This window comes from Leuconostoc sp. UCMA20149 (assembly GCF_030400235.1).
Classification (GTDB): Bacteria; Bacillota; Bacilli; order Lactobacillales; family Lactobacillaceae; genus Leuconostoc; species Leuconostoc pseudomesenteroides.
Genome location: NZ_VJYC01000015.1, coordinates 1 through 42,097, shown reverse-complemented (window position 1 = coordinate 42,097; position 42,097 = coordinate 1). Strand labels below are relative to the sequence as shown.

Sequence of the window (42,097 nt, the reverse complement as noted above, 5' to 3'; positions counted from 1 at the left end):
TTTACGACATCTAGTGCCAAAAAGCCTTACGACCTATGCTTCACAACCTATTTTAGAATAAAACAAAAATAGGTGAAGACTATCTCCGTCGAGATTAATCTTCACCTTTAATGTTAGTAAGTTTTATTTGCTGATTATCACCAAAACGGCTTTCAATGGCCCAAAGATAACGTTCCTGTCAATCAATCATGGCAATTTCTGTACGTTTTAGAGTTTGACAATCATTTTGTCATTCACCTAATGTTGGAAGTGCCATACGTGCTAATGTTAAAACGGCGCGCAATTTATATTCCTAAGTCAGAATTATCTTTAGACGATGTACGCGCATTACAAGAATTAAGCATCAGAGTGACTAGAAATTAGTGCTTATCCTCCACCTAAATAAGGTAAGCAATGAATCATTGCTTGCCTTATTTACAGTTTACATTCAGACTATATCTAAAACAAAGGAGGACAAGTTATGCGGTTTGGTGAACGGCTAAAAAAAGCACGATCAGATATGAATTTAACACAAGGAGATGTCGCAAATGAACTTTATGTTACTAGGCAAACTATTTCTAGTTGGGAAAATGAAAAAACTTATCCGGATATTTCTAGCTTAATTCAATTAAGCAATTACTATCAGATTTCTTTAGATACTTTACTCAAGGAAGATACTGGTATGCGCGAAGATTTGGAAAAAAAGTATGTAACGGTGAATATGAAAAAAATATACTGGAAATTACAGCTTTGTTTTTTCATCTTACTCTTGTTGTTTATTGCTAATGTATTAGATATCGTCCATTTAGGCATATTTTATATACCATTTCTATTCGTGTTTATTGCTATCGCAATGACACTAGATAATATTGGAGAGTTTGATAGGAACAGCACTCTGGGACTAAAGTACAAATGGCAAAAATATATTGCTGGTGACATGGGTTCTATTTATACATTAATACTGCCTATTATGTCATTTTTATTCGGCATCATTTGCCTACTTTGGAATAAGGGCAACCCATGGTGGTCTTTTATTTGTGCTGGTTTGCTACTGTGGGTTAATCATAAAAGCACCAATAAATAACTTTTAACGATAAAAAGCAACTAATTGATAGCAAGCGTTTCGTCGCTTCGTTATCCATTAGTTGCTTTTTCTGATAGGCTATTGCTGATCATATTTATGCCACAATATATAGTATTGAATATCCGGAATGATAAATGCGCAGGCAATCCAGCCATTTAAAACATAAAATAATACTGCCATTGACAAACTATTCATACCCCATAAGATGCTTAATAGTATCCACAATGCTATAACTAGCAAAATAAAAGTATTAATGAGCGCACTATGCACTTTAAGTGCAATGTCCCGATCCCGCTCATCCTTGGCAAAATACAATTCATCTTTTTGGTTGAACACTTGAACATGATATTTTCTTGAGACATAAATCATCTCAAAGAGGGATGCTAAAACTGACACTAATATTGTCACCATGGCTGTTTGGCGCATATTATTAATCATCAAAATAGAAAACAAAACAAACCCTATTTGCCACATTTTGTTCATCCAGAACGTAAAACGGACTATTTTTTTACTATCACTCATATTATTATTCCTCCACATTATTAACAAACAATTCATCAACCGACGTATGCAAAATATTAGCCAAATCAAAAGCAAGCTTGAGTGACGGATCGTACTTATTATTTTCGATGGCATTAATTGTTTGCCGTGTCACGCCAGTCAAGGTTGCTAGTTCTGCCTGAGATATTTTATTGGTCGATCTAAAATCTTTGATATAATTTTTCATCTTTTTCCCCTACAAAACAAAAATGTAAAACATGTTTTACACTTATAGTAAAACATCTTTTACATTTACTGTCAACCTAAAATTTTATTTTAACGCATCAAGACAAACGAATACTCTGTAATCTCTTGACGAGATTACAGTATTGCGCGCGATCCAAGTCTTCTTGTTCAAAGTCATTTTTGCATATCGCTAGTGTTTCTTGTCCAGCGCTTGTCAATGCAATTCCCGCAGCCATTGCTGCGTCTAGTGATTCTAAAATATTATGTGTGAATTCTCTTATGCGCTCTAAAGAGGCATCTTGGGTAATCATCGTCGCGATGACACCTTCCACATCATCAAAACGCGCCATCACGCCAATAAAGTCTGACGGTCTAGCTGCTGTATGGATCATCATATCGATTTCTTGGAAAAATTCCACAACTTCAGGCAAACTTTCAGCATCATAATAAACCACTTGCTCGTGTAATTCAGCTAAAACGTCAAATAAATAACCGCGCATTTCCTGTTTAAACTGTGGCAACACGTCATGAAACTGTTTAATCAACTGACGCCATTCATCCATGGTAAGTGTTCTTGGTGTTGTATACCCAGCCCTTAAAGCATTATATTGTGCAGCGAGCAATGGATCGCCCTTGGCCGGTTCAAATGCAGCTAAAATATCAGCCGCGACACGACGCAACTGAGTAGCCGTCACATTTTGAGAAAGTGATAACTGTTCAACCAAAGTTCGCAACTTTTTTAAATGAGATGAAACTTGATCAACCGAATTTTTATCTCCAAGTGCACTTACCTCTGTGATTAATTGATGATAAAGCGTTAAATATTCAGGATTTTCAGCAACTTGACGTCGCATAGCAAAATCATCAATACCCCGTAATAGGCCACCAGCAAATTGTCGCAATTCAGCAGGTTGCAAGACTGTGCAAGTCCAGCCTTCTCGTGTAGCGATTTGTTTTTTAGCGTCAGTTGCTGCTTTAGTCAAACTGCGTCCTGATTCTGTCATATCTGCCAAAACCTCAGCAGCGCTACCACGGGCTTGATCGTCCATCAAAGTTTCATCTAAATTGGTTACGTGATTTTTTACCATATATTCTATCCCCATTCACGTTCATTACTTCAAGTGTATCGAAAAAAGTTAACCTTATTGTGACTACTTTGTGAAAAATTCAATCATGATTCAGTCACATTTGACTAACAAAGTAGCGTCAATTTAAAACATTTTTACGCAATAATCACGAAATTTTAAAGCTGAAAACAAATTGTTTGACATTTCACAAGACACTCTGTATACTTACTAATTGTAATAGGTATTACGGATAGAAATTGTAGATATTAGGAGAGAATATTATGATTCAATGGCTACGCAATTCCAAAATTGCAATGGGAATTTTGACGGTTTTACGCGTTTACTTAGGCTACCAATGGACACTTGATGGCTGGGGAAAAATCACAGCCAAAGGTGGTTTCGATGCATCTGGTTTGATTATGGGTGCCATTAAAAACCCTGTGTTAACCCCAGATAAAACAGCTGCTTTCCCTTGGTATGATTGGTTCTTAAACGTTGCGACCAATCATGGTCAATCAACAGCTGCCTTTTCATTTTTAGTCGCTTGGGGTGAATTGCTAGTTGGCTTAGGCTTGGTGTTTGGTACGCTAACCTTAGCAGCTGCCTTCTTCGGTCTCGTTATGAATTTTTCATACCTTGGCGCCGGCGTTGTATCAGTGAATCCAACCTTTATTTTCATTGGTGCTTTGCTGTTAATTGGTGGTTACAACTCAGGAAAGATTGGTTTGGACCGCTGGGTAACCCCATTCCTACGCGATAAGCTACCATTTTTACAAAACGACATTAAACTTTAAGCGTCGACAAAAAAGAGTGATTATTGTTAGCCAATAATCATTCTTTTTTAGTTATTGCAGTTCAGAGTTGTAATATTCAATTAAACAGAGATTTAATCGAGTCAATAATATCTGGTAAAACACCACCCAAAACGGCGATGATAGGAATCAATGCCCACCAATAAGACGACATAAATTCCCAAAAATTCATTCCGTCTCGCCTCCTGCGAATATATTCTCCTCGCCGTGGATCAAAAGTAAATTCACTATGATCAATTTTATCCTCAATACTGTCAGTCTGTGGTGTAATACCCAAAACCAATGTATCGAGTGAGCAATCAAATATTTCTGCTAATTTAATCAAATTAGGCAAATCAGGTGTCGCATCGCCTGATTCCCAACGTGAAACTGCTTGTCGCGAAATATAAAGCTGTTTGGCTACATCTTCTTGTGACAAACCTTTGTCTGTCCTGAACCTTTTTAATTGATTTGGAAATTGTAATTCCATGTATCCGCTCTCCTCTTGATTTGATACTGTCATTATCATTCAAATCACTGGCCAATACTAGCAATTAAAGCCATCAAATCAGCAACTAGCAATGCAAACGTGCGCAACAACAGGTTGCGTTTGTGCTTGAAAACCCTGTATTATCAACGATACTGCTAGTTGCGCTCTTTTTGGGCTTACACAGCTCATCTCAAAATTTCATTTTCGGTGAAACCGCCATTTACTATGATGACTGCATCATTTAGTGCCATTTCAACCATATTTTTAATCGCCGTATTCGTGTAAAAAGCGATATGTGGTGACAACAGAAAGTTATCATAAGCCACTAACCGTTGGATATTTTCTGGCAATTCATCAACTGTTTGCTTTTGGTCCATGAAGTCATTTTCATTTGGTGCCACATCAAAGGCAGCGCCCGCTAATTGACCGCTGGCTAGTGCTAATTCCAAAGCTGACATATCAACAATTTCACCACGTGCAAAATTCAACATGATGGTACCCGGCTGTACTTTTTCAAAAAATGCGCGATCTGCCAATCCACGTGTCTCATCATTTAATGGTGTATGAAAGCTAATCACATCGGCCCGACGCAACGCCTCATCTAATGTCGTATACGTTACAAATGGTTCATTTTGAGCGCGGTAAACGGGATCTACTCCCAATACTTGCGCGCCAAGCGCGTGCAACATTTCTGCCAAAGCAGTACCAATGCGACCCACACCAATAATTGCCACTGTTAGGTCATGAATTTCCCGCGCCTGTCCACCGGCTGCCCAAGTGTAATCCCCTTGTGCCATAGCACGATCGAATTTTTTATTATGACGAATCAGATTAAATAACTGCGTTAACGTATACTCAGCGATGGCACGTGGCGAGTAGGCCGCAACATTTGATAAGCGCACATGATTGGCAAAGGCGGCGGGCAAATCAAAAACATCATAACCCACTTGACGCAAGGCGATTTGTTTAATATTAAGTTGTGATAATCGCTCATAAACTGGTGGATTAACTGATGTCGTTTGTTGTGTTGAGACTGCATCAAAACCACTAGCACGATCAACGGTCTCTTCGTTGAGTGGTTGGTCGATTGTGACCACTTCGTGCCCCGTTTTTTCAGACCACTGCTTAACGTATGGCAATTCATCCGCTACGGCGTTATACATTAAAATTTTCATGATATTATCCTTTCAAAAAAGCACGACCGTTAAGTTGGCCATGCTAAAAGTTATTGTACTTTACCCAAGAAATACTTTTTCTTACCACGACGCACCAACACAAATTGACCGTCATAATGACTTGCAGGATCAATCACTGCCTCAAGGTCTTTGATCTGTTCCCCATTAATTCTAATGGCACCATTGGTTACATCTTCACGGGCTTGACGTTTAGAGCTTTCAATCTGCCCATCAACCAAAAAATCAACGATATTTTTAGGAGCTTGTTCAATCTCAAAACTTGGTACACCGCCAAAGGCATCCGCAATTTCATCAGCTGACAAGTCAGCAACATCACCACTAAACAAAGCTGCGGACAAACGTTCTGCCTCTTCAACAGCAGCTTGTCCATGAACAAACTTTGTCACTTCTTGCGCCAAACGACGTTGTGCTTCACGCGCACCCGGATTTTCTTGTGACACTTTTTCAAGTTCATTAATTTCATCAACCGATAAGAAAGTAAAGTATTTGAGGTATTTCACAACATCAGCGTCACTTTGGTTATACCAGAACTGGTAGAACGTATAGGGTGACGTTTTTTCAGCATCTAACCAAATGGCATTGCCTTCAGACTTACCAAACTTCTTACCCGTTGCGTCCGTCATCAAAGGAATGGTCAAGCCAAACGCCTTTGCTTCGTTACCTTCAATTGCATGAATTAAATCAATCCCGGACGTGATATTGCCCCACTGATCTGAACCACCAATTTGCAATTGAACGTTGTGTCGACGCCACAATTCATGAAAATCAATACCTTGCAGAATTTGGTAGGTAAATTCAGTAAATGAAATACCCGTTTCTAAACGTGAAGCAACGACATCTTTTTTCAACATGACATTAATTGAGAATAACTTACCATAATCACGCAAAAAGTCCGTCAGTGTCAGCTTACCCAACCAGTCGTTATTGTTAACAATTTGTGTGTCGCCAGTACCAAATAACTTCGTCACTTGCGCTGTAATGCCTTGTTCATTAGCAGCGAGTTGCTCTGGTGACAACAATTTACGTTCAGTTGTCGGACGTGGATCACCAATAGCGCCTGTCCCACCACCAATGATGATAACTGCTTTACCACCAGCATTTTGGAAACGCTTTAGCACCATAAATGGAATCAAATGTCCCAAGTGTAGTGATGGTGCCGTCGGGTCAGTTCCGACATAAGCACCAATCTTGTCATTGCTCATTGCTTCTAACAAACCGGCTTCGTCCGTTACTTGGTTGAGGGCGCCACGCCATTTCAAGTCTTCAATAAAATTCATCAGTATCTCCTTATTTTAAAACCATTTTTAACAGCAAAAATCGCCCTAATCTGAATAGAATAGGACGATTTTCACCGTGGTACCACCTAAATTGTAAGTCATCGGACTCACCACTTAATATTGCCTTATCGCGGCCTACGTCATTGTCTAAACGTTGTGTAACTCAACAATATTTTCGGATTAGCTCACAGCAACCGCTAACTTTCTGATACACGCCTAATATTGCCTTTATCAACGTAATGAATATTTTTATTATACCAGAATTTCATTCTAAATAGTAATTTTTAATCTTTAATTAACTGGTAGTATTTTTGTGACTATTTTCGACTATGTTATAATTGAATATATTAAGTCAGAGGAAGAACTGATATGAATTCAATTCGAGAAATTAAACACGCAGCTTGGTCGCGCGTGACGCAAAGCTTTGGGGCAGCGTTTTTGCTAGCACTTATTCCAGTTATTTTAGAATTTGGCAGTAGTGCTGCCACTGCAAGAGACCAGTTACGCAATGCCAATACTGTCACATCAACTAGTGGCAGTATTGGTAAAAGTGTAGCGTTTGATGCTGGTACCATTATCACAATTATTGTCGCTGTTTTAATCAGCCTAATCATTGTCTTTGCAATTTTAGCATTGTTCATTGCCTTAATTGAAATGTTTGCAGAGAGCTCGACCGTTGGTTTCCTTACTTGGTCTGAAGAAGACGAGAAACCCGTCAAGCCTTTCATTGGTGGCTTAACACTAATCAATGGGACAGTTTATAAAATTGCTTATATTCGTGCCATCTATTCAATGCTTTGGGCATTGTTATTCTTTATTCCTGGTATTATCAAGTCATTTAGCTATTCACAGGCAATCTTAATTTACCGTGATGATGTCAAAAACAATCGTGACATTCGTACAGCACGTCAATATTTGAAAGCATCAGCTGAGATGATGAATGGTTATAAGGGACGTCGTTTCTTGCTTAGTTTAAGTTTGATTGGTTGGTCAATTTTGACAGCCCTAACTGGTGGCATTTTGGCTATCTTTACCACACCTTATTTCTTAGCAGTCAATGCTTCATTCTATCAAAGCCTACGTGGTTTAAGAGATACGCAGCATGTTAATGATACGAGTACAGTCTTGTGAGCAATCACAAGGCTTTTTTTAACCTTTACCACCTTGAAATTCATTATATAAGGTAATCCCGCCATCAATGTAAAGTGTCGTTCCTGTAATATAACTTGCCTCTTTGGAAATTAACCACATGGCCGCGTTAGCCACGTCAATCGGGTCACCAATTTTTTTCATCGGAATCATATTAGTCGTTTCTTGCTTGACGGCTGGATTTTTAAACCGCTCTGCATTAATTGGTGTATCAAGAGCTCCCGGCGAAATCGCATTAATTCGGATACCACGTTCAGCATACTCCAAGGCAGTTGTCTTGGTAAACATCAACACCCCTGCTTTCGCTGTGGCATACGACGCGTATGTTGGCCACGGAATCGTATCATGTATCGACGAAATATTAATAATGTTACCTTGAATTTTGTGCGTCAAAAAATGATTAATTGCAATTTTTGACCCTAGAAATACACCATCCATGTCAACGTGTAATACCCGCTGCCAATCATCATAACTCACCAAATGCGTCGCTTCTTGTATTTCAAACCCAGCATTATTAACCCAAACATGAATCTCACCAAAATGTTGAATTGCGGTGTCATAAATTGCTTGAATGCCCGCCTCAGTACCAACATCAGCTTGCACCGCAACCGCCCGACCGCCAGCAGACTCGATTAATTGTAACAATCCGTCAACGACATTTTTTTTGGCGTTTAAGTAATTAACGACAACGTTCATTGCCTCAGCACCGGCATGTCTGGCGATAGCTTCACCGATACCGGACGACGATCCAGTTACTACAATGGTTTTCCCAGCCAAATCAGGATACCGCGTATGAGGATGGTTATTTTGTGTTGTTTGTTGTGTCATAAGACTAACTCCTTTTGATCATTATTATACACAGAAAATATGATTTTTTTGTAAAAACAAACAAATTACTTTGACAAGCATAGTAGTTTGTTATATTATATAAGCATACGAGGTAATTTACTATGGAAATATCAAAAGATCTCATTCGAGGTCACACTGATACGATTATTCTGAATATCTTAAATCAAGGTGATTCTTACGGTTATCAAGTTTCAAAATCTATTCGACAATTATCCGACCAACAATATGAACTCAATGAAGCAACCCTTTATACTGCTTTTCGCCGGCTAGAAAAGCTGGGTGACATTGAGAGCTATTGGGGTGACGAAACACAAGGTGCACGTCGAAAATATTACCGCATCACCTCACAAGGTCAACAGCACCTAGCCACGGCGCTAGATGAATGGCGATTTGCTAAAAAAGTGATCAGCAATCTGATTAGTGGGAGAATCGAATTATGACATCAATAGAAATGGAAATCAGAACACGTTTAGATGTTATTTTTTCAAAATATACACCTAACACTCAGCTAACCGAGTTTAAAGAGGAACTAGTGGCTGATTTAATTGAGGCTTATCAAGACTTTGCCAAAACTGACCGTTCTCATGACGAAGCATTGGATGATACTTTTGATCAGCTCGGTGATATTGATACTGTTTTGAAAGAATTAAGCGAACAAAAATCAACAACCAAAGATGATACACAATCAGATGAGCAGGAAGATACAACCGAAAACAGCAAACGGTCATTTGTAGATATCTCTGATGAAGGCGTACACATTGGTAATCTTCATATTAACAGCAAAGGGGTTCGCCTTGGTGACGATATTGTCATTGACGGTCAACACGACAAAGTGCAATTTGGCGACTGGCTGCACGTGGATCACGAAGGTGCACGAGTTGGTGACAAGTATTATCAATTTGAAAGTGATCAAGGTCACTATAATTTTGAAACACATACGCTTGAGGAACCTTTCTGGACCAAAGCACATCATAATATCACGATTCCAACGAGCGACAAACCATTCATTTTTGACTACAAAGACGCCAGCGTCAGTTTTTATACCAATGACAAAACTGATTTAATCACGGTTGATGAATATTTCAGTCGTGACAATGCCCGTTACTTTGCCCGTATCTCAGAAACAGATGATCATGTTCTGATTTCACAAGGCGACCATCCAATGCTTTTCCATGTCAAGACTGCGATTCAAATTGGCTTACCACAGAACTTCAGCACTGGAAAAGTGACGACAATCAACCACTCAGGCAGTTTATATGTTAATAGCGTTGCACTTGAAGAATTTAACGTCAGTGTGTATTCTGGCAGTTTCAAAGCACAACATATTACAGCCAAAAGTGGTCTATGGCGGGTCACTTCTGGGACGATCAAAGCCAGCGATGTTAAGTTTGAAACTGCTGAAATTGAGAATAAATCAGGCAGTATCAAATTAGAAAAAACTGTCATCAATGATGCCACTGTGTCGGCACATTCTGGTTCAATTCGTATTGACGATTTTGTTGGCGGCGGTCACTTTAAAGCTAACTCGGGCGCAATCCGGTTACGCCTTTCAAAATTGACGCGTGATTTAACCTTAAAAGCCAATTCGGGTTCAATTCGCGTTACCGCGCCAAACAATCAAGATTTCAACTTTGAATTATCAGCGCATTCCGGCAGTGTTTCTGTTGAACGCAGCAATATTCATTTTGACCAAAACAATGGCAGCTATAAACGCGGATTCGTTGGAACAGATCCCGAATTTGCCATCGAAGCGCAAGCTAATTCGGGCACTGTTAAAATTTATTAAGGAGTGTACGGTCAGTCGTACAACATCATCACATGAAAGAACACTACAATCACATTCACGTAGGCCACGATCATGGCCTGCAAGCTTACGGCGTTGGTTTCCTATTAGCTGGCGGCATTCAATTTGCGACATCTCACGATTGGTGGTCAACTTTGTGGCACGCGTTCTTAAGTTGGGGCTACATTGGTTACTATATTGCTGAAGTCGTTCAAAAAGTTATTCATTAAACAAGGAGAAATTTCATCATGGCTAAAAATAAAAAATTAACGCGTTCACGCAGTAATCGTTTAATTGGTGGTGTTCTCGGCGGATTTGCTGAATATTTTGGTTGGGACGCAACACTCGTTCGCGTCATCTTCGTGGTTGTATCATTCTTTTCAACCGCGTTCCCAGGCATTTTGGTTTATATCCTAGCATGGATTTTAATGCCTGATGCACCAACAAAATCTCACTATTATTCTGACCAGACGAGAAAAGACGTCACACCAGATGATACTGATCGTCCATAATAAAAAAAGATTGATGTATTAAATCATCAATCTTTTTTATTGTCTTATAAACGCTAACTTTTGCTGATAAATATCATCAGTATCAAAATCACTGGGTCCGTGGTGAGCACCAGACACCCAAGTTGTTTTGGCTGATTGACCAACGATATCGTCATATTCTTGCGCTAATTTGACACTTTGTAAATACGGTACAACGTCATCCGCCGTACCTGCCAACAAATAAAGCGGTGGCATTTTTTGACTAAAATAAGTTGCCGGATTCGCTTGTGCGACCAGTTCTGGCACATCAGCTGGTCGCTGATTATTTAACATAATGCCTTCAAATGACAACTTTGAACCAGTCTCGGTGAACTTTGGTGTTATGCCTAACTTTTCAAACTGTGGCACAAATTGGTCAACTTGGTAAGGTCCGTATAAGCCAATTACATGAGAAATTTCAGGTAGCTCACCAGATGTCGCACCTGCCGGTTTTTCACCTAACATAACACTACCCGAAATACTGGCTGCAGTTAAAACAGCCAGTTGAGCACCGCTTGACTCACCAATCAACACCACCTCAGTCATATTTAACCCATACGTTTCGGCATGCGCAACTAAAAATGACAGTACCGCGCGAATTTCAGCAATTTGATTTGGAAAATGATTCGTGTGAACGGTATTGAGTGAATAGTTTGGACTCACAACGGCGTAATGATCAGCTAAAAATCGCAAACTTGGTTGTAACTTGTAAGAAGACTTTTCCCCACGTAATAAGCCCCCACCATAAATATCTACAATAACCCCCACTGTATGTTGCGTTTTTGGTCGGTAAATATCAAGCTGATGACGCGCACCACTAGCATAATCAACATCACGAAAAATCGTTACATTATCCGGCACTTTAGCCGGAACGTATTGATAAATTTTATCTTTGAATAACATACCCTTATTATAGTTTGGGGCGTATCTTAATACAAATATTTCGATTACAAAAGTCGTATCAAACGCCTATTCTAAAATACATATTTCACCCTTTTAAAACGTAAATGCGGTAAAATGAGGTAAATATCATTGTTGGGGTAACATTATATGTCCGAAAATCTTGACCATTTAAAACGCAATCATCTCCTTGACCTATTATTTGCTGGGCGCTTTGGAATCGAAATTGAAGAACACCGCGTCCAATTAGGAAAACCGCGGTTATCGCAGCATCCTCACTCACGCCAACTTGGCACTCGAAAAACCAATCCTTACTTCCAAACTGATTTTTCAGAAAGTCAAGAAGAGCTGGTGACCGCACCAAAACATGCTTCAAAGGATGCTTTAGCCCATCTACATGAATTGCAAACCATCTTGAGCAATGAACTATCAGAAGATGAAATCATTTGGCCACTTTCCATGCCACCTCATCTCAATGAAGACGATATTGACTTCTTATTGACACACTTTGAACGCCCATGGTATCAAGAATATCGTGAAGAATTAATCGCTCGCTATGGTTATTATCAACACATTATGACCGGCGTGCATGTCAATTATTCACCAGCTGATAATTTGATTGATTGGTTTGGATCCCAACATCATATTCAATCCTATCCAGCTGCCAAAAATCGACTATATTTCCAAATTGCTCAACAAGTCACTGGTTATCGTTGGCTGCTAACCTATCTATTTGGCGCAAGTCCTGTCACTGAAAATAGTGCTGACAACTTACCCAATAATCGACTCGATATCCAACCAGTACGTTCTTGGCGCGCCAGTGATTTTGGTTTTGCCAATCGCCCTGAAATTTTAGTGGATTATTCAGATTTTGAAACCCACATTCGCCAAATTAGACAATACATCGCCAACGGTGATTTCTATGACAAAAGCGAGTTTTACGGTCCAGTCCGACTTAAAGGCCCTGGAGAAATTGAAGATTTAATCCAAAATGGCGCTAATTACATGGAATTTAGAATGTTTGATACAGATCCATTCTCATTAGACGGTATCTCCCAAACCGCTTTGAGTTTTCTACATCTGCTGATTATCGACGCAATTGTTAACCCACAACCTTGGCCAAAACACACTGCCGAAGGTGCACGCGCCTTTAATCATGTTGTAGCATTGGCACACCCAGATGAACCACTCAGCAGCACAGCTACCCAACACACTCGTAATTTGTTGACACGCTTAGCAGAAATTGTTGCCGTATCACCAGCTGATTTGCGTGACGATTTTAATCAGGCGTTAGATTATGCCAAAACGGCATTAGATGATCCAAAACAAACGATTGGTGCTCGTCTCGCTAGCTTCATTAAAAATGACTCACTCACCACCTACGCTGTAACGCGTGGGCAAGCCATTTTAAAAGCACGTCAACAAGCCAAAGATAATTTTGTTTTTGTACCAAAAAACCTACAAAAAACTTATATTCAAGCGCACAAGCTTGGCTTTAAAACACTAATGCGCGAGGATAATCACTTACAAGTCACTTATGGTGACAAAGTTTGGGCTTTTATGAGCGAGGAAGACCTCACAAAATATCTGCCAAATCATATCGAAAAATGATTATAAAATGAGAAAAGTAAGATTAACGTTGCTTTTCTTTTTTTATTGTTTTATAATTAAGCACATGAACAAGCAAATGACTTCACAAGTAAACAACACAATTATCAACGCGATTATTATTATTTAGTAATCGGGTTGTTATTTTGCGTAACGACTCGCTGTATGCCTGTCGTTACGGTTTCAAGTGACCTAAATCTCATTTGATAGCGTAACTGCTATTAAATGAGATTTTTTATTTGCCATAGCACGGTGACTACCCCCTTGGGTAGCACAATATCTCGGAGGAAAATTATGACGACATCACAAGAATTAGCTAACCATTTATATCAGGCTTTCGCCACCAATACGCCACTTGACCGCGACGCTTTTGTTGGCGTTGTCAACAGTTTTGAAGAGGCATATCAAGTACAAGATGCCGTTCTTAAGCAAAAAGGTGAACCAGTCGCCGGCTATAAAGTTTCTTTGACATCACCTGAAACACAAGCGATGTTCGACTCAGATTCCCCACTTTATGGTGGTCAACTTGCTAACAAATTCTTACCTTCTAATACCAAATTTCACCTGAGTGATTATAATGAACCGCTTGTGGAAGTTGAAATGCTTTTCACAGCCAAAGAAGATCTCACACCCGACATGACGCCGGAAGAATTGCTACAACACACAACTGTCGCACCAGCACTGGAATTGCCGGACGCGCGCTTTGCCAATTGGTTTCCAAAGTTAGATAAATATTTGGTTTTGAGTGACACTGCTGTTGGTGGTGCTGTTGTTTATGGAACGGCACGTGACGGCGCTGACTTGACGCTCAAAACACTAGCTGATGTAAAAGCTGTTCTCACCCACGATGGTGAAGAAGTAGCCAGTGGTCAAGGATCTGAAGTACTTGGCAACCCTGTTTTCTCTTTGAAGTGGTTAGTAGGAAAATTATTTTCACAAGGCAAAAAATTCCCTGCGGGAACACATGCTTCAACCGGCACATTTTTACTACCACCCTCTTTGACGGCTGGTACTTGGTCAGCACAATTTAGTGACGATTTTGGTACCGTGACTGTCGAAGTCGACTAACAAAAAAAGATGTTTCACATGAAACATCTTCATCATAGGCTTGTAGCTCAATGGTAGAGCGTTGCGCTGATAACGCAGAGATAGAGGATCATTCCCTTTCGGGCCGATTAAAACAAAACATGAATTAAAATGACCGCCAAAACAACTTGTACGAAACCTGTGACCAAACCATAACTCAAGAACTTGCTACCAGATTTCTTAATAATATCCAGTTTCAAGTTTAGTCCAATTCCTGCTAAGTTAACAACACCAAAGAAACCAGAAACTTCTTTTGCCCCTAACGTCAGCAAATGTGGCATTGGCAAAAAACTATTGGCTAACAATAAAATAACGAAAGCAATGATAAACCAAGGGATTTTGACTCCTTTTGAAGCAACTTTTGCTTCGCCATTTCCTTGATCGCGCTTTTGTGCCATCTTAGCAAATACCAAAACAACGACTGTTAACAAGATAACCCGCAGCATTTTAAACAAAGTCGCATAGGTCACAACTGTTGGGTTAATCAAGGCCGCCGTTCCAACAACTTGACCCACTGACTGAACAACACCACCAACTAATGCACCTAATAATAAATTATGATTGCCAACTAAATGTGGGCCAACAACTGGCAGCAATAACAACAACACCACACCAGTTAAACTAACAGTCGCAACTGCTGTTCGCCGTTGATCATCATTGGCACCAATGGCGGGCGCCACCGAGGCAATAGCACTTGAACCACAAACCGCATTGCCAGCTCCCATTAACATGGCTGACTTATCACTGACCTTAAACAGTCGGCCACCCATCCATAGCACAATCACAATTGTTAATGTCATTTGAATTAGAATAAAGGCCAACCCGTTGATACCCAAATTCTCAATGGTTCGCAATGTTACGGTCAGTCCCATCAAAGCAATACCAATTTCAATCGGATATTTTTCCGCCCATTTCATCCCCGGTGCAAATGAATCACGATTTAACACAGTGTTGCCTAGTAAAATACCTAACAACATCGCAATCGCTTCTGCGCCCAAAAAAGGTAACCAATTCGCCAAAATTTTAGCGACAAAAGACAAAATTAAGGTAATGATAATACCCGATACCATATTTGCTTTTATTTTCATGTTTTCTCCCGTCAATCCTTAAACTTATAATACAATTAATATTACCCCCGTGTTTGCTATTTGTAAAATAAATATTTATAATGTATTCAATTAAAAAAACTAATAGGAATGGACTATGTTCAAATTATTACAAACCTTCATTGCAGTTTATGAAACGCGGTCTTTTTCAAAGGCAGCAGACCAATTATTTATCTCGCAACCCAACGTCAGTGTCCATATTAAACAATTGGAAACCGAGTTAAAAACAACCCTATTTGACCGAAATGGCCGTACTGAATTAGCACCGACAACTAATGCCCGTATGTTGTATCAACGCGCGCTAGCGCTTTTAGATGATTGGCAAAAAACCACCGATAGTCTTGTTCAAAATCGACGGACCACTATCAAGATTGGCGCCTCGCAAACTTCAGCAACCGTCTTATTGCCTAAAATAGTAGCTCATATTAAAAAAGATGATTTCAATACCACTGATTTCCAAATCGAAATGCATAATTCCGAGGAAATTCTAGCTGGCATATTGAATCATCAGTTTGATATTGGCTTAATTGAAAAGCCGATTACACATGATTTTATTGTGCGTGAAGCCATTGCTACCGACCAGTTAGTGTTAGCGGGTAATCCTAACAGTGATCTATGGCTGGTGCGTGAAAAGGGTTCTGGTGTATACCACTATACACAGCAATATTTCAAACAAGAAGACATTGTGCCCGACCATTTTTTAACCATTGCCAACAACGACGTGATTGTCAAAATGCTGGCGGAAAACTTTGGTAAGTCGATTGTCAGTATTCAAACACTGCCCAATGGCGTTCCTTATCAATCTTTAAATAGCAATTTTAATCGCTCATTTTATTTGATTCGTTCAGCACATGAAAATCGTGCTGATGTCCTAAAATGGCATAAACATTTCGCAAAAATTGCCAGCCAATTATAGAAATTCAACTTGACCGTTGACAAAAGCTTTAATTCTCGCCAAACTTTCCACATGAATGCCTCGCTCATCTAGTAGCTGGCGTCCTTTTTGGAAAGTTTTTTCAATGACAATACCAGCCCCAACAACATGTAAATCAGCGTCTTGGGCAATTGTCAGTAAACCATCAACCGCCTGACCGTTAGCTAAGAAGTCATCAATAATGAGCACATTCTCGCCTGCTGTCAAAAAGCGCTTGTCAATCATGATATGATTGGTTGTTTGCTTAGTAAATGAATAGACGTCAGCAGTCCACACATTATCTGGCAACGTTAATGACTTGTTTTTACGTGCAAAAACAACTGGTACGTGTAGCGCCAATCCAGCAAAAACGGCTGGTGCAATACCAGAAGTTTCAACCGTTAGGACCTTATCAATCTTCTCATTAGCAAATAAACGCGCAAACTCTTGTCCCATTGCTTGCATCAGTTCTGGATCAATTTGATGGTTCAAAAATGAATCGACCTTTAAGACGTCTTCATTTAATACCCGACCATCTTTTTGAATGCGCTCTTCTAACAATTTCATTGTGCTAACCCCTTTTCAACTATTTTACCATCCATTACTTGTTCGCCGTCGTCATTAATTTTACCATTAAGAATCATGTTCAAGACCACTGCTAAAATTGATGTCACGACCACGCTGTTTGTCACAATCAGTTGAATAGTTTGTGGCAAATGCTGGAAAAATTGTGGGTAGACCGTCACACCAATACCACCACCAATTGATAACGCCGCAATCACTAAGTTTTTCTCAGAATCAAAGTTGACATGGCGTAAAATATTGACACCTTGCACACCAATCGTCCCAAACATAACAAACATTGCACCACCCAATACAGCACTTGGAATTATCGTTGCTAATGCGCCAAACTTTGGTAGCAAACCAATAATAATTAAAATGATTGCTGCAAAATAAATGGGTTGTTTCGTTTTCACGCCTGAAAGTCTAACCACACCAACGTTTTGACTGAAGGTTGAATAGGGAAATGTGTTAAAAATACCAGACAAAATGACCCCTAGACCTTCGGCTCGATAACCATTGGCCATGTCGTGTGCACTTAGCTTACGACCAGTCAAATCAGCTAACGCAAAGTAAACACCCGTTGATTCAATCATACTCGTTAATACAATCACAATCATTGTGATAATGGCTGACGTATGAAATGTCGGAACACCCAAGAAAAATGGCGTTGGCACGTGCACCCAAGCAGCTGAAGCAACAGGTTCAAGTGATACTTTACCTAAAAAGGCTGCAAACACAGTACCTAAGATAATGCCTAATAGAATAGCAATTGCTTTGACGAAGCCCTTAGCAAACAACATGAAACCTAAAATGATGATAATCGTGACTAAACCAACCAATAAATTGCTTAAATCACCATAACTTTTGGCACTCGCATCACCGCCACCCCAATTCAGTAAGGCAACCGGTATCAATGTAAAACCAATCACTGTAATCAAAGAACCGGTGACAACTGGCGGAAAATAAGCACGCAATTTGGCAAAGAGCCCACCAATTAGAAAAACAAAAATGCCGGCAGAGATGGTTGCACCATACATTGCACCAATGCCTAGCGTACTACCAATGTTAATCAAGGGTGATACAGATTGAATGGCTGAACCAAGCACAACGGGCATGGCAATACCAGTTAATGGCGTTCGCTTCAGTTGTAGCAATGTTGCCACACCAGTCATTAAAATATCCACTGAAATTAAATAAGCCATCTGTGCCGCCGAAAATTTCAAGGCTGTTCCAATCAGCAAAGGCACCAACACACCACCCGAATACATCGCTAGCACATGTTGTAATCCTAAGAACAAAGATTGTACTTTGTTTTGTTTCACCGCGTTATCCATTTTTCCCTCGATTTCTCGCTACAATTAAAAAAACTGACCATTTCCCTATCAGAAAAGGCCAGCATTGTCTTTGAATCGAATACTAACTTGCGATAGTCGCACCTTTTGGCGTGCGGTAGAAACTAGGTCACCATTTTTAACCAATTATATCTGCAATTATTTTATGTTTATAGCTTATCAAATTACCTATTAGTAATGCAAGTTTTTGATGATATTCTCCCTAAAAGAATCAGCCATTAATTGTTTACAATTTGTTCATATTTAGCACGCAAATTATACATCTTTCACAGTGATAATAGACTTATCGAAATTATAGTCATTTGGGAGCATCGCAACATTATGAAATTTAAAAATCTCTTTCTAACTGGTTTACTCATTGTGAATCTGCTAACACCACTCATCTCGGTGTCAGCCAGTCAAACGTCATCTACCCCCCAGAAAATCAGAATACCCCTGTCTCTAAGACCACAGATACCAAAGATTCAAAGACTGTAACATTACCTGACAATTCAAGCAATGGTCCTTTTAAAACAACGGTGGAACCGCCAATTGAGCAGGCAGCAGATGTAATTGAAGCCGATGAAGCTAAGCCAAAATCATCAAACAATTTACGGATTTCTTCATCCGGAACAAATGGTACAGTTTCATGGTCTTTTGATAGTACTACAGGCTTGCTCACATTTAATTCAACAGGCACATTAGCACAAAGAGTAGACACAAATCTTACAAACGCCGCCGTCAACCCAGATGCTGTTAAAAAAATTGTCTTTACAAAAACAGTCGAGCTCCCTTCTGATTCTTCAGCTTTATTTGCTGATTTAGCAAATTTAACACAATTTGATGCACGCAATCTTCAAACCGATGCCGCCACGAACCTAGCAAGACTTTTTTATAATGATTCATCTCTACTTAAAATTTCTAATACTAGCTTCAAAACAACCACTACTTTAACATCAGTAGCAGGAATTTTTGGCAATTGTTCAGCATTACAAACAGTAGACATAAGTGCAATGCGTACGTCCAGTTCAACTACCGCCACTAATGACATGTTTACCAATACAACAAATTTATGGAAAATTACATTCGGGAAAAATACAGATCTGGCTCCTTGTGGATTACTTGAAGCACCAAACGTTGGTACCAAATTATCAACTGATGATGGCAATTTATACACTACTCGCTCTAATTCTTGGCGTATTGTTGAGGTTGCTGGAAACGACCACAACCCACAAGGAGGAACCGTATCAACTGAACAGATGTTAACTCTTGGTCCTATTTCAGTCAACCAGCCGGTTAGTGTTGTCTGGGATAACGACGCTAATTACAATGGTTATCACGGCTCTGTGTTTTGGCAACTTAACCCCTCAAACGGGAAAATGGTTTTTGGTGGTAACTCCATAGGTGAATTTGAATCTGGTCTATCGGTTAAAGCTAATCTAGAAAGCTATAATATACCTGCTACACTTGTTCAAGGCATTTCTTTTACTGGGACCGCCAATTTAGTTGTCAATTCAAGTTATTTGTTTTCTAATTTACCAAATTTAACAAGTTTTGATAGTAATTATTATTTAAAGACGGAAAACGCACAAATTTTTGGTAATATGTTTGAGAATGATACCAAGTTGACCACCGTTTCGTTTCCCGGATGGAACACAAAAAAAGTCACTACGATGTTTGAAATGTTTAAAAACTGTTCTCAGCTTGAGAAGCTTGATCTATCGACATTTCTGACTACAAAATCAACAACTACTCATACCAACATGTTTGCCGGTACTACAAAGCTTTGGAAGCTCACCTTGTCTCAAAACGCTAGTTATAACAATAATTGGGGTCTACTTCAAGTGCCATCAATTAACACAAACATAATCGATAGTGGCAGCACCTACTATGTCAAGGAATCCAAATGGCAACAAGTATATAGTGGCACTGCACACGCTCCCACTGGTGCAACATTTGATACTCCTGCCAGCCTCGCTGATGCCACACCGGAGGTTAACGCTGGTCAGGCAGAAACTTTTGTTTGGTCCAACAGTCAATATTTGTTTGGTGTTCATGGCACTGCGCCTTGGCAACTAGACCCTGTCACTGGCAAGATGGTTTTTTACACAGGTACTTTGCAAAATTCTCAATCAGTAACAGATAATCTAAGTAGTTATGGCGCAGACGCAGAAACACTTGTTAAAGATATTAGCTTTAGCGGTACCGTAACATTTCCTATGGATGTGACTGAACTTTTTTCGAGTCTAGATTCTTTGACCACCTTTAATGGTACCAATGTTGACAGCGACAAGACCGAAAATTGGACACAAACTTTTTCCAAAAATGAAAACCTAACGTCCTTTACTTCAGGGTCTCTTAACACCCGATCAGCCACTAATATGTTTGGCTTGTTCGGATTCTGCACATCCTTGACCACCTTGAATACCTCATTTTTAGACACAGAAAAAGTAACTGACATGTCATACATGTTTGCTGAATTGAAGGCTTTAACATCATTAACTCTAAACTTGAATACTAGTTCAGCTACTACTATGACTTACATGTTTTCTGGCTCACACATAACTTCTCTTGATCTCACGTCATTTAACACAGGCAACGTAAAAGATATGAGTAACATGTTTTTTGATTGTCAGGCTTTAAAATCAATTAATTTATCGTCTTTTAATACACAAAAGGTCAGTAATTATAATAGTATGTTTCAATTCACCCAAAAATTAGAAACACTTGATTTAACGCCTTTTATAATCAGACCTGATGCAACTGTTAAAAAAATGTTTCTGAATACTAATAACCTGTGGCAGATTAAATTAGGTGTATCTACTGTGTTCCAATCCTCTCCTGATTTTACTGAAGCCCCTCCTGCCTCGACACCAATTCCAAACACTACTTTTACTACTAGTTTGCAAAGTTGGCAAATTGTTGGGAACGGTTCGGTTCACCACCCAATGGGTAATTTAGTATCCACATCTGATATGTGGTCATCAGCGTTTATTTCACGCCCCGTAACTTATGTTTGGGCTCAAGAACCAGAATCTCGCATTGATGAGGCTGATAATTTATCTTTTTCGACGGCTAACCTAGGCAGTCTATCCTCTTTTCAATTAGGTTTAAACAACGATGTGAACGATGGCATCACGTTAGATTATTTATACGGTAACTATAATGTAACTGTTACTCAAGCGGAGCCATGGGTTGGCGACGGCGATGTCACAATAGACGCCAGTGATCTACCAATAACCTATGGTGGTCAGAATTTGAGTTCCGGCCGCGTTACATTTGCTTCTGGAAACTCAATCGCGGATCGACTCAAAGTCAAGTATAATCATGATAGCAATAAGTCATTTGCAATTAACTTAGATAATGGTAGTAATTTATCTACTGCACTGGGAAAAACACTCACATCAACAATTGAATGGTCTTTTGAAACAACGCCCTGAATAACAATAAAAAAGAGACTTCCGCCCACTGCGCGGAAGTCTCTTTTTTATCACACTTGGTTCACAATGCGCCTTATCACTCACTTCCTAAAGAACCCACTCAACATCAACAGCAGGCTCACAATCGCCATCAAGGCAGCGGTAATGACTAATGTGACCCACCAGCCACTTTGGGCCGCAGCAAATGGCAGCCACTTGACGTTCTCACCATAAAAGCCACTGACAATTGTCGGTACAGTCAACACAATAGAATAGACTGTTAAGACTTTCATCGTCCAGTTCAGGTCACGATTACTCAAATTTCCCAGTGCATCACTCACTGAATTAATCACTTCCATTGCCAAATTAGCCATGTGCTCAGCTTGCCCAACTTCGACACGAACATCATCAATATGTTCTAACTCGAAATCTTGCAACGTTTTTTTGAAGTCAGTCCGATAATTATCCAGCATGGCATGGTTATTAGCCAATGAATTTTGAATATAAATCATTTGCGTTTGCAAATGTAACAAATCATTCATTTGCTGTGTTGTCCGCTTTTTATCGGCAAATTGCGCTTGAATGACACGTCTCTTGCGATTAATATCCGTAATTTCATCAACGTAGCGTGTCATTAATGAATAAAGCCCCGTCATAATGAAATCAAAAGCACTGATATCGTCATCAGCAGCACGAACTTGCTGATTTTGTGGTTCTAGAAGCACCGTTTTAATGTAATCAGTTGGCTCGTGCGTAAAAGTATAAACATCCCCATGTGCAAACAAAATGCCAATTGGTCGCGTTTCCACATTTTTAGGATGATAAGAAATCACATCAATCACCATTAAGGCTTCATCAGCCGCATGGTCATACTCCATACGGACACTTTCGTTATGGTCGACCGCATAATTAATCATTTCATTGGTCAAATGATGCTCTGATATCAATCGTTGATGCTCCGCCGGCGTCAAATTTGACACGTGATACCATTTAAAATTTTTAACTGCTTTAACTGTGTCAATCATTTTCTACCATCCCTGTACGTCACATTTTGTGGTCTAGCCAGCTGAGATTTTCTGACTGGGACAAAACCCTCGCGGTCATAGAATCGTTGTGCATCAAGGTTAGCCACAACCACTTTTAATTCCAAAGGTTCATTCACAGCCTGACGCGCCCACTCTAACAAACGTGCCCCAATACCATAGCCTTGCCAGCCCTCTTTAACAAACAACAAATGCAAAAAATGATCCCATTCAGATAACGACGCAAAGCCAACAATCTCATTTCCAAAAACAGCTACCATCACCCGTTCACCATGAGAATCGGTCACAAAGTCAGCTAATTTAGGGTGCTTCACCCATGAAAAATGATGTTGTCGGCTCTCCAAATAAATACGCGCAACTGCGTCTGAATCTTCAGGTCGCATTGCGCGTAGTACAAGTTCGGTCGCTAATTTATTTGACAAAAAACTCTTTTGATTGGCCATTAACGTTCTCTTTTGCTTTGGTATCTGAATTCCAAAATGGTACGTAAACCTTACCTAATATATGCTTCTTTTCAATAAAGCCAAACATGCGGCTATCATTTGATACGGAACGATGATCACCTAAGACAAAATACATATTTTTAGGTACCACACTTTTGTTCCGATCTTTCTTTTGCCATAGATCCTCACGAGATGATAATGTCTTCAATGACCAATCACCCCACGTGCCACTGGTACGCTGGTCGTTGCTAATATAGTCCTGATTAACCTTTTTACCGTTGACATATAGGTTAGCACCGCGATGTTCCACTGTGTCACCAGCCACTGCAATAACACGCTTCACATAGTCTTTGTGTCCCGACTTGATTTGCGGATCTTCATGTGTTGCATCAAACACAATCACATCTCCGCGCTTAATCGTTGCTAATTTATTTTCAATAACAAGTTCACTATTTTCTAAATTAGGCAACATTGAGGGACCATCAACCTTAACCAATGTGAACCAAAAAGTCCGAATTAACATCGCAATGGCTAATCCAATAACAATTGGTACAACCCAATTTTTGATAAAATTTTTCACTTACTCTACCTCTTCAATATTACACAATATTATATCATATATCGGTTCCAAACATGATTGTATACAAAAAGGGCAACCAACCGATTGCCCTTTTGAGTATTACTTACGCTTACCGCGACGTGCCTTTTTAATTTTACGTTGCTTTTCTTTTTCAAGTGCTTCAGCTGCTTCACGTTCACGACGAATCTTGAATGGATTTTGTAAGAAGAACGTTTGTACAGTTTGGAACGCATTACCCACCACCCAGTAAAGTGACAATGCACTAGGCACTGCCAAGGCTGAGAAAAAGATAATCACTGGGAATAAGTAAGGCATTGCCTTAGTTATCCCATTTTGGTCTGGATTGGATTGCATTGATAACCATGATGAGGCAAAGGTGAATAGTGCCGCCAACACTGGCAAAATGTAGTATGGATCATTGCTACCTAATTCCAACCACAAAAACTTACCTGAACGCAACACGGGTGAATTCCAGATTGATTGGTACAACGCAATCAAAATTGGCATTTGTACAATCAATGGTAGCATTGAGGCGAATGGATTAACACCAGCATTTTTATATAATGCTTGTTGTTCAGCCATCATTAATTGACGACTTTCCGTATCCTTACCCGGATATTTAGCTTGCAAGGCCTTCAATGCTGGCTGGACCACTTGCATTTTCATCATTGAACGAACTTGATAGACCATCAATGGCAAAATCAAGAAGCGAATGAAAATCGTGAACAGGATAATACCCATACCATAATTATTACCGAACCAACTCGATGCCCCTAAAATGGCACGGGTGAAGACGGCAACAATGGCACTCCAGAAGCTATGGGACGCAACCTGTCCTTCATAAGATAAACCAGAAACAATAATCAAAACCAATGCCACGGCTGACATCACTAATGGCATAGGGCCAATACTCTTTAAAATATTCTCAAAACGTTTCATGCATTCTCTTCTTTCAATATCTTAGCCAATTTTAACACATGAATCATCTGCTCTTTTAAGAACTTTTGACTTTGATGTGCGGCAGCTGGTCGCGCAATCACTAATAAATCCAATTCTTGAGGCATTTGTGGTTTTAATTCTAATAAACTCTGTCGTATGCGACGTTTTACCCACACTCGGTCATGGGCCTTACCGACTTTTTTGCTAACAGATAAACCGACACGGAAGTGCTTTTGATCAGTTTTAGTCATTTGATAGACAATAAAATACTTATTAGCTATCGAATGATGCTTATTAAAAACCTGTTGAAACTCTTCTGGTTTTTTGATACGGAATGTTTTTCTCATAACGTGACGCGGCTCCCTATTATGTACGCGGTTGACCCGCATTCAAAATTAGATTTGCCAAAGCTGCCTGAATACAGGTATCAGCTTCAACTTGTAAATAAAAAAGCCACTGCTGAGCAGCGACCTTGTTAGGCAGATAGAACCTTGCGGCCCTTTGCACGACGGCGAGCCAAAACTTTACGACCGTTGCTCGTGCTCATACGCTTACGGAATCCGTGTACGCGTTCACGATGACGCTTCTTTGGTTGGTATGTACGCTTCATGTGTGTTCACCTCCAATCGCGATTTTTACCTGCAAAAACTTTGCAATTCGCTAATAATCATACCATGAATTCAAGCCAAGCACAAGTAAATCAAAGTTTTTGACTTAGCCTTAATTATTGTTTAACTTTTGTTGGATCAGTTGGCACTGAAATTTTGCCAGCTAAAATTTGTTGTTTTGCCTTTTGTGCTGCTTGCCAAGCGTTATCTGGCATACTGTCACGTGCGATATCGACACCTTTTTCTTTCAAACCGTAAGTGACTGTTTTGCCACCAGGGAAGTTACCCTTTTTACCTTGGTTAGCCACCAAAACGACTGCATTATCAACACGTTTGATAGCTGAAGCTAGTGTAAAGTTGCTCTTTTCACCGTCTTTGGTTGTGTAGTTACCATCAGCTTTTTGGTCCATATCAACCCCAACGACCCAGACCTTCTTGTCTGCCGTAGTGGCTTGATTTTCAGCCTTAGCTTCAGCAAAAACACCGTTACCAGTTGCACCAGCAGCTTGGAATATCACATCAACACCACTCGCATACATTGCAGCAGCAATTGTCTTACCTTTAGCTGCATCCGTAAATGTATTGGCATACTGTGACACGAACGTTGCCTTAGGGTTAGTGGCTAGGACACCTGCTTTAAAGCCGGCTTCAAAATGATCTAACACTTCACCTTTGACCCCACCAACAAACCCGATTTTACCTGTCTTTGAGGCTGTTGCGGCAGCGACACCGGCTAGATAAGATGACTGTTCTGATTTGAACATAATTGAAACAGCATTTTTATATGGTACTTCTGCTTCAACCATGGCAAATTGCGTTTTAGGGTTTGCCTTGGCAACTTGTTTCATTGCCGGACCACCCATGAAACTAATACCAACAACTAATTTGTAGTTGGCTTTGACAGCTTGTTGCAAGTTAGACTTAATTTCTGAACTATCGTTTGACACAAAATAAGAATAGCCATTAACGCCTTGTTTGAGTGCATTTTGTTGACCGTATTTTTTAATACCAGCCCAAGCGGATTGGTTAAAAGACTTATCATCAACACCACCAGTACTAGTCACTAGCGCTACACTATACGCGCCCTTTTTACTAGCCTGATTGTTGGTGATAACCGCGGCACCAATGCCAATAACTGCAACAGCGGCGACAACTGCGCCGACTAAGGTAGAACGTTTCATATCATATCCTCCGACTATGTATCTCTCGGTATACATAGAAAATTTTGTGTTGACACACTGTCTACCATATTAACAACTATTGACTAAAAATGCAACAAATTATGACGAAAATACCGCCCACAATTTCACAATTGCTTGTACGCCCTCATCCCCGTGATCGACACTTAATTTTGCAAACAATTTTTCCGCTAAGGCTGTGTTAGGGAGGTCAATGTCCATTTCCTTGGCGGCATCAAGTGCAATTCTTAAGTCTTTTAGCAAATGTTTGGCATAAAATCCGGCAGCAAAATCACCCTTTAAAACACGCGGCGTATAGTTATCAATTGACCAAGAGCCAGCAGCCCCTTTACGCCAAACATTATAAGCCATTTCTAAATCTAAGCCAGCCGCTTTGGCATACACCAAAGATTCTGCCATCGTTATGACTGTTGCTGCGACGCCAATGTTATTGCTCATTTTCATGTGTTGCCCTTTACCGGCCGAACCCACATGCACAATTTGTTGCCCAATGCTTTCAAAAACTGGTTTAACGGCTTCAAACACATCAGCCTCACCACCGACCATGATAGTTAAAGTACCAGACTTTGCACCAATATCACCACCAGATACTGGTGCGTCTAAGACTTTAAAGCCTAAATCCGCGCCAGTTTGTGCCAGTTGCTCAGCTAAATGTGGCGTCGAAGTGGTCATATCCACTAAAATACTACCTGGTTTAGCACCGGCAAAAATCCCATCATCTCGGGTCCAAACATCTTCAACATCTTGGGGATAGCCGACCATGCTAAAAACAATATCGGCTTGTTGAGCAACTTCTGCTGGTGTATCCGCCCACACGGCGCCATGACTAATCACTTCATCTGCCTTTGATTGGGTGCGATTATAAACCGTGACATGATGTCCAGCTTTGAGTAAATTATTAATAATACCCGTTCCCATCACACCAGTACCAATAAATCCTAATGCCATAATAATACCTCCTGACAAGTATTATAAAAGCACTGCACACCTGCAATGCTTTTTTTATGATAAATGCGTTATCTTCTGAATTGTTTTCAACACACCGCTGTTGTTATTATCATCAACTGCTGTTTGATAATCACCCGTGATGCGTGCGTTTGGCATTTTGAACGGTTGCCCAACCGCGCACAACATTTCAACATCATTGCCACCGTCACCAAAAGCGACAACATCCACCATATTAACACCATAGCTCGACGCTAACATATTGAGAGCAGACGCTTTATTAACACCGGCCGCGATAATATCAATCGCTCCAGTCCCTGTTTCAGTAATGTGGACAGCATCACCTAATGCCAGCCGCGCGTCACGATAAAATTGAGACTCGTCAAAGTTTTGCCAACTCATTGTTACTTTATATATTGGCTCCGGAATATCTGAAACATTTTCAAACCGAACAATATTTTTAAAAAGCTTGAAGTACCGTTCACTATTTTTAATGTTAGCGTACCGTGGCAAATAAGCCGTCTCATCAGTCGAAAAGACCAAACCACGATCAGGTTGAACATCATAATTAACTAAAAAATCTTGAATATGTGCTAATGTTTTCAACGATAAAGCCTTTGAAAACAGCACTGAACCATCGCTTTTAATGACACGCGCACCATTATTGGTCACAAAATTAATCGGCTCATTCAAAAAGTCTTTAAAAATAACGTTGATTCGCTCTTGATGAACGCCAGTTGCAATGGCAAAAGCAATATTTTGACGTTTTAATTGACTCAAAACACGCCGAAATAACGTTTGGTCAAACTTCTTGTCATCTGTCAAAAACGTACCATCTAAATCAGTTGCAATAAGCTGAATTGTCAATAGTCCAAGCTTCCTTTATTCAATGGGTATTGTAATTCACCAGAACGGTCTGGTGCCTCTGACACTAGTTTACCTTTATAATAAACGGTTGGCAAATTTACTGCCGTTATATTTTCAAGCGGAGACTGGTCCATGACGATAAAGTTAGCCATCGCACCCGTCTTCAAGTGCCCATACTCTGATTCAATATGTAGCAATTCAGCACCATTAATCGTCGCAGCTTGCAACACTTGTGCCGGTGTTGCACCTGCCATCACCATCAATTGTGCCTCTAATGCCGTATCATTGAAGCCGTTGAGCGGTGATCCGGCATCTGTCCCAAGTGTTAATTTAACACCGGCTTTTGCATATTGACCCAAAGCACGCATGTGTCGCGGTGCCCACTTATAAGCTGTTTTAACCATCCATTCTGGTAAAATGCCATCCCCACGTTTGACAATTACATAGGGTGCTGTCAGCGTTGGCGTCAGTGTTGCGCTCGTTTTAAGAAACAAATTAATCGCTTCATCATCAGCATCAAAAGCATGTTCAATGCCATCAGCGCCAGCACGCAAAGCAATTTTAACGCCTTCAAGCGCTTCTTCGTGGACTGCCAAACGAGCATGAGATTTTTCATGAACTGCTTGAGCAGCTGCTTGTATTAACTCAAATGACATTTGCACATCATCAGGTTGCTCATTAGGACTAAAAGCAATGCCCCCACTGGCAAACAATTTGATGTTATCAACACCTGCTAGAAAATGACCACGCACGGCAGCCCGCATCTCGGCAGGGGTTGCAACCACGATCCCTTGCTTTGAACCATGACCACCAACTGTTGTAATTGCACGCCCAGCAGTTTGTAAGCCAATCAAGTTTTGTTGTTCAGCCCGCTTGGCAATGTCAATATCTAAATCATTTGTCGTTGCTAATGCTCGAGCAAACGCTACACCATTTTGTTGCAACGTTTGAAGATTTGCCAAACCATTTTGAATTCGTTCTTCATCAGTTTTGATCAACTGATTAGCACCAACAGGAAATACACGATTAGCAATGTGAACATGCGTATTAATCAGACTTGGCATGACATAGTGATCTTGCAAATCAGTCGTTTCTAAGCTTGAAAAATCACTTGGCACATCATTTGTTCCACGTGAAACAATATGATCATTTGCTACCACGAACCATGCGTTTGGTCTAAAAACCTGTTCATCTTCTTGGTATAGTCGCGCATTTGTAAATAATTTTGCCATCACAAGTTCTCCAAAATACGTTGTGCAATGACAGCACCTTCTCGCAAAATCACCGTGTTAACACCCGGACGAGGAATCACTGTGCCAAACCATTTTTTCCCTTCAACAGGAATGCCATACAAGTACAAATTGGGAATGTGATCCCCATTTGCATCAATAACTTCTAATGTTTGGCGATCAATATTAGCAGCACCCAATGTCCAACTTGTCCCATCTTGACGCATCAAAGTTGGCGATACCAGTGTTCCTTTATCGCGCAAATTAACTAAAATAGGATTGACCGCGATTGCCATGTTAGTTGCACCTAACCTTGCTTCCACTAAGGCATTGCCGCGGTATTCTTGTTGTCGGCTGTCTCGTGCAACAAACTGACCGTCCTCGGTTGTCACCTTGATTTGTGACGCGGTAATATCAACAATACCGGCTTTTATCAACGCACGAAGCTGTTCGACACGTAATAATGGTGGTCCAACTGATACCAAAACGTCCAGCGGACGGAATTTGGTCAAAAACTTTTCATAATCATCAACTGAGAAATAATCATGTTCCACAACATAGCGCACACGGTCACGCATATCTCGCAGAATATCAAACGCGCCAGCAAATGGTGCTGATTTGTTCCCCAGCCGTGCATCAGCAATATCCGCAGCTAAATACGATAATACCCAAGTGCGATAATCGGCATCATTTGGCAAATCACGAGCTGGATTACGTACCAAATCAATATCTAATGATGGTATATCACTCAAACCAAATTCGGCAGCTGTGGCATTCAAGTCACCACTCGTGAGTAATGCCACTTTAAGCGCTTCGGATTGATCATACGTCAGATTACTTTGCCCACTATTAATACGATTTAGCAAGTGTTTATAGGTCAATTCCTTAACCACTAAACTTTCAAAAGCCTCATAAGACATTTTACCGTCTCCAGCAGCACGTAGCGCCTCAAGAGCAGGTAACGTAAAGAAAGTTGGCTGGTATAACTCACTAGTGTCTTTTTCATTGACACCGCGCGCATGTAGCGGGAAGCCACCGCGCGAACCTGCAATAATATGTGGTTCGTGACCAGAGGGTTGATAAATTAACTCTCCGGAATCATCACGGACAAAAGTTCCACCTTTGCCAATTGAAAGTGCCGCTAAATAATCGAAAAAGCTCAATCCCAAGCCACGTATAATCACGCGATTATTTTCTGTCAAGCCTGACAAATCAGCTTCTGATGGGTGAGTTGGTCCAATATAAGGCAAGTGGTGTTCATCGGCAAATGCCTTAAAATCAGCTTCTTCAGATGTCAATTCATCATCAGCGTGCCCAAGTGCCATGACAACTTGGTCTGCTAATATCTGTGTACCATCACCAAGTGTCACTTGAAATTTTGTCCCAATTTTAACTAAATCGGCCACAGTTTGTTTCGTATAATTAAGCGTTTGATTGCCTTTGACACGTCTTTTTAACCATTCAAAAAACCAAGCCGCATAGATGCCCATGATACCACGCGTTGCGAAATCACCAGTATGTGTCAGCTGCAAAATTTCACTCGCATAGGCACTATCAAATTCTGGGTGTTGTGCAATAAAATTAGGCGCTTCGGTGGTTAACCATTGAAAGAGACTTGGTCCTGAAAAAGGTTTGCCTCCGTTTTCAATTGAATCATCATTGAATAGTGTCACTTGGTCAATGACTGTATTCATCAAGAATAAGTTGTTTTGTTTGATTGTGGGGTCCCAAACACGACCACCAATGGCGTATGGATCAAAGATTTGTACATCAAGTTGATTATCACTGTCATCCAAATTAATAAGGCGCTCAGCTACCGCTAAACCACGCGGACCGGCACCAATGATTGCTACTTGCATTTATATTCTCCCCAGCGTATCAAATCAACCTAACTAAGGTTTCAATACTGATTTATTATTAGTCACTCACTATTATAATGGTTTAACCGGTTATTTTCAAAGTACGGTCTTTACTTGTCTCTATTGAAAATATATCCCCTTAATTTATGACGAGAACTTGATGAGGACAACGCTTTAGACTTATAAAATAAAAAACACCTCGCAAGTTTTTTCACTTTCGAGGCTACCCTATTCAATAGAAGGGCTTAGTTTTTCACGTGGTATCGTGATACCAATTGCTGTTTTTTCAAATAAATAACAATAAACGGAATGGCAATCAATAAAACACTCAACAAAAATTTAAATAAAGATTGATTGACTGACTGGCTTTGTCCAATTTTTTTAATATAGTCAAAAATATAGTAACCAGGGAAAAATTGTTGCACAATCGAGATTATTTTTATTAAGATACCGTCAGCGGCCGTTACGGTATCCCAGCGAATCATCAAAACGCCAAATCCCATACTCAACGGCATGCTGAGCGCAGCAATTGTCTTTTGATCCATATAAATACCAATTAAAAAACCGATTGCGTTTAAATACAGTCCCATTATGAGTAGCAAGATAACTAACATGCCTAAACTCAAATTAATCGGCAAAGATCCAAATAAGGCGCCAGCAACTAAAATAACAAAAACGATACAGGCATTCAAAATAACTTGCACGATAAACTGATCTGTTATCCAACGTTTGATACTATAATGCGAAGTTTGAGATTGTAATTTATAAAACTGATAGGTATCACATATTTTTTTAGAAAACGTCACAACAGAATTACCCGAAATACCGATTATCGCAGCAATTGTAAACCACAAATAACGATTAACAGGATTGTGTGTCATGCCGTTAAAAACACTTAGCATCATTAAATACCACGCTAATGGGAAAACGACTGTAAACAAAATAAAACGTTTATTTCTGAATGTATCTTTAATTTCTATCCAAGTAATCATTAAATAGCTCCTTTAATTATTGATTCATGAGACGATACCAATGTTCAATCGTCTGATTATTAGAGTGAATATTGGCAACTGATTCATCTGACTTAATCACACCATCTTTTAGTAACACGACACGTGTAAAGTAGTTATCAATTTGATTGAAATCATGTGTGATAGTGACGACACTGCCACCCACATGATCCAAATAATCCCAAAATAAATCAATTGATTCTAAATCCATGCCCACTGTTGGTTCATCTAGTATCAATAGTTTTGATGGTTTAATTAACGTCAAAAGTAATGCTAAACGCCGTTTTTGTCCGCCGGAAAGTTGATCAACGATCACTTCAGATTGCTCAGTCAATCTAAATTTTTTGAGCAAATCATCTATGTTGATCTTTGAGTAGGCATCATATATTTTCAAAGATAAAGCAATTTGTTCGCGAACCTTTAAAGAGGCAATCAAACAATTTTCTTGCGTCATAACGCTGAGGTCATCTTGTGCATTAAAATGTTTAACGACACTACCTTTATCCGGAATGATATTGCCCAAAATCGTATTAACAATTGTTGTTTTACCTGATCCATTGCTGCCTAACAAAGCGATACGATCTCTACCATAAATAGATAAATTGACATCCTTTAAAACAGGATTTTTGAATGATTTGTTTAAATTTTTCAGCTCCAATATTAAAGCATCGCCATGTGTATGACCAGCAAGTAAAAAATCTAAGTTGACCGAAAATATTTCTGAAATAGAAATAAGCTTATCAATGTTAGGTTCGGATTCGCCGTTCTCCCACTTAGAGATTGATTGCCTAGAGACAAATAATTTTTGTGCTAACAATTCTTGTGACAAGTGCTTTTTTTGCCGCAAAGCGCTTAACTGCGATTTGAAAATGTTTTCCATACTTAATATTATTCTCCGTGATCTTAATTCATCAGCTGATAAAAATGATTATACATGAACAATTTAATCAATAAACATTTTCTCACAAAAGTGCTGTATAGACTTTTTTGCGGAGGTCGCAACCGTTAGTTGCACCCTATTATCAATTGAAAACTAGGTGTTTTTTACCATTTGTCTTATCATGATAGACATCATTGATAAGATTTTATTCTATATTGACTTTTGAGATTTTGACAAACACGGTTGCATACAAAATACCCCAAAAGCATAATAGCTTTTGGGGTATTTTGCGACATGAATTAACTATGATTAACAGAAACTGCTTCTTTTTGCCCATAGTAAGCATTTACACCGTGCTTGCGATAATAATGCTTATCAAGTAAATATTGGGGCACATGAATATCCGAACGTGTCGACTGTAGCGCATGATAACTGATTTCTGCTGAAACTTCTAATACTTTAGCATTATATACAGACTTTGAGGCATCGACGCCCCACGTAAATGGTCCATGTTGGCTGACTAGCACAGCAGGGGTCGCATCAGGATCAATCTGCCTTTGCTCAAATTCTGACACAATGACTTTTCCTGTATTTAACTCATAAGCTGATTGAATTTCTTCTTGACTCAAAGCTGGCGTGCACGGAATATCACCATAGAAAGTGTCTGCGTGTGTCGTGCTAACAGCAGGAATATCCATTTGAGCAGCCGCAAAGGAAACACCCCATGGTGAGTGTGTATGCGTAATACCACCAATATTTTTGAAATGCCGATACAGATAGGCATGTGTTGGTGTATCACTAGAAGGGTTTAAATCACCTTCCACAACGTTACCATCTAAATCAACCACTACCATATCATCAGGCTTCAAATCTTCATAGGCAACACCAGATGGCTTAATCACAAATAATCCTTTTTCACGATCAATTCCCGACACGTTACCCCAAGTAAATGTTACCAATCCCAATTTAGGCAAAGACATATTTGCTTGATATACTTCATTTTTTAGTTCTTCTAACATCATACTACCTCTATTAAAATACCTGCTTGGGTCAATAATTCAAGAATGAAATCGTGTGCTTTTTTGACTTGGTCAACACAATCTTTGTCTCGTTCTGACCACATTTCTATCGTAAATGTGCCTTGATAACCAAGCCGCTTCAATGTTTTAAATAATCCTAAAAATTCAACATTACCTGTTCCAAAAGGCACATTTTTAAACTTACCGGATGTATTTTCTGTCACAACTAAGGTATCTTTGACATGCACCGAAACGATATTTTCAAATCCATCAGTCAAATCTTCCCCAGGGTTTACCTGTGGCCATGCTGAAATATTACCAATGTCAGGGTAAGCTTGCAGCCACGGTGACGAAATATTTTGTTTGATTTTTCTGATCTTGTTAATTGAATTAATAAAGTCATCGTCCATCGTTTCAATCGCAATCATAACCTGATTCGCCGCTGCAAAATCAACTACTCGCTGTAAATTTTCAATAAAATTCTCACGGGTGAGTGCTGTTTTGGCATGATAATATTCATCATATCCAGCAATTTGAATATTTCTTATTCCCAATTTTTTAGCTAAGATAATTGCTTTTTGACACATACGGTATGCAGCATCATAAAGGACAGGATCTTGTGAACCTAGAGGGAATTTACGTAATGCTGATAGCATCATTGTGTCGATTGAAACACCCGATTCATACGAATTTTTTAGTAGGCTAAATATGTCATTGTCCGACCAATCTAGGCGCGCAATACGCTCATCACTTTCGTCGATTGATAATTCAATAAAAGAGAAACCTTGCTGCTTAGCAAATACCAATTTTTCCCGCCATGACAGTTGGAACGGTAAGGATTTTTCATTAATGCCCAATCGCGCCATCGTTATGCCCAGTACTTTCCAATTTCATCTTGGAAGGCTTGTGCAGCTGCTGCGGGATCATCTTGACCCGTAATGGCTCTACCAGCAATGAATGTATACACTGGCACATCTTTAAACAATTTAATCGTGTCTAAATTAAGTCCCCCGGTAACAGAAACTTTGAATCCCATTGAAATAAACTTTTTGACAATGTTGAGGTCTTTTTCACCCCACACTTCACCAGCCAATAAGGCGTCTCTGCTTTGGTGATAAATGACTTGTTCAATACCGATTTGTTGCCATTTCTCCGCCAAATCCCAATTCCATGCTGAGTACAATTCAACCTGTATCCCATCAAGAACCGACTTTGCAGATTTCATTGTAGCAATTGTTGCTGAATCAATAACTGTCATCAAATCAGCTCCAGCGTCTTTTGAATTTTGAGCCACCGTTGAGCCAGCATCCGCACACTTGGTATCAGATGCAATAATTTTATCGGGAAACATCTCTCGCAAAACACTAATGGCCTGTTGTCCCGCCTGCAATTCAAGAATCGTACCAACTTCAACAATGTCAACAATCGGTCCTGCTAAATGCGCAATTCTTGCAGCATCAGCTAATGTATTTTGATCTAAAGCAATTTGTAGATTAGGCTTCGTCATTTTTTTATCCTCACTTCTTGTATTTCTCTTCAAAATCAGTTTCGTCAACAATTCGTTGGGTGATTTCTTTGTCACTCATAACATTTTTGACACCGACCACTGTCACGCCTTTTTTTGCGGCATCTTCAAACATGTCCACAAAGTTAAGTGGTGTGAAAACGGCATCATACTGGCTTGCCGTTGACTTTCCTTCGGCAATACTTGTGTGGTTAATTTTTGATACCGGAATGCCAAGCTTTTTCATTGATTTTTCAACACTTTTCATCATCATCAAGCTTGTACCCGAACCATTAGCGCAAGAAACTAAAATATTCATTATTATTCTCCTTTATTAAAACAAATTAATTTTTATTCAAGACCCTTATTTTCTTTATAGGCATCATAATCTTCAACCATCAAGAAATAATTTTTAGGATCCTTACGATATTCCAGTTGTGGAATTAGCAGTAGAATTGCAGCTACCACGACAACACCGAAGTAACCTAGATACTTCAAGATAACTGTGAATCCTGGCCAAACAGTATCCCAGTCAAACATACCCAAGTAACCACCGAACTTTGACATACCAATCCAAGTTGAGATTAGGGCTGCGCCGACAACTTGTATAATGCCTGAGAAAAATGGCAAAATCATGGCTGCTTTAGCGCCAGCTCGATTGTTGGCAATAACACCAAACACGGCATTGTCGAAGAACAACGGAATGAATCCGGCAATAATAATAGTTGGCGAGTGGAAAATCATCAGTGCCCCTATGGCTAAAAATTGTCCTAATGCGCCAAACAAGAAACCAATTGTCACGGCATTTTGTTCACCAAAGGCAAATGTCGCCGCAACATCAATACCAGGCACAGAATTTGGTAGGATCGTATCACTAATACCAGTGAAACTTTCAGTTAGTTCCCCAACGAATGTTCGAACACCCAGTTGCAAAATTGCTAAGTTAACAGCGAAGCCAAGGGATGTTGTGAGAATGTAGAAGAAGAAGCTCGCACCCTGAGCTAAACCAGAGGTCCCTTTACTAGTAATGAATAGTTGATGGAAATAATTTTCTCCTAATACGAACATAATGATGCCAAAGAATAGAAACATTAATATCGCGGTGGCCACCATATTCTCATTAAATATTTTCAAAAAACCAGGTAAAGTAATATCTTCCAAGCGCTTAGAAGCTGGCTTGTTCTTCTTTTTTTCAGAAGAACTCATCTTATCTGCTAACCATGCAACCAATGCAATCCCAAACATTTGCTGATGGGCAATTGCGAAACCGCCACCATCAGTAAGCCTTTGAATTGGCTTGATTGTCATGTTAGATCCAACAGCCCAATATAAGCCAAGTAACACACCCATAACAAGCAAAACTTCAATTCGTCCAAGACTCGGAATCGCAAATAGTAAAATCCAAAATGCTGTTGCTGCTTGCTGTACCTGAACATTTCCAGTAGTAAATACTGCACGTAATTTTGTATATTTAGAAAATCTTACCAATAAAATATTAAAGACAAAGGCAATTAGCAATAAAATCATGACGTCGCCAAATGAACGGCCAAACGTTTTTTCTAATCCATCTGTCACAGCATTTTGACCAAAGTAAGGATCAATCACAGTTGCCGTTAAATGAAAGCGGTCTTTCAGTCCTGTTAGTATCGGTCGGAAACTTGTTACCAGTCCGTTTGAGCCAACAATTAAGATCATGTAACCAATCGTGGCTTTTAGAAAACCAGCCAAACTTTCATACCATGGCTTTTTCTCTAACATGTAACCAATCAAGACAATGAAACCAATCATGTAGGCTGGTTGGGTCAAAATGTTATTGGCAAAAAATTCCCAAATAGCTAATATTCCTGCGAATATATTATTCATCATGCTCTCCTCATTGCTCAGCAGGGATTTTATCAAATTGATTCATCACTTGAACGAAATCGTCCATTGATTCAACATCTGACAACGCTTCAATCACACCATCTGTCATCAATAACGACATTAAATTTTGAATATTCTCTAGGTGTTGCTTTTCATCCTTAGCTGCTAGCGTGAAAAATAGCTTCCCTTGTTTTTCAACATTGCCATCTTCAAACGAAACAGCTTCATTAAATTTGGTGAAACTAATACCTGTTCCTAAAACACCTGGTCCCGTAGCTAATGCGTGTGGCATCACCACACCAGGTACAATGACAATATAGGCGCCATTGTCTTCAACATTTTTAATAATTTCATTAATATATTGCTCGGTAATAATTCCCTTTTCTTTGAGATTTTCACCCGCAACACGCAACGACTCCCGCCAACTTGATGGCGTGTCATGGTAAATTCTTACCAAGTCGTTGTCGTAAAAGTAATTAAGCATTGTCATTTTGATTACTCCTTATAAGAATGAAGGGAATGGCACATCATTATCTTTTGAAAAGACATCTGAGAAGCCACGGTCATAATGATATTGAATCTTGTTTTGATCTTCTGGGAAAGTGTAACTACCACCAACACGCCATACAAATGGGTGGAATTGATAGTTAAGTGTGTCTTTTTTCATTTCCCATAACTTAACGATTTCTTGCGGATCAGCATCGAAATTTGACCAAATATCATAATGTACAGGAATCACAACTTTGGCTTTCAGGTCCTCAGCTGATCGCAAAACATCAATTGATGTAACTTTATCTGTTATGCCTCGCGGATTTTCACCATAGTTAATAATTTCAACATCAACATGATTCTCATTCCCATGTTTAGCAAACATATTTGACATGTGCGAATCGGCGGCGTGATATAGATTTCCACCAGATGTTTTAAATAGATAATTGACAGCAATTTCATCCATGTCTTGTGGTAGCGAATCTTTGATTGTGACATCGTTATCGACAGTTAATAGCGCTGTCCGATCAAAAGCTTCCAAAGCCTTGATCGTAACCGACTTCACGGTCACTTCATCTCCTGGGTGAACAACAATTGTGCGTTCTTCAGGAACTCCCCAACCTTTCCAAATGTCAACAACCGCTTGAGGACCAATAAACTTCGTTTCTGGGCCACTATTTTGTAACACAGCCGCTGCTGTATTGATATCTAGGTGATCTGAATGGATATGTGTCACCAATAAGGCATCGACATTTTTAACAGCATAGGGATCAATAACGAATGGTTGTAGACGCAAGTTCGGTTGCATCTTTTGCACGCCACTCATCCTCATCATTTGATGTCCTTGCTTCATCAAACCTGAACCATGTGTTTGTTTACCAGTACCATTCCAGAGATCAACTAAAATATTGGTGTCCTCATGTGTCTTCAACCAAATACCATTATTGGCTAACCACCACATCCGGAAATTCTTTTCGGGTACTTTTGATTGTTCAATTTCTTCATTTAACCAAGTGCCCCACTCTGGGAATGTATTCTGAATCCAATTTTCTCGTGTTGCCTCTTGAATTGTTGTTGCTTTTGCCATTTCTTTAAACCTTCTTCCAAACTTTTTTAAAATGTATGCGCTTACATTTGCTGGTACAATTACATTATGGTTGAGAATTAAAAAAATAAACAGTCCCATTACCTCACAATGAAAATGCTTGAATGAGACTGTAATCAATCACTTGCTCATTGTAAAATCAAAGTGAATACACGTTTTGGAAAGGAACACTAATTATGAGCGTACCAAATATGAATTACACCACATTCATTAACTACATAGCCAATCAAGATCTGCTCCCAAATGTTCAAACGATGTCTAACCGGCTCAATTTATCTAGTCGTAAAATCTATTACTTATTACAAAGCGCCAATTCTGATTTGCGTTCATCAAATCTCCCTTTTTTGGCGCCAAACACCAGAATCACACAAAACCAAATTACCGTTTTGAAAGCAAAATTGTCTCATGTTCCTTCAGATGATTATATTAATTCCTATGAACGGCAACTGATTATTGATATTTGTTTGGCACTACCACTTAAAAAATGGACATTATCTGCTTTTCAAACATTATTTTCTGTCTCTAGAAATACAGTTCTCCGTGATATATCAGATCTCAAAAAGCGAGAGACATTTAAACCCGTTTTTTCGAAAAAATCAGGTTTTGAGTTTGCAGAACCGTTGTACGACTCATTCGTGCATGCCTATAACGGCCTAGCCTTACTGCAGAGTCACAAGAATGCACTATCGTATTTTATACGGTCACTGGATAAACACATACCTTACTCAAAATTTTTATTAATCAGCGAAAAATTAAAAAATATGTATCAAGATTCTCTAGGCAAAAAGATATCAATTTCCAATGCTTTAACGTTAACTATTTTTTCAACGCTTGCTTCGCTGTATAGTGAGCTAGATCCTATTGCACAGGAAAGTTTATTTACATCCGCTGACGTGGTTTCTTTTACCAAACGCAAAGAAAACGATATTATCAATGACTTCTCAATGATTACCAAAACAAATTTTTCATTAGAGATGCCAGACGCCGTCAAATTATTTCTAACCTTGCAACTACTGAGTGTGACGAAAGAACAGGATAACCATTTCAGTGCACGTGCCTTTCAAGATCTTTTAGTTGTCAGTCATGAAATCGTTAAAGCCTTTGTCCTCACTTCAGATATTAAGATCAGTCAAGCTGAGCAAGAAGTTTTAACACGCAAAATACAAACACAGCTCAAGCCCTTTTGGTATTCATCTAAGTACCAAAGTATTACCGTATATGACTACTTATATCACAACGAAACCTTTGAAAAATACGTCACCGACGCACTGAGTCAAATCACTAATCGATCACTGTATCAACGTTTGTTCCCTTTTGGACTACTAACCGATCAGATTAGCATTCTAGCAATGATTTTTTACAATTTTAGCTTGTCCCACGAAAAAATGCATAAATTACACATTTTAATGGTGACGTCACTTCCGATTTATAGTCAAAATCTTTTTGAAACATTAATCAAACGTAGTAGTTCTGCACCATGCGAATTATCAATTGTCTCACTTAATGATTTTGAAAACTCGTCAAATGAACCCAATCAGTTTGATTTGATTATTACGGAATCGACTGAAATTGCGACGAAACAACCTACTTTTCTGATAGACAGTGAGCTGTCGGATAGTGAGTTTGACCGACTAAAAATGGTAATATCACAAATTAACGTTACCAAGAAAGAGGAAAGCCTAACATGACGCCAAAATTAATTGCCTTGGATATGGACAATACATTACTCAAATCAGACCGTACGCTATCCCACCAAAATGCTACGATTTTGAAAAAATTACATGCTGATAACCATCATATTGTTTTAACAACCGGTCGCCCATTCCCAAACGTACAACCCTTCTTAACACAACTAGAGCTAAACAAAAATGATGACTATGTCATCTTGTTCAATGGTGGTGTGGTTAAAAATATTAATACAAATGAAACGCTTTTAAACAAACGTTTCACGCTTAGTGATATGTCTGAGATTTTCAATTTAATCCATAATCTTAATTTGCCCATTGATATTGTTTGTCCAGAAATTGTCTATTCTATTGCAGACTTTGGGCAGTCTAACTATGTTAACTTAATTGGTAAACTGCTGCATTATCAGCAAGTCAGTATCACTGATTTGCCAACAACGTTGACATTTAACAAATTTGTCGTCTGCGAAACAGAAGACAAATTGAACTATCTCGAAAATATTCTTAATCACACACCCGTGTTAACCAAGAATATTTCATTTACAAGATCTCGGCGAACACTGCTAGAATTTGTGCCTAGCAACGTCAGTAAAGGCGCTGCACTCAAAGTGTTACTAAAAAAATTGTCCCTAACTTCAAAAGATTTGATTGTTTTTGGGGATGAGGCTAACGATCTATCTATGTTTAAACTCGCCACTGTATCAGTAGCCATGGCTAACGCTATTCCACTAATTAAATCGGCAGCCACGGATATCACCAGTAGCAATGAGGAAAATGGTGTCGCAACATTTTTATCATCCTACTTCAACCTCTGAAACTATCACACAACGCATTCACAAAAAATCAAATGTATAAAATTGGTATACATTTGATTTTTTTATTCCGACGCTGTATAATTTTGTCTATTCCGAAAATGTAAGCGTTTTCAATAAAGGAGAATACTATCATCAAAACTAAATTATTCATTGATATGGACAACACT

General features: G+C 39.4%; 44 protein-coding genes, 1 tRNA gene and 1 riboswitch. Of the genes, 14 read left to right on the top strand and 31 right to left on the bottom strand.

Going from position 1 to position 42,097, the window contains the following annotated elements:
• Positions 1 to 460 precede the first annotated feature (460 nt).
• Positions 461 to 1,063: a helix-turn-helix domain-containing protein gene (locus tag FF105_RS09730; protein WP_004910362.1), complete on the top strand. Its 603-nt coding sequence runs from the start codon at positions 461 to 463 to the stop codon at positions 1,061 to 1,063.
• Positions 1,064 to 1,141: 78 nt separating this feature from the next.
• On the opposite strand, the gene FF105_RS09725 is transcribed toward FF105_RS09730, so the two are convergent.
• The 3 genes from FF105_RS09725 to FF105_RS09715 form a co-directional block, all read right to left on the bottom strand.
• The gene (locus tag FF105_RS09725; RefSeq protein WP_010292567.1) at positions 1,142 to 1,585 is read right to left on the bottom strand and encodes a hypothetical protein; all 444 of its coding nucleotides are present in this window, start codon (positions 1,583 to 1,585) and stop codon (positions 1,142 to 1,144) included.
• Between the two features lie 4 nt (positions 1,586 to 1,589).
• Positions 1,590 to 1,790, bottom strand: coding sequence for a helix-turn-helix transcriptional regulator (locus FF105_RS09720; protein WP_004910360.1), 201 nt, complete (start codon positions 1,788 to 1,790; stop codon positions 1,590 to 1,592).
• Between the two features lie 97 nt (positions 1,791 to 1,887).
• Entirely contained in the window at positions 1,888 to 2,877 is a 990-nt protein-coding gene (locus tag FF105_RS09715) for a hypothetical protein (protein WP_010292563.1), read from the bottom strand.
• A gap of 260 nt (positions 2,878 to 3,137) precedes the next feature.
• Between FF105_RS09715 and FF105_RS09710 the strand changes: the two genes are divergently transcribed.
• Positions 3,138 to 3,650 (top strand): DoxX family protein, encoded by a 513-nt coding sequence (locus FF105_RS09710; protein WP_010292560.1) that lies wholly within the window; start codon positions 3,138 to 3,140, stop codon positions 3,648 to 3,650.
• Positions 3,651 to 3,726: 76 nt separating this feature from the next.
• On the opposite strand, the gene FF105_RS09705 is transcribed toward FF105_RS09710, so the two are convergent.
• The 3 genes from FF105_RS09705 to tyrS form a co-directional block, all read right to left on the bottom strand.
• Positions 3,727 to 4,137, bottom strand: coding sequence for a helix-turn-helix transcriptional regulator (locus tag FF105_RS09705; protein WP_010292557.1), 411 nt, complete (start codon positions 4,135 to 4,137; stop codon positions 3,727 to 3,729).
• Positions 4,138 to 4,322: 185 nt separating this feature from the next.
• Positions 4,323 to 5,312, bottom strand: a complete 990-nt coding sequence (locus FF105_RS09700; protein ID WP_010292554.1) for a D-2-hydroxyacid dehydrogenase — start codon at positions 5,310 to 5,312, stop codon at positions 4,323 to 4,325.
• Positions 5,313 to 5,362: 50 nt separating this feature from the next.
• Entirely contained in the window at positions 5,363 to 6,610 is a 1,248-nt protein-coding gene (gene tyrS, locus FF105_RS09695) for a tyrosine--tRNA ligase (RefSeq protein ID WP_010292550.1), read from the bottom strand.
• 369 nt (positions 6,611 to 6,979) lie between these two features.
• Here tyrS and FF105_RS09690 point away from each other — a divergent pair, with 369 nt between their 5' ends.
• Entirely contained in the window at positions 6,980 to 7,741 is a 762-nt protein-coding gene (locus tag FF105_RS09690) for a DUF975 family protein (RefSeq protein WP_010292547.1), read from the top strand.
• A gap of 18 nt (positions 7,742 to 7,759) precedes the next feature.
• On the opposite strand, the gene FF105_RS09685 is transcribed toward FF105_RS09690, so the two are convergent.
• Complete coding sequence (locus FF105_RS09685; RefSeq protein ID WP_010292545.1) at positions 7,760 to 8,587, bottom strand: glucose 1-dehydrogenase; 828 nt, start codon at positions 8,585 to 8,587, stop codon at positions 7,760 to 7,762.
• A 122-nt stretch (positions 8,588 to 8,709) separates the two neighbouring features.
• Here FF105_RS09685 and FF105_RS09680 point away from each other — a divergent pair, with 122 nt between their 5' ends.
• The 4 genes from FF105_RS09680 to FF105_RS09665 are packed head-to-tail and all read left to right on the top strand — an operon-like array spanning position 8,710 to position 10,903.
• The gene (locus tag FF105_RS09680) at positions 8,710 to 9,048 is read left to right on the top strand and encodes a PadR family transcriptional regulator (protein ID WP_010292543.1); all 339 of its coding nucleotides are present in this window, start codon (positions 8,710 to 8,712) and stop codon (positions 9,046 to 9,048) included.
• The gene (locus FF105_RS09675; RefSeq protein ID WP_010292540.1) at positions 9,045 to 10,394 is read left to right on the top strand and encodes a DUF4097 family beta strand repeat-containing protein; all 1,350 of its coding nucleotides are present in this window, start codon (positions 9,045 to 9,047) and stop codon (positions 10,392 to 10,394) included. The genes FF105_RS09680 and FF105_RS09675 overlap by 4 nt, the downstream gene beginning before the upstream one ends.
• Positions 10,395 to 10,426: 32 nt before the next feature.
• Positions 10,427 to 10,621, top strand: coding sequence for a hypothetical protein (locus tag FF105_RS09670; protein WP_004915105.1), 195 nt, complete (start codon positions 10,427 to 10,429; stop codon positions 10,619 to 10,621).
• Between the two features lie 18 nt (positions 10,622 to 10,639).
• Positions 10,640 to 10,903, top strand: a complete 264-nt coding sequence (locus tag FF105_RS09665) for a PspC domain-containing protein (protein ID WP_010292537.1) — start codon at positions 10,640 to 10,642, stop codon at positions 10,901 to 10,903.
• Positions 10,904 to 10,939: 36 nt separating this feature from the next.
• On the opposite strand, the gene FF105_RS09660 is transcribed toward FF105_RS09665, so the two are convergent.
• Positions 10,940 to 11,824 (bottom strand): alpha/beta hydrolase, encoded by an 885-nt coding sequence (locus tag FF105_RS09660; RefSeq protein ID WP_010292533.1) that lies wholly within the window; start codon positions 11,822 to 11,824, stop codon positions 10,940 to 10,942.
• Positions 11,825 to 11,971: 147 nt separating this feature from the next.
• On the opposite strand from FF105_RS09660, the gene FF105_RS09655 reads away from it, so the two are divergent.
• The 3 genes from FF105_RS09655 to FF105_RS09645 all read left to right on the top strand — a co-directional run bounded on the left by FF105_RS09655 (position 11,972) and on the right by FF105_RS09645 (position 14,604).
• Positions 11,972 to 13,432: a glutamate--cysteine ligase gene (locus tag FF105_RS09655; protein WP_010292531.1), complete on the top strand. Its 1,461-nt coding sequence runs from the start codon at positions 11,972 to 11,974 to the stop codon at positions 13,430 to 13,432.
• A 291-nt stretch (positions 13,433 to 13,723) separates the two neighbouring features.
• On the top strand, positions 13,724 to 14,497 hold the full coding sequence (locus FF105_RS09650) for a 2-keto-4-pentenoate hydratase (protein WP_010292529.1): 774 nt from the start codon (positions 13,724 to 13,726) through the stop codon (positions 14,495 to 14,497).
• A 36-nt stretch (positions 14,498 to 14,533) separates the two neighbouring features.
• A tRNA-Ile gene (locus FF105_RS09645) sits at positions 14,534 to 14,604 on the top strand.
• On the opposite strand, the gene FF105_RS09640 is transcribed toward FF105_RS09645, so the two are convergent.
• The gene (locus tag FF105_RS09640) at positions 14,605 to 15,603 is read right to left on the bottom strand and encodes a YeiH family protein (RefSeq protein WP_010292528.1); all 999 of its coding nucleotides are present in this window, start codon (positions 15,601 to 15,603) and stop codon (positions 14,605 to 14,607) included.
• A gap of 115 nt (positions 15,604 to 15,718) precedes the next feature.
• Between FF105_RS09640 and FF105_RS09635 the strand changes: the two genes are divergently transcribed.
• Positions 15,719 to 16,537, top strand: coding sequence for a LysR family transcriptional regulator (locus tag FF105_RS09635; protein WP_290046733.1), 819 nt, complete (start codon positions 15,719 to 15,721; stop codon positions 16,535 to 16,537).
• Here FF105_RS09635 and FF105_RS09630 read toward each other — a convergent pair.
• The gene (locus FF105_RS09630) at positions 16,532 to 17,101 is read right to left on the bottom strand and encodes a xanthine phosphoribosyltransferase (RefSeq protein ID WP_010292525.1); all 570 of its coding nucleotides are present in this window, start codon (positions 17,099 to 17,101) and stop codon (positions 16,532 to 16,534) included. The genes FF105_RS09635 and FF105_RS09630 overlap by 6 nt on opposite strands.
• Positions 17,098 to 18,432, bottom strand: a complete 1,335-nt coding sequence (locus FF105_RS09625) for a nucleobase:cation symporter-2 family protein (protein WP_139967743.1) — start codon at positions 18,430 to 18,432, stop codon at positions 17,098 to 17,100. Before FF105_RS09625 ends, FF105_RS09630 begins: the two co-directional genes overlap by 4 nt.
• A gap of 74 nt (positions 18,433 to 18,506) precedes the next feature.
• Positions 18,507 to 18,604, bottom strand: a riboswitch (purine riboswitch).
• 364 nt (positions 18,605 to 18,968) lie between these two features.
• Between FF105_RS09625 and FF105_RS09620 the strand changes: the two genes are divergently transcribed.
• Positions 18,969 to 21,869, top strand: a complete 2,901-nt coding sequence (locus FF105_RS09620; protein ID WP_147651139.1) for a BspA family leucine-rich repeat surface protein — start codon at positions 18,969 to 18,971, stop codon at positions 21,867 to 21,869.
• 80 nt (positions 21,870 to 21,949) lie between these two features.
• Here FF105_RS09620 and FF105_RS09615 read toward each other — a convergent pair whose 3' ends face one another.
• From FF105_RS09615 to ulaG, 20 genes are all read right to left on the bottom strand, one after another.
• On the bottom strand, positions 21,950 to 22,873 hold the full coding sequence (locus tag FF105_RS09615; protein WP_010292518.1) for a magnesium transporter CorA family protein: 924 nt from the start codon (positions 22,871 to 22,873) through the stop codon (positions 21,950 to 21,952).
• Complete coding sequence (locus tag FF105_RS09610) at positions 22,870 to 23,334, bottom strand: GNAT family N-acetyltransferase (RefSeq protein ID WP_010292516.1); 465 nt, start codon at positions 23,332 to 23,334, stop codon at positions 22,870 to 22,872. The genes FF105_RS09615 and FF105_RS09610 overlap by 4 nt, the downstream gene beginning before the upstream one ends.
• Complete coding sequence (gene lepB, locus FF105_RS09605) at positions 23,303 to 23,914, bottom strand: signal peptidase I (protein WP_010292512.1); 612 nt, start codon at positions 23,912 to 23,914, stop codon at positions 23,303 to 23,305. The genes FF105_RS09610 and lepB overlap by 32 nt, the downstream gene beginning before the upstream one ends.
• Before the next feature lie 99 nt (positions 23,915 to 24,013).
• Positions 24,014 to 24,853, bottom strand: coding sequence for a YidC/Oxa1 family membrane protein insertase (locus FF105_RS09600; RefSeq protein ID WP_010292510.1), 840 nt, complete (start codon positions 24,851 to 24,853; stop codon positions 24,014 to 24,016).
• Positions 24,850 to 25,200: a ribonuclease P protein component gene (rnpA, locus tag FF105_RS09595; protein ID WP_010292508.1), complete on the bottom strand. Its 351-nt coding sequence runs from the start codon at positions 25,198 to 25,200 to the stop codon at positions 24,850 to 24,852. The genes FF105_RS09600 and rnpA overlap by 4 nt, the downstream gene beginning before the upstream one ends.
• A gap of 128 nt (positions 25,201 to 25,328) precedes the next feature.
• On the bottom strand, positions 25,329 to 25,463 hold the full coding sequence (gene rpmH, locus FF105_RS09590; protein ID WP_002816117.1) for a 50S ribosomal protein L34: 135 nt from the start codon (positions 25,461 to 25,463) through the stop codon (positions 25,329 to 25,331).
• Positions 25,464 to 25,577: 114 nt separating this feature from the next.
• Positions 25,578 to 26,642 carry a BMP family lipoprotein gene (locus tag FF105_RS09585; RefSeq protein ID WP_010292507.1) on the bottom strand — a complete coding sequence of 355 codons (1,065 nt, stop codon included), beginning with the start codon at positions 26,640 to 26,642 and terminating at the stop codon, positions 25,578 to 25,580.
• 99 nt (positions 26,643 to 26,741) lie between these two features.
• On the bottom strand, positions 26,742 to 27,608 hold the full coding sequence (locus FF105_RS09580) for an NAD(P)-dependent oxidoreductase (RefSeq protein ID WP_010292505.1): 867 nt from the start codon (positions 27,606 to 27,608) through the stop codon (positions 26,742 to 26,744).
• 54 nt (positions 27,609 to 27,662) lie between these two features.
• Entirely contained in the window at positions 27,663 to 28,472 is an 810-nt protein-coding gene (locus tag FF105_RS09575) for an HAD-IIB family hydrolase (protein ID WP_010292503.1), read from the bottom strand.
• Complete coding sequence (locus FF105_RS09570) at positions 28,469 to 29,704, bottom strand: metal-dependent hydrolase family protein (protein ID WP_010292501.1); 1,236 nt, start codon at positions 29,702 to 29,704, stop codon at positions 28,469 to 28,471. Before FF105_RS09570 ends, FF105_RS09575 begins: the two co-directional genes overlap by 4 nt.
• Entirely contained in the window at positions 29,704 to 31,560 is a 1,857-nt protein-coding gene (locus tag FF105_RS09565; RefSeq protein ID WP_010292499.1) for an FAD/NAD(P)-binding protein, read from the bottom strand. The genes FF105_RS09570 and FF105_RS09565 overlap by 1 nt, the downstream gene beginning before the upstream one ends.
• A gap of 245 nt (positions 31,561 to 31,805) precedes the next feature.
• Positions 31,806 to 32,552 (bottom strand): hypothetical protein, encoded by a 747-nt coding sequence (locus FF105_RS09560; RefSeq protein ID WP_010292497.1) that lies wholly within the window; start codon positions 32,550 to 32,552, stop codon positions 31,806 to 31,808.
• A gap of 16 nt (positions 32,553 to 32,568) precedes the next feature.
• Positions 32,569 to 33,450: an XRE family transcriptional regulator gene (locus FF105_RS09555; RefSeq protein WP_010292496.1), complete on the bottom strand. Its 882-nt coding sequence runs from the start codon at positions 33,448 to 33,450 to the stop codon at positions 32,569 to 32,571.
• 299 nt (positions 33,451 to 33,749) lie between these two features.
• On the bottom strand, positions 33,750 to 34,469 hold the full coding sequence (locus FF105_RS09550; protein ID WP_010292494.1) for an L-ribulose-5-phosphate 4-epimerase: 720 nt from the start codon (positions 34,467 to 34,469) through the stop codon (positions 33,750 to 33,752).
• Positions 34,469 to 35,335 carry an L-ribulose-5-phosphate 3-epimerase gene (locus FF105_RS09545; protein ID WP_010292492.1) on the bottom strand — a complete coding sequence of 289 codons (867 nt, stop codon included), beginning with the start codon at positions 35,333 to 35,335 and terminating at the stop codon, positions 34,469 to 34,471. The genes FF105_RS09550 and FF105_RS09545 overlap by 1 nt, the downstream gene beginning before the upstream one ends.
• A gap of 2 nt (positions 35,336 to 35,337) precedes the next feature.
• Complete coding sequence (locus FF105_RS09540; RefSeq protein WP_010292489.1) at positions 35,338 to 35,976, bottom strand: 3-keto-L-gulonate-6-phosphate decarboxylase UlaD; 639 nt, start codon at positions 35,974 to 35,976, stop codon at positions 35,338 to 35,340.
• A gap of 10 nt (positions 35,977 to 35,986) precedes the next feature.
• Entirely contained in the window at positions 35,987 to 36,292 is a 306-nt protein-coding gene (locus FF105_RS09535; protein WP_004913450.1) for a PTS sugar transporter subunit IIB, read from the bottom strand.
• 32 nt (positions 36,293 to 36,324) lie between these two features.
• The gene (locus FF105_RS09530; RefSeq protein WP_031941304.1) at positions 36,325 to 37,836 is read right to left on the bottom strand and encodes a PTS ascorbate transporter subunit IIC; all 1,512 of its coding nucleotides are present in this window, start codon (positions 37,834 to 37,836) and stop codon (positions 36,325 to 36,327) included.
• A 10-nt stretch (positions 37,837 to 37,846) separates the two neighbouring features.
• A complete protein-coding gene (locus tag FF105_RS09525; protein ID WP_010292480.1) occupies positions 37,847 to 38,326 on the bottom strand; it encodes a PTS sugar transporter subunit IIA in 480 nt (159 codons plus the stop codon).
• A gap of 12 nt (positions 38,327 to 38,338) precedes the next feature.
• The gene (gene ulaG, locus FF105_RS09520) at positions 38,339 to 39,412 is read right to left on the bottom strand and encodes an L-ascorbate 6-phosphate lactonase (protein WP_004914196.1); all 1,074 of its coding nucleotides are present in this window, start codon (positions 39,410 to 39,412) and stop codon (positions 38,339 to 38,341) included.
• 194 nt (positions 39,413 to 39,606) lie between these two features.
• Between ulaG and FF105_RS09515 the strand changes: the two genes are divergently transcribed.
• Positions 39,607 to 41,118, top strand: coding sequence for a hypothetical protein (locus tag FF105_RS09515; RefSeq protein ID WP_010292476.1), 1,512 nt, complete (start codon positions 39,607 to 39,609; stop codon positions 41,116 to 41,118).
• Entirely contained in the window at positions 41,115 to 41,930 is an 816-nt protein-coding gene (locus tag FF105_RS09510) for a Cof-type HAD-IIB family hydrolase (protein WP_010292474.1), read from the top strand. The genes FF105_RS09515 and FF105_RS09510 overlap by 4 nt, the downstream gene beginning before the upstream one ends.
• Positions 41,931 to 42,097: the final 167 nt, after the last annotated feature.

Bases quoted from the DNA above. Each gene is read 5' to 3' on its own strand.
- FF105_RS09690 (WP_010292547.1), top strand. From the start codon at position 6,980: ATGAATTCAATTCGAGAAATTAAACACGCAGCTTGGTCGCGCGTGACG.
- FF105_RS09565 (WP_010292499.1), bottom strand. From the start codon at position 31,560: ATGCAAGTAGCAATCATTGGTGCCGGTCCGCGTGGTTTAGCGGTAGCT.
- FF105_RS09600 (WP_010292510.1), bottom strand. From the start codon at position 24,853: ATGAAACGTTTTGAGAATATTTTAAAGAGTATTGGCCCTATGCCATTA.
- FF105_RS09665 (WP_010292537.1), top strand. From the start codon at position 10,640: ATGGCTAAAAATAAAAAATTAACGCGTTCACGCAGTAATCGTTTAATT.
- FF105_RS09730 (WP_004910362.1), top strand. From the start codon at position 461: ATGCGGTTTGGTGAACGGCTAAAAAAAGCACGATCAGATATGAATTTA.
- FF105_RS09670 (WP_004915105.1), top strand. From the start codon at position 10,427: ATGAAAGAACACTACAATCACATTCACGTAGGCCACGATCATGGCCTG.
- FF105_RS09715 (WP_010292563.1), bottom strand. From the start codon at position 2,877: ATGGTAAAAAATCACGTAACCAATTTAGATGAAACTTTGATGGACGAT.
- ulaG (WP_004914196.1), bottom strand. From the start codon at position 39,412: ATGGCAAAAGCAACAACAATTCAAGAGGCAACACGAGAAAATTGGATT.
- FF105_RS09725 (WP_010292567.1), bottom strand. From the start codon at position 1,585: ATGAGTGATAGTAAAAAAATAGTCCGTTTTACGTTCTGGATGAACAAA.
- FF105_RS09635 (WP_290046733.1), top strand. From the start codon at position 15,719: ATGTTCAAATTATTACAAACCTTCATTGCAGTTTATGAAACGCGGTCT.
- FF105_RS09630 (WP_010292525.1), bottom strand. From the start codon at position 17,101: ATGAAATTGTTAGAAGAGCGCATTCAAAAAGATGGTCGGGTATTAAAT.
- FF105_RS09540 (WP_010292489.1), bottom strand. From the start codon at position 35,976: ATGACGAAGCCTAATCTACAAATTGCTTTAGATCAAAATACATTAGCT.
- FF105_RS09720 (WP_004910360.1), bottom strand. From the start codon at position 1,790: ATGAAAAATTATATCAAAGATTTTAGATCGACCAATAAAATATCTCAG.
- FF105_RS09655 (WP_010292531.1), top strand. From the start codon at position 11,972: ATGTCCGAAAATCTTGACCATTTAAAACGCAATCATCTCCTTGACCTA.
- FF105_RS09560 (WP_010292497.1), bottom strand. From the start codon at position 32,552: ATGATTACTTGGATAGAAATTAAAGATACATTCAGAAATAAACGTTTT.
- FF105_RS09625 (WP_139967743.1), bottom strand. From the start codon at position 18,432: ATGGATAACGCGGTGAAACAAAACAAAGTACAATCTTTGTTCTTAGGA.
- FF105_RS09615 (WP_010292518.1), bottom strand. From the start codon at position 22,873: ATGATTGACACAGTTAAAGCAGTTAAAAATTTTAAATGGTATCACGTG.
- FF105_RS09555 (WP_010292496.1), bottom strand. From the start codon at position 33,450: ATGGAAAACATTTTCAAATCGCAGTTAAGCGCTTTGCGGCAAAAAAAG.
- FF105_RS09675 (WP_010292540.1), top strand. From the start codon at position 9,045: ATGACATCAATAGAAATGGAAATCAGAACACGTTTAGATGTTATTTTT.
- FF105_RS09530 (WP_031941304.1), bottom strand. From the start codon at position 37,836: ATGAATAATATATTCGCAGGAATATTAGCTATTTGGGAATTTTTTGCC.
- rnpA (WP_010292508.1), bottom strand. From the start codon at position 25,200: ATGAGAAAAACATTCCGTATCAAAAAACCAGAAGAGTTTCAACAGGTT.
- FF105_RS09610 (WP_010292516.1), bottom strand. From the start codon at position 23,334: ATGGCCAATCAAAAGAGTTTTTTGTCAAATAAATTAGCGACCGAACTT.
- FF105_RS09710 (WP_010292560.1), top strand. From the start codon at position 3,138: ATGATTCAATGGCTACGCAATTCCAAAATTGCAATGGGAATTTTGACG.
- FF105_RS09705 (WP_010292557.1), bottom strand. From the start codon at position 4,137: ATGGAATTACAATTTCCAAATCAATTAAAAAGGTTCAGGACAGACAAA.
- tyrS (WP_010292550.1), bottom strand. From the start codon at position 6,610: ATGAATTTTATTGAAGACTTGAAATGGCGTGGCGCCCTCAACCAAGTA.
- FF105_RS09660 (WP_010292533.1), bottom strand. From the start codon at position 11,824: ATGTTATTCAAAGATAAAATTTATCAATACGTTCCGGCTAAAGTGCCG.
- FF105_RS09650 (WP_010292529.1), top strand. From the start codon at position 13,724: ATGACGACATCACAAGAATTAGCTAACCATTTATATCAGGCTTTCGCC.
- FF105_RS09525 (WP_010292480.1), bottom strand. From the start codon at position 38,326: ATGACAATGCTTAATTACTTTTACGACAACGACTTGGTAAGAATTTAC.
- FF105_RS09580 (WP_010292505.1), bottom strand. From the start codon at position 27,608: ATGGCATTAGGATTTATTGGTACTGGTGTGATGGGAACGGGTATTATT.
- FF105_RS09545 (WP_010292492.1), bottom strand. From the start codon at position 35,335: ATGGCGCGATTGGGCATTAATGAAAAATCCTTACCGTTCCAACTGTCA.
- FF105_RS09585 (WP_010292507.1), bottom strand. From the start codon at position 26,642: ATGAAACGTTCTACCTTAGTCGGCGCAGTTGTCGCCGCTGTTGCAGTT.
- FF105_RS09510 (WP_010292474.1), top strand. From the start codon at position 41,115: ATGACGCCAAAATTAATTGCCTTGGATATGGACAATACATTACTCAAA.
- FF105_RS09515 (WP_010292476.1), top strand. From the start codon at position 39,607: ATGAGCGTACCAAATATGAATTACACCACATTCATTAACTACATAGCC.
- FF105_RS09685 (WP_010292545.1), bottom strand. From the start codon at position 8,587: ATGACACAACAAACAACACAAAATAACCATCCTCATACGCGGTATCCT.
- FF105_RS09570 (WP_010292501.1), bottom strand. From the start codon at position 29,704: ATGGCAAAATTATTTACAAATGCGCGACTATACCAAGAAGATGAACAG.
- FF105_RS09550 (WP_010292494.1), bottom strand. From the start codon at position 34,469: ATGTTAGAAGAACTAAAAAATGAAGTATATCAAGCAAATATGTCTTTG.
- FF105_RS09680 (WP_010292543.1), top strand. From the start codon at position 8,710: ATGGAAATATCAAAAGATCTCATTCGAGGTCACACTGATACGATTATT.
- rpmH (WP_002816117.1), bottom strand. From the start codon at position 25,463: ATGAAGCGTACATACCAACCAAAGAAGCGTCATCGTGAACGCGTACAC.
- FF105_RS09640 (WP_010292528.1), bottom strand. From the start codon at position 15,603: ATGAAAATAAAAGCAAATATGGTATCGGGTATTATCATTACCTTAATT.
- FF105_RS09700 (WP_010292554.1), bottom strand. From the start codon at position 5,312: ATGAAAATTTTAATGTATAACGCCGTAGCGGATGAATTGCCATACGTT.
- FF105_RS09535 (WP_004913450.1), bottom strand. From the start codon at position 36,292: ATGAATATTTTAGTTTCTTGCGCTAATGGTTCGGGTACAAGCTTGATG.